This is a genomic window from Isoptericola luteus, assembly GCF_020297055.1.
In the GTDB taxonomy this organism is placed as follows: Bacteria; Actinomycetota; Actinomycetes; order Actinomycetales; family Cellulomonadaceae; genus Isoptericola; species Isoptericola luteus.
Map to the genome: position 1 here is coordinate 171,108 of NZ_JAIXCQ010000004.1, position 55,998 is coordinate 227,105.

The 55,998-nt window shown below is 74.3% G+C and carries 57 protein-coding genes (2 of these 57 running past the window's edge); 12 read left to right on the forward strand and 45 right to left on the reverse strand.

What is annotated here, in order from left to right:
• Positions 1-1,176, reverse strand: the 5' portion of a protein-coding gene (dxr, locus tag LEP48_RS07655; protein WP_225564999.1) for a 1-deoxy-D-xylulose-5-phosphate reductoisomerase. 9 nt of this gene lie to the left of the window's left edge; the window shows 1,176 of its 1,185 coding nt (coding positions 1-1,176); the start codon lies at positions 1,174-1,176; its stop codon lies beyond the left edge, outside the window.
• Positions 1,177-1,180: 4 nt separating this feature from the next.
• Entirely contained in the window at positions 1,181-2,377 is a 1,197-nt protein-coding gene (locus LEP48_RS07660; RefSeq protein WP_225565000.1) for an MFS transporter, read from the reverse strand.
• 49 nt (positions 2,378-2,426) lie between these two features.
• Here LEP48_RS07660 and LEP48_RS07665 point away from each other — a divergent pair, with 49 nt between their 5' ends.
• Positions 2,427-2,867, forward strand: coding sequence for a MerR family transcriptional regulator (locus LEP48_RS07665; protein WP_225565001.1), 441 nt, complete (start codon positions 2,427-2,429; stop codon positions 2,865-2,867).
• Positions 2,868-2,981: 114 nt separating this feature from the next.
• Here LEP48_RS07665 and LEP48_RS07670 read toward each other — a convergent pair whose 3' ends face one another.
• The 7 genes from LEP48_RS07670 to rpsB all read right to left on the reverse strand — a co-directional run bounded on the left by LEP48_RS07670 (position 2,982) and on the right by rpsB (position 9,136).
• The gene (locus LEP48_RS07670) at positions 2,982-3,533 is read right to left on the reverse strand and encodes a DivIVA domain-containing protein (RefSeq protein WP_225565002.1); all 552 of its coding nucleotides are present in this window, start codon (positions 3,531-3,533) and stop codon (positions 2,982-2,984) included.
• A complete protein-coding gene (gene rlmN / locus LEP48_RS07675; protein ID WP_422723811.1) occupies positions 3,530-4,720 on the reverse strand; it encodes a dual-specificity RNA methyltransferase RlmN in 1,191 nt (396 codons plus the stop codon). Before rlmN ends, LEP48_RS07670 begins: the two co-directional genes overlap by 4 nt.
• A gap of 24 nt (positions 4,721-4,744) precedes the next feature.
• Positions 4,745-5,620, reverse strand: a complete 876-nt coding sequence (locus LEP48_RS07680) for a phosphatidate cytidylyltransferase (RefSeq protein ID WP_225565003.1) — start codon at positions 5,618-5,620, stop codon at positions 4,745-4,747.
• On the reverse strand, positions 5,620-6,177 hold the full coding sequence (frr, locus tag LEP48_RS07685) for a ribosome recycling factor (RefSeq protein WP_225565004.1): 558 nt from the start codon (positions 6,175-6,177) through the stop codon (positions 5,620-5,622). Before frr ends, LEP48_RS07680 begins: the two co-directional genes overlap by 1 nt.
• An 85-nt stretch (positions 6,178-6,262) precedes the next feature.
• Positions 6,263-6,958: a UMP kinase gene (gene pyrH, locus LEP48_RS07690; protein ID WP_225565185.1), complete on the reverse strand. Its 696-nt coding sequence runs from the start codon at positions 6,956-6,958 to the stop codon at positions 6,263-6,265.
• A 283-nt stretch (positions 6,959-7,241) separates the two neighbouring features.
• On the reverse strand, positions 7,242-8,081 hold the full coding sequence (tsf, locus tag LEP48_RS07695) for a translation elongation factor Ts (RefSeq protein WP_225565005.1): 840 nt from the start codon (positions 8,079-8,081) through the stop codon (positions 7,242-7,244).
• Between the two features lie 113 nt (positions 8,082-8,194).
• Positions 8,195-9,136, reverse strand: coding sequence for a 30S ribosomal protein S2 (gene rpsB / locus LEP48_RS07700; protein WP_225565006.1), 942 nt, complete (start codon positions 9,134-9,136; stop codon positions 8,195-8,197).
• A gap of 495 nt (positions 9,137-9,631) precedes the next feature.
• Here rpsB and LEP48_RS07705 point away from each other — a divergent pair, with 495 nt between their 5' ends.
• Positions 9,632-10,324 carry a M23 family metallopeptidase gene (locus LEP48_RS07705; RefSeq protein WP_225565007.1) on the forward strand — a complete coding sequence of 231 codons (693 nt, stop codon included), beginning with the start codon at positions 9,632-9,634 and terminating at the stop codon, positions 10,322-10,324.
• A gap of 11 nt (positions 10,325-10,335) precedes the next feature.
• Here LEP48_RS07705 and LEP48_RS07710 read toward each other — a convergent pair whose 3' ends face one another.
• The 31 genes from LEP48_RS07710 to LEP48_RS07860 form a co-directional block, all read right to left on the reverse strand.
• A complete protein-coding gene (locus tag LEP48_RS07710) occupies positions 10,336-11,277 on the reverse strand; it encodes a tyrosine recombinase XerC (RefSeq protein ID WP_225565008.1) in 942 nt (313 codons plus the stop codon).
• A 65-nt stretch (positions 11,278-11,342) separates the two neighbouring features.
• Positions 11,343-12,665, reverse strand: coding sequence for a DNA-processing protein DprA (gene dprA / locus LEP48_RS07715; protein ID WP_225565009.1), 1,323 nt, complete (start codon positions 12,663-12,665; stop codon positions 11,343-11,345).
• Positions 12,658-14,196, reverse strand: a complete 1,539-nt coding sequence (locus tag LEP48_RS07720; RefSeq protein WP_225565010.1) for a YifB family Mg chelatase-like AAA ATPase — start codon at positions 14,194-14,196, stop codon at positions 12,658-12,660. Before LEP48_RS07720 ends, dprA begins: the two co-directional genes overlap by 8 nt.
• Positions 14,196-14,567, reverse strand: a complete 372-nt coding sequence (locus LEP48_RS07725) for a YraN family protein (RefSeq protein WP_225565011.1) — start codon at positions 14,565-14,567, stop codon at positions 14,196-14,198. The genes LEP48_RS07720 and LEP48_RS07725 overlap by 1 nt, the downstream gene beginning before the upstream one ends.
• Positions 14,568-14,680: 113 nt before the next feature.
• Positions 14,681-14,980 carry a DUF2469 domain-containing protein gene (locus LEP48_RS07730; protein WP_013838354.1) on the reverse strand — a complete coding sequence of 100 codons (300 nt, stop codon included), beginning with the start codon at positions 14,978-14,980 and terminating at the stop codon, positions 14,681-14,683.
• The gene (locus LEP48_RS07735) at positions 14,977-15,816 is read right to left on the reverse strand and encodes a ribonuclease HII (protein ID WP_225565012.1); all 840 of its coding nucleotides are present in this window, start codon (positions 15,814-15,816) and stop codon (positions 14,977-14,979) included. The genes LEP48_RS07730 and LEP48_RS07735 overlap by 4 nt, the downstream gene beginning before the upstream one ends.
• A complete protein-coding gene (gene lepB / locus LEP48_RS07740; protein WP_225565013.1) occupies positions 15,813-16,592 on the reverse strand; it encodes a signal peptidase I in 780 nt (259 codons plus the stop codon). The genes LEP48_RS07735 and lepB overlap by 4 nt, the downstream gene beginning before the upstream one ends.
• Before the next feature lie 158 nt (positions 16,593-16,750).
• Entirely contained in the window at positions 16,751-17,110 is a 360-nt protein-coding gene (rplS, locus tag LEP48_RS07745) for a 50S ribosomal protein L19 (RefSeq protein WP_225565014.1), read from the reverse strand.
• Positions 17,111-17,283: 173 nt separating this feature from the next.
• Positions 17,284-18,174 (reverse strand): tRNA (guanosine(37)-N1)-methyltransferase TrmD, encoded by an 891-nt coding sequence (gene trmD, locus LEP48_RS07750; protein ID WP_225565015.1) that lies wholly within the window; start codon positions 18,172-18,174, stop codon positions 17,284-17,286.
• A 1-nt stretch (position 18,175) separates the two neighbouring features.
• Entirely contained in the window at positions 18,176-18,745 is a 570-nt protein-coding gene (rimM, locus tag LEP48_RS07755) for a ribosome maturation factor RimM (RefSeq protein ID WP_225565016.1), read from the reverse strand.
• 126 nt (positions 18,746-18,871) lie between these two features.
• A complete protein-coding gene (locus LEP48_RS07760; protein WP_225565017.1) occupies positions 18,872-19,111 on the reverse strand; it encodes an RNA-binding protein in 240 nt (79 codons plus the stop codon).
• Complete coding sequence (rpsP, locus tag LEP48_RS07765) at positions 19,111-19,527, reverse strand: 30S ribosomal protein S16 (protein WP_225565018.1); 417 nt, start codon at positions 19,525-19,527, stop codon at positions 19,111-19,113. The genes LEP48_RS07760 and rpsP overlap by 1 nt, the downstream gene beginning before the upstream one ends.
• 195 nt (positions 19,528-19,722) lie before the next feature.
• Positions 19,723-20,835, reverse strand: a complete 1,113-nt coding sequence (locus tag LEP48_RS07770; RefSeq protein WP_225565019.1) for an amidohydrolase family protein — start codon at positions 20,833-20,835, stop codon at positions 19,723-19,725.
• Positions 20,836-20,840: 5 nt separating this feature from the next.
• Positions 20,841-22,475 (reverse strand): signal recognition particle protein, encoded by a 1,635-nt coding sequence (ffh, locus tag LEP48_RS07775; RefSeq protein WP_225565020.1) that lies wholly within the window; start codon positions 22,473-22,475, stop codon positions 20,841-20,843.
• A 44-nt stretch (positions 22,476-22,519) separates the two neighbouring features.
• A complete protein-coding gene (locus LEP48_RS07780) occupies positions 22,520-24,298 on the reverse strand; it encodes a [protein-PII] uridylyltransferase family protein (RefSeq protein ID WP_308009991.1) in 1,779 nt (592 codons plus the stop codon).
• A gap of 37 nt (positions 24,299-24,335) precedes the next feature.
• On the reverse strand, positions 24,336-24,674 hold the full coding sequence (locus LEP48_RS07785) for a P-II family nitrogen regulator (RefSeq protein WP_225565022.1): 339 nt from the start codon (positions 24,672-24,674) through the stop codon (positions 24,336-24,338).
• On the reverse strand, positions 24,671-25,945 hold the full coding sequence (locus tag LEP48_RS07790; protein WP_225565023.1) for an ammonium transporter: 1,275 nt from the start codon (positions 25,943-25,945) through the stop codon (positions 24,671-24,673). Before LEP48_RS07790 ends, LEP48_RS07785 begins: the two co-directional genes overlap by 4 nt.
• 141 nt (positions 25,946-26,086) lie before the next feature.
• A complete protein-coding gene (gene ftsY / locus LEP48_RS07795; RefSeq protein ID WP_225565024.1) occupies positions 26,087-27,286 on the reverse strand; it encodes a signal recognition particle-docking protein FtsY in 1,200 nt (399 codons plus the stop codon).
• A 45-nt stretch (positions 27,287-27,331) separates the two neighbouring features.
• A complete protein-coding gene (locus LEP48_RS07800) occupies positions 27,332-27,664 on the reverse strand; it encodes a hypothetical protein (RefSeq protein ID WP_225565025.1) in 333 nt (110 codons plus the stop codon).
• Positions 27,665-27,674: 10 nt separating this feature from the next.
• On the reverse strand, positions 27,675-31,289 hold the full coding sequence (gene smc, locus LEP48_RS07805) for a chromosome segregation protein SMC (RefSeq protein ID WP_225565026.1): 3,615 nt from the start codon (positions 31,287-31,289) through the stop codon (positions 27,675-27,677).
• Between the two features lie 153 nt (positions 31,290-31,442).
• Complete coding sequence (ndk, locus tag LEP48_RS07810) at positions 31,443-31,895, reverse strand: nucleoside-diphosphate kinase (RefSeq protein ID WP_225565027.1); 453 nt, start codon at positions 31,893-31,895, stop codon at positions 31,443-31,445.
• 105 nt (positions 31,896-32,000) lie between these two features.
• The gene (locus LEP48_RS07815) at positions 32,001-32,444 is read right to left on the reverse strand and encodes a DUF4233 domain-containing protein (protein WP_225565028.1); all 444 of its coding nucleotides are present in this window, start codon (positions 32,442-32,444) and stop codon (positions 32,001-32,003) included.
• Positions 32,441-34,144, reverse strand: a complete 1,704-nt coding sequence (locus tag LEP48_RS07820; RefSeq protein WP_225565029.1) for an MDR family MFS transporter — start codon at positions 34,142-34,144, stop codon at positions 32,441-32,443. Before LEP48_RS07820 ends, LEP48_RS07815 begins: the two co-directional genes overlap by 4 nt.
• A gap of 105 nt (positions 34,145-34,249) precedes the next feature.
• Positions 34,250-34,861, reverse strand: coding sequence for a TetR/AcrR family transcriptional regulator (locus tag LEP48_RS07825; protein ID WP_225565030.1), 612 nt, complete (start codon positions 34,859-34,861; stop codon positions 34,250-34,252).
• A 68-nt stretch (positions 34,862-34,929) separates the two neighbouring features.
• A complete protein-coding gene (locus LEP48_RS07830; RefSeq protein WP_225565031.1) occupies positions 34,930-35,730 on the reverse strand; it encodes an HPr family phosphocarrier protein in 801 nt (266 codons plus the stop codon).
• Entirely contained in the window at positions 35,727-36,386 is a 660-nt protein-coding gene (gene dhaL, locus LEP48_RS07835; RefSeq protein ID WP_225565032.1) for a dihydroxyacetone kinase subunit DhaL, read from the reverse strand. The genes LEP48_RS07830 and dhaL overlap by 4 nt, the downstream gene beginning before the upstream one ends.
• Before the next feature lie 42 nt (positions 36,387-36,428).
• The gene (dhaK, locus tag LEP48_RS07840) at positions 36,429-37,424 is read right to left on the reverse strand and encodes a dihydroxyacetone kinase subunit DhaK (RefSeq protein ID WP_225565033.1); all 996 of its coding nucleotides are present in this window, start codon (positions 37,422-37,424) and stop codon (positions 36,429-36,431) included.
• A gap of 127 nt (positions 37,425-37,551) precedes the next feature.
• Positions 37,552-38,988, reverse strand: a complete 1,437-nt coding sequence (locus tag LEP48_RS07845; RefSeq protein WP_225565034.1) for a bifunctional folylpolyglutamate synthase/dihydrofolate synthase — start codon at positions 38,986-38,988, stop codon at positions 37,552-37,554.
• A gap of 30 nt (positions 38,989-39,018) precedes the next feature.
• Positions 39,019-39,216, reverse strand: a complete 198-nt coding sequence (locus tag LEP48_RS07850) for a hypothetical protein (protein ID WP_225565035.1) — start codon at positions 39,214-39,216, stop codon at positions 39,019-39,021.
• Positions 39,217-39,389: 173 nt separating this feature from the next.
• Positions 39,390-42,701 carry an isoleucine--tRNA ligase gene (gene ileS, locus LEP48_RS07855; protein WP_225565036.1) on the reverse strand — a complete coding sequence of 1,104 codons (3,312 nt, stop codon included), beginning with the start codon at positions 42,699-42,701 and terminating at the stop codon, positions 39,390-39,392.
• Between the two features lie 292 nt (positions 42,702-42,993).
• On the reverse strand, positions 42,994-43,593 hold the full coding sequence (locus tag LEP48_RS07860) for a GNAT family N-acetyltransferase (RefSeq protein WP_225565037.1): 600 nt from the start codon (positions 43,591-43,593) through the stop codon (positions 42,994-42,996).
• Here LEP48_RS07860 and LEP48_RS07865 point away from each other — a divergent pair.
• On the forward strand, positions 43,592-43,801 hold the full coding sequence (locus tag LEP48_RS07865; RefSeq protein WP_225565038.1) for a hypothetical protein: 210 nt from the start codon (positions 43,592-43,594) through the stop codon (positions 43,799-43,801). The two genes, LEP48_RS07860 and LEP48_RS07865, sit on opposite strands and share 2 nt — an antisense overlap.
• A 28-nt stretch (positions 43,802-43,829) precedes the next feature.
• Here LEP48_RS07865 and LEP48_RS07870 read toward each other — a convergent pair whose 3' ends face one another.
• Positions 43,830-45,419: a molybdopterin-dependent oxidoreductase gene (locus LEP48_RS07870; RefSeq protein WP_225565186.1), complete on the reverse strand. Its 1,590-nt coding sequence runs from the start codon at positions 45,417-45,419 to the stop codon at positions 43,830-43,832.
• A gap of 99 nt (positions 45,420-45,518) precedes the next feature.
• Positions 45,519-46,217, reverse strand: coding sequence for a winged helix-turn-helix transcriptional regulator (locus LEP48_RS07875; RefSeq protein ID WP_225565039.1), 699 nt, complete (start codon positions 46,215-46,217; stop codon positions 45,519-45,521).
• 140 nt (positions 46,218-46,357) lie between these two features.
• Here LEP48_RS07875 and LEP48_RS07880 point away from each other — a divergent pair, with 140 nt between their 5' ends.
• Positions 46,358-47,197: a class I SAM-dependent methyltransferase gene (locus LEP48_RS07880; protein ID WP_225565040.1), complete on the forward strand. Its 840-nt coding sequence runs from the start codon at positions 46,358-46,360 to the stop codon at positions 47,195-47,197.
• 27 nt (positions 47,198-47,224) lie between these two features.
• Here the strand turns inward: LEP48_RS07880 and LEP48_RS07885 are convergent, their stop codons facing one another.
• Positions 47,225-47,962, reverse strand: coding sequence for a tyrosine-protein phosphatase (locus LEP48_RS07885; RefSeq protein WP_225565041.1), 738 nt, complete (start codon positions 47,960-47,962; stop codon positions 47,225-47,227).
• 183 nt (positions 47,963-48,145) lie between these two features.
• Between LEP48_RS07885 and LEP48_RS07890 the strand changes: the two genes are divergently transcribed.
• The 5 genes from LEP48_RS07890 to LEP48_RS07910 all read left to right on the forward strand — a co-directional run bounded on the left by LEP48_RS07890 (position 48,146) and on the right by LEP48_RS07910 (position 53,518).
• The gene (locus tag LEP48_RS07890) at positions 48,146-49,168 is read left to right on the forward strand and encodes a putative F420-0 ABC transporter substrate-binding protein (protein ID WP_225565042.1); all 1,023 of its coding nucleotides are present in this window, start codon (positions 48,146-48,148) and stop codon (positions 49,166-49,168) included.
• On the forward strand, positions 49,165-50,250 hold the full coding sequence (locus LEP48_RS07895; RefSeq protein ID WP_422723812.1) for a putative F420-0 ABC transporter permease subunit: 1,086 nt from the start codon (positions 49,165-49,167) through the stop codon (positions 50,248-50,250). The genes LEP48_RS07890 and LEP48_RS07895 overlap by 4 nt, the downstream gene beginning before the upstream one ends.
• The gene (locus LEP48_RS07900) at positions 50,247-51,074 is read left to right on the forward strand and encodes a putative F420-0 ABC transporter ATP-binding protein (RefSeq protein WP_225565043.1); all 828 of its coding nucleotides are present in this window, start codon (positions 50,247-50,249) and stop codon (positions 51,072-51,074) included. Before LEP48_RS07895 ends, LEP48_RS07900 begins: the two co-directional genes overlap by 4 nt.
• A 134-nt stretch (positions 51,075-51,208) precedes the next feature.
• On the forward strand, positions 51,209-51,952 hold the full coding sequence (locus LEP48_RS07905) for a hypothetical protein (RefSeq protein ID WP_225565044.1): 744 nt from the start codon (positions 51,209-51,211) through the stop codon (positions 51,950-51,952).
• A gap of 51 nt (positions 51,953-52,003) precedes the next feature.
• Entirely contained in the window at positions 52,004-53,518 is a 1,515-nt protein-coding gene (locus tag LEP48_RS07910; RefSeq protein ID WP_225565045.1) for a hypothetical protein, read from the forward strand.
• 68 nt (positions 53,519-53,586) lie between these two features.
• On the opposite strand, the gene LEP48_RS18770 is transcribed toward LEP48_RS07910, so the two are convergent.
• Positions 53,587-54,138, reverse strand: coding sequence for a CoA-binding protein (locus LEP48_RS18770; RefSeq protein ID WP_308009993.1), 552 nt, complete (start codon positions 54,136-54,138; stop codon positions 53,587-53,589).
• A gap of 64 nt (positions 54,139-54,202) precedes the next feature.
• Here LEP48_RS18770 and LEP48_RS07920 point away from each other — a divergent pair, with 64 nt between their 5' ends.
• Positions 54,203-54,655: a PNPOx family protein gene (locus LEP48_RS07920; protein WP_225565046.1), complete on the forward strand. Its 453-nt coding sequence runs from the start codon at positions 54,203-54,205 to the stop codon at positions 54,653-54,655.
• 527 nt (positions 54,656-55,182) lie between these two features.
• Here LEP48_RS07920 and LEP48_RS07930 read toward each other — a convergent pair.
• Positions 55,183-55,443 (reverse strand): hypothetical protein, encoded by a 261-nt coding sequence (locus LEP48_RS07930; RefSeq protein ID WP_225565047.1) that lies wholly within the window; start codon positions 55,441-55,443, stop codon positions 55,183-55,185.
• Between the two features lie 242 nt (positions 55,444-55,685).
• On the opposite strand from LEP48_RS07930, the gene LEP48_RS07935 reads away from it, so the two are divergent.
• Positions 55,686-55,940 (forward strand): helix-turn-helix domain-containing protein, encoded by a 255-nt coding sequence (locus LEP48_RS07935; protein ID WP_225565048.1) that lies wholly within the window; start codon positions 55,686-55,688, stop codon positions 55,938-55,940.
• A gap of 35 nt (positions 55,941-55,975) precedes the next feature.
• A protein-coding gene (locus LEP48_RS07940) for a hypothetical protein (RefSeq protein ID WP_225565049.1) crosses the window boundary here: on the forward strand, positions 55,976-55,998 show its 5' end (the start). Its footprint extends 1,567 nt past the window's final position; only the first 23 of its 1,590 coding nucleotides appear in the window; it begins with the start codon at positions 55,976-55,978; its stop codon lies off the right edge, out of view.

Consider the following 55,998-nt stretch of genomic DNA (forward strand, 5'->3'; position numbering starts at 1 on the left):
GGCGAGGATCTCGTCGGCGCGTGCACGGGCCCACGTCTCGGCCCCCTCGACGGCCTCCAGCGTCACCGCGGACGCCGCGACGCCGGCGTGCTCGCCGAGCACGCGCTCGACCGTCTCGACGATGTCGAGGAACCCGATCCGGCCGGCGAGGAACGCGGCGACGCCCTGCTCGTTCGCCGCGTTGTAGACGGCGGGGTGGGTCGCGGAGGCGGCCGCGGCGGAGCGCGCCAGCCCGACGGCGGGGAACGTCGCCTCGTCGAGGGGCTCGAACGTCCACGACGCCGCCTGCGTCCAGTCGCAGGGCGGCGCGACGACGTCGAGCCGCTCCGGCCAGGACAGCCCGAGCGCGATGGGCAGCCGCATGTCCGGCGGGGACGCCTGGGCGATCGTCGACCCATCGTGGAACTCGACCATGGAGTGCACCACCGACTGCGGGTGCACCACGACGGTGATGTCGTCCACCGGCACGTCGAAGAGCAGGTGCGCCTCGATGAGCTCGAGGCCCTTGTTCATCAGCGAGGCCGAGTTGACGGTGACCACGGGACCCATGGACCAGGTCGGGTGCGCCAGCGCCTGCTCGGCCGTGACGGTCTTGATCTCGTCGCGGCCACGGCCGCGGAACGGCCCGCCCGAGGCGGTGAGCACCAGTCGCCGCACCTCGTCGCGCGCGCCGCCCCGCAGCGACTGCGCGATCGCCGAGTGCTCGGAGTCCACCGGAACGATCTGGCCCGGGGAGGCCGCCGCCTTGACGAGCGAGCCGCCCACCACGAGCGACTCCTTGTTGGCCAGCGCGAGCGTCGAGCCCCCGGCCAGCGCGGCGAGCGTCGGCCGCAGGCCGACGGAGCCCGTGACGCCGTTCAGGACGACGTCGTCCCCGCGCCCGGCGAGCTCCGTCGCGGCGTCCGGGCCGGCGAGCACCTCGACGTCGTCGGCCCGGGCACCGAGACGCTCCGCGAGCGCCTCCCGCAGCGCGGACGCCCGCCCGGCGTCGGCGATCCCCACAGACGCGACCCCGAGCGCGGCGGCCTGCGCGGCGAGCAGGCCCACGTCGCCGCCGCCCGCGCTCAGCGCCGTGACCCGGAACCGGCCGGGGTGGGCGGCGACGACGTCGATGGCCTGGGTGCCGATGGAGCCGGTGGAGCCGAGCAGGGTGACGGAGCGAGGAGCGCTGGACATGGGTTCATCCTCCCAGTTCGTCCGCCGACCTCCGCACCGCCAGCAGCGCCACCGCCGTCACGGCGACGAGGGCAGCGGCCGGGACCGGCAGGGCTGCCACCCCGGCGCGCTCCACGGCGAGGGAGGCGAGCGCCGCCCCGGCGGCGATCCCTCCGTTGAAGACCACGGGGATCAGCGCGCCCGCCGTCGCGCGCCGCCCGGGTCCGCCGAGGCGCAGGATCAGCGTCTGGGCCAGCGGCGGCAGGGCGCCCGAGGCGAGGCCCCACCCGGCGACGACAGCCGCGGTCACGACCGCGTGGGCGTCCACGACGACGAGCGCCAGCAGAGCGAGCGCCGTCCCTGCGGCGCTGACCACGAGCGCCGGGCCGGTCCGTGCGCCGAACCGGCCCGCCAGCGCGACGCCGGCGGCGGAGGCGAGACCGAACCCCAGGAGCAGCGCGCTGACTCCCCCGGGCACGGCAGCAGAGGCGGTGTCGACGAGCCGCGTGATGTAGGTGAACGCGCCGTAGTGGCCCACCAGGAGCACCCCGACGATCACGGTCACCGCGATCATCGGCCCCGGCCCCCGCGGCGCGCCGGACGCTTCCTGGTCACGCGCCGGCGCGGCGGCGGGCTCGGCCCGCACCACGACCGCTCGCGCGAGCACCGCGACGACGAGCGCGAGCACCGCGAGCCCGGCGAACGCGGCTCGCCAGCCGACCAGCTCCGCGACCAGGTGCGCCAGGGGCGTCCCGCCGACCATGCCCAGCGTCGCCCCGCCGAGCACCACCGCCACGGCCCGGCCGAGCAGGCGGTCGGGGACCAGGTCGGCGACGTGCGCGTTCGCGGTGGCCCACAGCAGCCCCACCGCGGCGGCACCGACCAGCCGGGCGCCGACCGCCGCGGGGTAGGAGCCGGCGAGGGCGGTCGCCGCGGCAGAGCCGGCGACGACGACCATCGCGGCCGCGATCACCGTGCGCCGGTCCCGCCCGGCGAACAGCCGGACCAGCGGGAAGCTCGCGACGACCACCACCGCGGCCCAGAGGGACACGAGCAGGCCGGTGCTCGACTCGGGGACGCCGAGGCCTGCGCTCATCGGGCCGAGCACGGCGGTGGGCAGCATCTCGGCCGTGACCATGGTGAACGTGCCCGAGCCGAGCACGAGCAACGAGGGCCACGGGAGCACGCCGGGAAGGGACCTGGTGAGCACTGGTGTCGTCATGGGACCGACGCTAAAGTTTGACATTGATGTCAATGTCAAGGAGGGTCGCATGACGGGCACGACGGACCCGCCCCGGGCGCGGACGACGCCGACCGGCACGACCGGCCTGAGGATCGGCGAGCTCGCCCGGCGCACGGGCGTGGCACCGCGCCTCGTGCGGTACTACGAGCAGCAGGGGCTCCTGCGCGCGGGACGCGCGCCGAACGGCTATCGCACGTACACCGACGCCGACGTGGAGCGCGTCGCCCGGGTCGCGAGCATGGTGCGTTCCGGCATCCCGACGCGACTCCTCAAGGTGATCCTCGACATGGAGGAGCAGGCGGCCGCCGAGGCCCCCCACTGCCCGCGCACGGTCGCCGAGCTGCTCGCCGCCGAGCTCTCCGGCCTCGAGGACCGGATCGCCTGCCTCACGCGCAGCCGTGACACCATCCGCGCGGTCCTGGCACGCACGGAGCACGCCGCCCTGCTCTCGGAGGCGCCGGCGCGGTAGGCCGCCCGCCGCGACGAGGGCCCGCGGACGCGACGAGGGCCACCCGCCGTCGGCGGGTGGCCCTCGTCGTGCCGTGGTGGTGTCGTCGTCCTGTGCCGGGACGGCGACCGGGCGTCACTCGACGCCGAGCAGCACCTCGGTCGCGCGGGCGAGGAACCGGTCGACCGAGGCCTCCCCGTAGGCGTCCACGCCCTTGGCCCGGCCGAAGGTCGCCGACCGGACGTCGGTCGCGGTCAGCGGCTCCTGGCGGTCGAAGTAGCCCACGAGGCGGTCGCACAGCGCGTCGACGTCGTCCTTGTCGTACCCGGTCTTGCCGTGGTCGGCGGGCGCGAACTTGTCCCCGTCCGGGCGGCCCAGGCGGCCGTAGAGCGAGCGGGCACGGTCGGCCAGGGCCGCCATCCACGCGTCCTGGCCGTGCGCGGCCACGTACTCGGCCCGCTGTCGGGCGATGAACGCCGACTCGAGACGGTCCAGCGCCTGGTCGACCTCGTGCGTGTTGTAGCCGCCGCGCACGAGCTCGAAGGTCGCGGCCTGGATGTCCGCGTGCGACAGCGGCTCCGGGGTGCGGCCCTCGTAGGCCTGCCGTGCGTGGTCGAAGAACTCGTCGACCTCATCCTTCTCGTACCCGGTGCGCAGCGCGGAAACACTGCTGAACAGGGAGCTCACTCGTCGTCCTCCTCAGCGGCCAACTGCCCGCACGCACCGTCGATGTCGCTGCCGCGGGTGTCACGGATCGTGGTGGGGATGCCGTGCCCGCGCAAGCGTGCCACAAACTCGTCCTCGACGGCACGTTCGCTCGCGGTCCAGATCGAGCCGGGAGTGGGGTTCAGCGGGATCGGGTTGACGTGCACCCAGCCCCGTCCGCGGGCGTTGAGCTTCTCCCCGAGGAGATCGGCGCGCCACCCGTGGTCGTTCATGTCCTTGATCAGCGCGTACTCGATCGAGACCCGGCGGCCCGTGACCTCGAAGTAGTGCCGGGCGGCGTCGAGGGCCTCGTCCACGCTCCACCGGGTGTTGATCGGCACCAGCTCGCTGCGCAGGTCGTCGTCCGGGGCGTGCAGGCTCAGGGCGAGCGTCACCGGGATCCCCAGGTCCGCGAGCTTGAGCATCGCGGGCACCAGGCCCACCGTCGAGACGGTGATGTTGCGCGCCGACATGCCGAACCCCTCGGGCTGCGGCGCCACCAGCGTCCGGACCGTCTCGATCACGGCGCGCGGGTTCGCCAGCGGCTCCCCCATGCCCATGAAGACGAGGTTGTTCAACCGGGTCGGCCCGCCCGGGATCTCGCCCGCGGCCAACGTGCGGAACGCCGCGCGCACCTGCTCCAGGATCTCCGCGGTGGACAGGTTCCGCGTGAGGCCGAGCTGGCCCGTCGCGCAGAACGGGCACGCCATGCCACAGCCCGCCTGCGACGACACGCACAGCGTGGTCCGGTTCGGGTAGCGCATGAGCACCGACTCGACCTTGGCGTCGTCGAACAGGTGCCACAGCGTCTTGACCGTCGTGCCGCCGTCCGCCTCGAGCGTGCGCGTGGGGCGGATGAGCGACGGGAACATCGTCGTGGCCATCGCCTCGCGGGTCGCCGACGGCAGGTCCGTCATCTGCTCGGGGTCCGAGGTGTAGTGCGTGAAGTAGTGCGTCGCGAGCTGCTTGGCACGGAAGGACTTCTCTCCCATCGCCTCGACCGACGCCACCCGCTCCGCGGGCGTGAGGTCCGCGAAGTGCTTCGGCGGCTTGCCGCGACGGCGCGGGGCCATCTGCAGCGGCATGGGCGCCGTCTCGTCGGACGGGCGCACGATGGGTACGCCGAGGTCCGTCGGCACGACGGTCGGGGTGGCGGGTCGGGAGGTCATCGGGGTTTCCTTCAGCAGGTCGTCTCAGGCGCTCGATGTCGCCATCGTGAGCACGAGGTACACGAACGGCGCGGTGACGACCATGGAGTCGAGTCGGTCCAGCACGCCCCCGTGACCCGGGAGCAGCGAACCCATGTCCTTCAATTCTAGGTCCCGCTTGATCAGCGACTCGGCGAGGTCGCCCACGGTCGCCGTCACCGCGGTGAGGACGCCGAGCACCACGCCGAGCGTCACGGTGGAGTCGAGCACCAGGACGGCACCCGCCACGCCCACCGCGGTGGTGAGCGCCACGGAGCCGGCCAGGCCCTCCCACGTCTTCTTCGGGCTCACCGTGGGCGCCAGCGGGTGCCGCCCCATGGTGACCCCGGCGATGTACCCACCGGTGTCGTTCGCGACGGCGAGCAGGATGAACAGCGCGACGCGCAGCTCGCCGTCCGGCTGCGTGAGCAGCATCATGACGAACCCGGCGAGGAACGGCAGGTAGGTCGCGGCGAACACCGCCGCCGCGACGTCGCGCAGGGCCTGCGGGCCGGAGCCGTCGAGCACCCGCCAGACGACGACGCCGCCCACGGTGAGCACGAACGCGATGAGCAGGCCTTCCGAACCCGCCGCGTACGCCGAGACGATCATGCCCGCGCCGCCGACGAGCAGCGGCAGCAGCGGGATGTTGATGTCACGGCGGGCGAACGCCTGTCGCAGCTCCCACAGGGCCGCGCCGACGGCCACCGCGGCGAGCACGACGAACGGCTCCGGGCGGAACCACAGGGAGGCGGCCACCGCCCCCAGGAGCAGCACACCGACGGCGATCGCCGCGGGCAGGTTGCGCCCCCCACGCCGGGCCGCGTGCGCGGCCTCGGGAAGACCCGCGCCCCCGGCCGGTTCGAGTGGACTGTCCACCATCAGACCTCGAGCAGCTCGTTCTCCTTGCCGGCGAGCAGCTGGTCGACGAGCTCGACGTGCTTCTTGGTGAGCCCCTCCAGCTCCTTCTCCGCCCGCCCGACCTCGTCCTCGCCGGCCTCGCCGTCCTTGACGATGCGGTCCAGCTCCTCCTTGGCCTTGCGGCGCACGTTGCGCAGCGAGACCCGGGCGTCCTCGGCCTTGCCCTTGGCGAGCTTCACGTAGTCCCGGCGGCGCTCCTCGGTGAGGGCGGGCATGACCACGCGGATCGCGTTGCCGTCGTTCGACGGGTTCACGCCCAGGTCCGACTCCCGCAGCGCCTTCTCGATCGTCGTCATCGAGCCCTTGTCGAACGGCGTGATGAGCACCGTGCGCGCGTCGGGGATGTTGAACGACGCGAGCTGCTGCAGCGGCGTGGGCGCCCCGTAGTAGTCCACGGTGATCTTGGAGAACATGCCCGCGCTCGCGCGTCCGGTGCGGATCCCCGCGAAGTCTTCCTTGGCGACCTCGATCGCCTTGTCCATCTTCTCCTCGGCCTCGAGGAGGGTGTCGTCGATCACCCGGTGCTCCTTGTCTGCGGTGGTGCGTCGTCAGGGATGCTGCGTGGTCCGGCCCGGACCCGTCGTGCGCGAACTGCTGGGAACGTCAGTGCGTCGTGACCAGTGTGCCAATCTTGTCGCCCAGCAGGGCGCGCGTCACGTTACCCGGCTCCTCGAGCCCGAAGACCCGCATGCGCACGTCGTTGTCGCGGCACAGCGAGAGCGCCGTGGCGTCCATGACGTTCAGTCCGCGCACCAGCGCGTCCGTGTAGGTCAGGTGCTCGAGGCGCTCGGCGTGCGGGTCGGTACGAGGGTCGGCCGAGTAGACGGCGTCCACCCCGTTCTTGCCCATGAGCACCTCGTCACAGTGGGTCTCCAGCGCGCGCTGCACCGACACCGTGTCCGTGGAGAAGTACGGCATCCCCGCGCCCGCGCCGAAGATCACGACGCGACCCTTCTCGAGGTGCCGGATGGCGCGCAGGGGGATGTAGGGCTCCGCGACCTGTCCCATGGTGATGGCCGTCTGCACGCGCGTCGTGACGCCGTCCTGCTCGAGGAAGTCCTGGAGCGCCAGGCAGTTCATGACGGTGCCCAGCATGCCCATGTAGTCGGCCCGCGCCCGGTCGAGGCCCGCCCGCGAGAGCTCCGCCCCCCGAAAGAAGTTGCCCCCGCCGGAGACGATGGCGACCTGCACGCCCTGGCGGACGGCGTCACCGATCTCCTGCGCGATCCGGCGGACGACGTCGGTGGCCAGGCCGACGCTGCCGCCGCCGAACGTCTCGCCCGAGAGCTTCAGGAGCACGCGGCGCGAGCCGACCGGCGCCGCGGCGCCGGGCTCCCCGGCGGTCTGGGTCGGATGTTCGGTCTGGTTGGTCTCGGTCACGTACGCCACCGTCCGTCTCGGTCTCGTGCTGGGGCAGCGGGCCGCGCGTCGCGGCCCGTCGAAGAGGGGTGTCCCTCGCGCATCCTGGCACCGGACGCGCGTTCCCGCCGCGCCAGCGCAGCGGTGCGGGTGCGCGACAGGCCCGGCCGCACCGCGGACGGTGCGGCCGGGCCTGTCGACGTCAACTGTCGTGAAGCTGCCGTCAGCTGCCGACGCGGAAGCGGACGAACCCGAGCAGCGAGCCACCGGTGGCGGCGACGTGCTTGCCCACGGTCGTCTTGGTGTCCTTCGCCAGCGGCTGGTCCACCAGGACGGCGTCCTTGAAGAAGCCGTTGAGGCGACCCTCGACGATCTTCGGCAGCGCGGCCTCGGGCTTGCCCTCGGCGATCGACACCTCGCGGGCGATCTCGCGCTCCTTGTCGACCGTCTCGGCCGGGACGTCGTCGCGCGTGAGGAACCTCGGCGCGAGCGCCGCGATGTGCTGGGCGACGTCCTTGGCCACGGCCTCGCCGGCCTCGTCGGTGACGACGAGCACGCCGATCGACGGCGGGAGGTCCTTGGCCGTGCGGTGCAGGTAGGTCGTGACCTTCGGGCCCTCGACGCGCGCCACGCGGCGCAGGACGAGCTTCTCGCCGAGGGTGGCCCCCTGGGCGGCGATGAGGTCGGCCACGGTGCCGTCACCGGCGGGGGCCGCGGCGGCCGTGGTCTCGTCGGTGGCACCGGCGGCGACGACGGCCTCGAGGACGGCGTCGGCCAGCGAGATGAACTTCTCGTTCTTGACGACGAAGTCGGTCTCGGCGTTCAGCTCGATCATGGTGGCGACCTGGCCGGCGTCGGTGTCGGCGACCTTGACGGCCACGAGGCCCTCGGTGGTCGCGTTGCCCTCGCGCTTGGCCGCACGGGCCAGGCCCTTCTTGCGGATGATCTCGACGGCCTGCTCGGCGTTGCCGTCGGCCTCGTCGAGCGCCTTCTTGACGTCGAGCATGCCGGCACCGGTGCGCTCGCGCAGCGCCTTGATGTCAGCGGCGGTGTAGTTCGCCATGGGTGTCCTCCGTGCTGGTTCGAGATCCGCCCGGGCCCGGTCGGGGCGCCGGGCGGAAAGGGACGTGCGAGGCGCGCGGACCGGTCACACGACGGTGACCGGCCCGCGGTGCCTCACTCGGACTTCTCGGCGGCCTGCTCGCCCTCGGTGGCGGCGTCGACGGCCGGGGCGGCGTCCGCGCCCGGCGCGACGGCCGTCTCGGCGCCCGAGGCACCCTCGGCCGGCGCGGCGTCGCCCTCGGCCGGAGCCTCGGTGGCGGCCTCGGTGGCGGCCTCGGCCGACGCCTCGGCACCGGCGAGGAGCTCGCGCTCCCACTCGGCCAGCGGCTCGGCCTCGGTCTGCTCGGCCTCGCCCTTCTTGCCCGAGTGACGCTGCATGAGGCCGTCAGCGGCGGCGTCGGCGATCACACGGGTGAGCAGCGTGACGGAGCGGATCGCGTCGTCGTTGCCGGGGATGGCGTAGTCGACCAGGTCCGGGTCGCAGTTGGTGTCGAGGATCGCGACGACCGGGATGCCGAGCTTGCGGGCCTCGTCGACGGCGAGGTGCTCCTTGTTCGTGTCCACGATCCAGACCGCCGAGGGGGTCTTGGCCATGTCACGGATGCCGCCCAGGGTGCGGGCGAGCTTGTCCTTCTCGCGACGCAGGACGAGGAGCTCCTTCTTCGTCAGGCCGGAAGCGGCGACGTCGTCGAAGTCGATCTCCTCGAGCTCCTTGAGGCGCTGGAGACGCTTGTGCACCGTGGTGAAGTTGGTGAGCATGCCACCGAGCCAGCGGTGGTTGACGTACGGCATGCCGACACGGGCGGCCTGCTCGGCGACCGGCTCCTGCGCCTGCTTCTTCGTGCCGACGAACAAGATGCTGCCACCGTGGGCGACGGTCTGGCTGACGAACTCGTAGGCGCGGTCGATGTACGACAGCGACTGCTGGAGGTCGACGATGTAGATGCCGTTGCGCTCGGTGAAGATGAAGCGCTTCATCTTCGGGTTCCAACGGCGGGTCTGGTGCCCGAAGTGGACACCGCTCTCGAGGAGCTGGCGCATGGTCACGACGGCCATGACGGTCCTTTCGCCGCGTGCCCCCCGGACCTGCCGGAGCTGCACGCGCGTCTGGCGACCGGCCGCGCCGTCCTCCGACGCTGCCTGGTCGCGTTCTCGGTTGTCGGTGGCGGGCATCTGGCCCGGCACCCCTGGCGTCACTCCGGGCCGGCACCGCACCCGTGGGTGCGGACCGCTGCCGACGCGGCCGCTCCCCGTGGCCGGCGAGCCGGTCACGGGACGCGTGCGTGACGCGCGATGTCGATCGGCCGGACCTCCCCCCGCACACGGGCCCGAGGGCCGAGGACGGGGAACGGGACGGCGCGAGCCGATCGCAACGAGCAGTCTACCTGACGCCCTCCCCCGCCCCTGCCCTCGCACAGCCCCGTCGACGTGCCGTCGCACACGTCCCGCCGACTGGCCCCGAGGCCGTCCCCAGCCCTCCGCCGGCGGCGTCCGTCCCCAGCCACGGGACGGGCACCGCCCCGGCACCTACCAGCCTGCCAGCGTGCACCCATGCGCTTCCCGACGACCCGCCCCCACCGCCGGCACAGCACGCCCCACGACGCCGCCACCGCGCCGGGCACGGTGACGGCGAGCACGATGACGCCGAGCACGATGACGCCGAGCACGATGACGCCGAGCACGATGACGCCGAGCACGATGCCACCACACCGGAAGGCGGCCGGGGCGGCCCTGCTGATCCTCACCCTGACGTGCACGCTCTCCGGGGCGGCGGGCGCGGCGGGGGCGGCGGTGCCTGCTGACACGCCGAGCCCGGCCGGACCGGGCTGGGTCCGACCCGTGCCGGGCGCGGTCCGAAGCTCGTTCGAGCCGCCGGCGGAGGCCTGGTCGGCCGGACACCGCGGCGTCGACCTGGGCGCGCGCACCGCCGAGCCGGTGCGCTCGCCCGCGGACGGCACGGTGACGTTCGCCGGCCAGGTCGCCGGCAAGCCGGTCGTGGTGGTCGCCCACCCGGACGGCCTGCGGTCCACGTTCGAACCAGCCCGCGGCACGCTCGCACGGGGAGCGGAGGTGCGCGCCGGAGAGGTCGTCGCCCACGTCGGGGGCCCGGGCGCCGGCGCGAGCCACTGCGGCCCCGCCGCATGCCTCCACTGGGGCGTGCTGCACGGCGAGACGTACCTCGATCCGCTGCTGCTGCTCGGCGACGACGCCCCGATCGTCCTGCTCCCTGTGGCGGGGAGCTGAGACCACTCCGGTCAGGCCCGGGGGAAGGCCTGCACGAACACCTCGCGCAGTCGCTCGCCGTCGACGTGCGTGTACCGCTGCGTGGTGCCGAGGTCGGCGTGCCCGAGCACCTCCTGTACCGATCTCAGGTCGGAGCCGCCCTGCAGCAGGTGCGTCGCCGCCGAGTGCCTCAGGTCGTGCGGTGCCACGTCGTCGACCCCCGCGTCCACGGCGAGCCGGTGCACCGCCTCGCGCACCTGCCGCTGCCCCCACCGTCCACCGCGCTCGCCGAGGAACAGTGCTCCCCCGCTCCCGGCGTGCACGAGCGCCGGCCGACCGTCGGCGAGCCAGGTGCTCACGGCCCGGCCGGCGGGGACGCCGAAGGGGACCACGCGCTCCTTGCCCCCCTTGCCGAGCACCCGCACGAGCCGCTCGGACAGGTCGATGTCTCCGACGTCCACCTGCGCCAGCTCGCCGACGCGGATCCCGGTGCCGTAGAGCAGCTCCGCGGCCGCCCAGGCCCGCAGCGCCCGCGGCCGGCGCTCGGCGTCCGACGCCACCGCGGCGGCACGCGCCGAGTCGAGCAGCTGCGCGGCGTCGTCGGGGCTGAGCACGGTGGGCAGCGTGCGGCCGACCTTCGGGCTGGCGAGGCGCAGCGCGGGGTCGGTGGTCACCAGGCCGGTGCGGTGCGCCCACCGCAGGAAGGCCCGCGCCGCCGCGGCGCGCCGGGCGATCGTCGCCCGGGCCAGCCCGCGTTCCGCCTGAGACGCGAGCCAGCCCCGCAGCAGGGCGACGTCCACGGTGCCGAGGGTGGTCGCCCCTCGCCGCGCCGCGTACCGGAGGAGAGAGGTCACGTCCGCCCGGTACGCGCGGCGAGTGTGGGCGGAACGGCCCTGCTGCACGGCGAGATGGTCGGTGAAGCGGTCCACCGCTCCGGCGAGCTCCGGCGGCAGCGGCGGGAGGTCGGCATCCATACCGGCAGTCTGACCCTCCCGGCACCGGGGACGGGCGAGGTCCCTCGGCGTGGTGCCATCCCAGGTCAGCGCGGCTTTGGCGGCGTCGCGACCGGGCCTCCGCCCGGTGCGCGCCGGGGCGCCGCCGCCCGCCGCCAGCGGTCGCCGTCGGGCATGACGAGGGCGTGCTGCTCGAGCGTCCCGAGCCCTGCGAGCGCCGAGCGCACCGACAGCCCCGCCGTCCGGGCCACCGCCTCGAGGCCCACCGCACCCCGCAGGGGCAGGGCGTCCCACACGCGTCGCGCGGTGTCGCCCAGCACGGCCACCTGCTCGGGCATCGCGCGCTCCCCCGGGGCGCCGGACGCCGGCACGGGCGCCAGCTCACCGGGCCGGCCGACGAGCTCGACCACCTCGCCGACGTCCGTGACGCACGTCGCGGCGCCCGCCCGCAGCAGCCCGTGGCAGCCGGTCGACGTGGCCGACGTCACCGGCCCGGGTACCGCGCCGAGCGGCCGCAGCAGCTCTGCCGCCTTGCGCGCCGTGGACAGCGCGCCCGACCGCCATGCGGCCTCGACCACCACGGTGCCCTGCGCCGCCGCGGCGATGAGCCGGTTGCGGGCGAGGAACCGCTGCCGGAACGGTGCGGAGCCCGGCGGGACCTCGCTCACCACGGACCCGCCGCCGCCCGCGATCCGCCGCAGCAGCTCGTGGTTGCCCTGCGGGTAGAACCGGTCCACCCCGCCGGCGAGGACGGCGACGGTGGTGCCGCCCACCGCGAGCGCCCCGCGGTGCGCCGCCGCGTCGATACCGTACGCGCCCCCGGACAGGACGGTGAACCCCCGCTCCGCCAGGCCGGCGGCCAGGTCCGCCGTCACATGCTCGCCGTAAGCGCTCGCCGCCCGGGCCCCGACCACCGCGACGGACCGCCCGACCGTCGCCGCCAGGTCGGGCCGGCCACGCACCCACAGCGCGAACGGCGCAGCGGGGCCCAGGTCTCGCAACCCTCCCGGCCAGCGCGGGTCGCCCGGGACCAGCAGCGTCCCGTCCAGCCGGTCCAGGACCCGCAGCTCCCGGCGCGGGTCCAGGCGGTCGAGCCGCGGCGCCCAGCGGGCGACGGCGGCACAGAGCCGGTCCCTGGCCACCTGGGACCCGAGCTCCGCCAGGGCGCCGCCGCAGAGCGTGCGAGCGGGATCCCCGAGCGCCTCGACGAGCCAGCCCAGCGCGCCCGGGGCCCCCAGGTGGGCCACCAGGGCGCCCGCGACCTCGTCCCCCGGCTCCGCGACGCGACTCCACGACGCCGCGGCGAGCCGCGGGTCGTCGGTGTCGAACGGCAGGCGGACCTCTCGTGCGACGAGGTCAAGAGCATCCGGCCCCCCACGGCGGGGCGCCTCGAACAGCGGCTCAGCCATGGTTCCCCCGGCTGCGCAGCGTGACGGCGGTCGCCACGTCGTCCGGGCGCGGCGAGCCCGCGCCGTCGAGGTCGGCGAGGGTCCACGCGGTGCGGAGCACCCGGTCGGCGCCCCGCAGGCTCAGTGCGCCCCGGTCGATCATCTGCTCCACGGGTGCCAGGACGGCCCGGCCGGGGCCGAGGCGCTCGCGCAGCCAGCCCCCGGGTACCTCCGCGTTCGTCGTCCACGGCGTGCCGGCGAGCCGCTCACGGGCCGCCGAGCGCGCCGCGGCGACCCGTCGCGCGACCGCGTCCGACGGCTCCCCGGAGGCGCCCGCGGTCCGGTCCGCGCGCGTCACGGGCCGGACCTCCACCTGCAGGTCCACCCGGTCGAGCAGCGGGCCGGACAGCCGCCCGAAGTACCGGCGCTTGGCCATCGGCGTGCAGGAGCAGTCCAGGCCCTTGTTCACGGACGCCATCCCGCACGGGCACGGGTTCGCCGCGAGCACGAGCTGGAAGCGGGCCGGGTAGCGGGTCGCTCCGCCGGAACGGTGCAGCACCAGCTCCCCGGCCTCGAGCGGCTGCCGCAGCGTCTCCAGCACCCGCGCCGGGAACTCCGGGGCCTCGTCGAGCAGCAGCACCCCGCGGTGCGCACGCGAGACCGCGCCCGGGCGCGCCAGCCCGCTGCCTCCGCCGACGATCGCGGCCGGGGTCGCGGTGTGGTGCGGATCCTCGAACGGCGGGCGCGTGACCAGGCCTCCGCCCGCGTCGAAGGTGCCAGCCACGGAGTGCACTGCGGTGACCTCCACGGCCTCGGCCGGGGTGAGGTCGGGCAGGATCCCCGGCAGTCGTGCGGCGAGCATCGTCTTGCCCGCTCCGGGCGGGCCCACGAACAACAGGTGGTGTCCGCCCGCAGCGGCGACCTCGAGCGCCGTCCGGGCCTGCAGCTGCCCGACGACGTCGCGCAGGTCACCGGGCTCACGCCCCGCGAAGGACTGCCGCACCGGGCGCACGGGCTCGACGTCGGGCACGTGCCGCAGCTCGCCCCCGTGCAGGAGGACCACCTCCGCGAGGCTGGCCGCACCGTGCACCCGCGCCCCGGGCACGAGCCGGGCCTCGTCGGCGTCCCCGGCCGCCACGACAACGTCGGAGTAGCCCGCGGCGACCGCCGCGGCGACGGCTGGCAGCACCCCCCGCACCGGCTGCAGCCGCCCGTCGAGCCCCAGCTCGCCGAGGTGGACCACGCGATGCAGCCCGCCGGCGGGGAGCTCCCCGGCACCGGCCAGGACGGCCACCGCGACCGCCAGGTCGAACGACGATCCGGACTTGCGCAGCGACGCCGGGGACAGGTTGACGATGATCTTGCGGTGCGGCCACGCGATGCCGGTGGACAGCACGGCGGCCCGCACGCGCTCGCGCGACTCGTGCAGCGCGGCGTCGGGCAGGCCCACGAGGGTGAACCCGGGCACGGAGGCGGCAAGCTGGGCCTGCACCTCCACGACGTGCCCGGTCAGCCCCGTGAGCGCCACCGCCGCGGTGGTCCCGAGCCCCATCAGAGCACCCCCACCAGGTGCTCGACCTGCGCGGCGCCGGCGCGCGGGAGCACCACGGCCACGACGTCCACGCGCACGCCGGCGAACCTGCCGCCGGCGACCTCCAGGGCGCGTTCGGCGAGCCACTGCCCCGTGAGCCGGCGGATCCGGGCGAGCTTGGCCGGCGTCACCGCCTCGGCCGGGTGGCCGAAGGCCGTCCCGCTGCGCGTCTTGACCTCGATCGCGACCAGCAGGTCGCCGTCGCGCGCGACGAGGTCGAGCTCACCCGCCGTCCCGCGCCAGTTGCGGTCCAGCAGCCGCATCCCCTGCTGCTCCAGGTGGCGTGCCGCCACCCGCTCTCCGTATCGCCCGACGGCGTCCTTGGCTCGCACGGAACCACCTCCGCGGCAGAGCCTGCCGCGGGTTCAGGCGGTCCCCGGCGTCCGCCGGAAAGGTTGTGCGACCGAGGCCGGACGGTCGCCCTGTGGACGGCGTCCGGGCCGCGTCAGAGCGCGAGCTCGGCCTTGGCCAGCTCCTCGACGTTCACGTCCTTGAAGGTCACGACGCGCACCGACTTCACGAAGCGCGCGGAACGGTAGACGTCCCACACCCAGGCGTCGGCGAGCCGCAGCTCGAAGTACACCTCGCCCGCGGCGGACCGCACCTGGAGGTCCACCTGGTTGGCGAGGTAGAACCGGCGCTCCGTCTCCACGACGTAGGAGAACAGGCCCACCACGTCCCGGTACTCGCGGTAGAGCGCGAGCTCCATCTCGGTCTCATAGTTCTCGAGGTCTTCGGCGCTCACCGGCTCATCATCCCATCGAGCGTCACCAGGGCCGGGTTCTCGGTGCCGACCGGGAGGGCCCGGCCGTTGCGGTCGGCGGCCTGCGCCTCGTCGGCCAGCACGCGCAGGTTCCACGACCTGCGGTGCTGGGGTGTCGGGCCGTGCGCCCGCAGAGCCTCGATGTGCGCCGGTGCCGAGTAGCCCTTGTTCTGGTCCCACGCGTACGCGGGATACTGGTGGGCGAGTCGCACGAGGAGCTCGTCCCGCTCCACCTTGGCGAGCACGCTGGCGGCCGACACCGAGGAGCACTGCAGGTCCGCCTTGACCAGCGTGCGTACCGCCGGGTCCCGGGGCTCCGGACCGAGTGCGGGGTCGAGCCCGGCGTCGAGCGCCGCGGCCTCGAAGAGGTCGGCACCGGGCCGGCTCAGCCAGTCGTGCGAGCCGTCGAGCAGCACGGTGTCCACGTCGCCGCACGCCCGGCGCACCTGCGCCAGCGCACGCCGGCCCGCGATCCGCAGCGCCGCCACGATCCCGTGCGCGTCGATCTCGGCGGGGCCTGCGTGCCCGACCGCCCAGGCCACGGCCCAGCGTTGCACCTGCGGCACCATCGACTCGCGGGCGGCGGGAGTCAGGAGCTTGGAGTCCGTCAGGCCCTGCGGCGCGGTGCGGGTGCCCGCGTCCACCACGACCACGCCCACGCTCACCGGGCCAGCCAGGGCGCCACGGCCCACCTCGTCCATCCCCGCGACCAGCCGGGCGCCCCCGGACAGCAGGGCCCGCTCCTGGCGTAGCGACGGGCTGCGCCGCGCGGGACGCGGCGGCGTCGGGCGCCTCAGGCCTCTGGTGTCGGTCGTCACGGCTCGGGGACCTGGTCGAAGACGTCGCCGGGGTTGCGCAGCAGCGTGGCGTCGGTGAGCGGCCACACGACGGCGAACGTGCTGCCCACGACGTTGTCCATCGGCACGAAGCCGCCACCCGGGTTCCCGGTGTTGTACCGGGAGTCCTTGGACTCCTGGCGGTTGTCCCCCATGACCCACAGCATGCCCTCGGGCACGACCTTGTCGAACGGGTCCTGGCTCGGGACCGACCCCGGCCGGATGTACGTCTCGTCGATCGGCTCCCCGTTGACCTGGATCCGGCCCTCGTCGTCGCAGCAGGTCACGTGGTCGCCCGGCGTGGCGATGACGCGCTTGATGAGGTGGTCGCCGGTCTCCGCCGGCATGAGGCCGACGAACGTCAGCACGTTCGCCGTCGCCTGCCCCACCGGGGTGCGCTCCGGTGGCTCGTACGGCGGCAGCCAGCCGCCCGGGTCCTTGAACACGACGATGTCCCCGCGGTGCACGTCGAAGGCGTCAGGGACCAGCCGGGAGACCATGACGCGGTCGCCGACCTCGAGGGTGTCCTCCATGGAACCGCTCGGGATGTAGAAGGCCTGGACCAGCAGGGTCTTGATGAGCCATGACAGGACCAGTGCGGACACGACGATGATCGCGGTCTCGCGCAGCAGCCCCAGGCTGCGTGACCCGGCCGCCCGGGATCCGGCCGTGCGGGGCCCGTCGGTAAGGCCCGCGGCCGCGGAGGGCGCGTCGTCGTGCGGGAGGTGGGGTTCGCGCGCTGCGGGACGTTCGGTCACAGGGTCGGAGTCTGCCACGTGCTCACTCTGTCACCCGCCCACGCCCACCGCGAAACCCGCCGAGGGCCGCAGGACGACGACGAGGGCGGCCCCTGCCGGAGCAGGGACCGCCCTCGTGCGGACCGGGCGTCGGCGGCGGACCGCCGGCGCCCTGCGGGTCACTTGCCCGTGGGGGTCTCGCGACGCTCGCGGATCTTCGCCTTCTTGCCGCGCAGGTTGCGCAGGTAGTACAGCTTGGCGCGGCGAACCACGCCACGCGACACGAGCTCGATCGAGTCGATCGTGGGGGCGTGCAGGGGGAACGTGCGCTCCACCCCGACACCGAAGCTCACCTTGCGGACGGTGAAGGTCTCGCGGACGCCGCCACCCTGGCGGGCGATCACGATGCCCTGGAACGCCTGGACGCGCGAGCGGTTGCCCTCGACGACCTTGACGTTGACCTTGACGGTGTCACCGGCGCGGAAGTCCGGGGCGTCGTTGCGCAGCGATGCTGCGTCGACGGAGTCGAGAGTGTGCATGGTTGTCTCCCCGCCCTGCCACAGGTCAGGAGCAAGCTCGTGGCCCGCGCGCGGCGCGGGTCCGGTTCGTGTCGGTCGTGGCGGTGGGCCGGCTCGTTCGCCCGGGCATGATGTCGGGAGCTCCCCTGTGGCAGAGGCCCGCAGTGGCGCCCGGACGGCGACACACCGAGGGTCTATTCTGCCACAGCCTGCGCGCCCGGCGTGCCCGTGTGACGCAACCGTCCGTCGGCCACCGCCCAGCCGAGTTCCGCGAGCACCGTGAGGTCGGCCCGGTCGAGGTCCGCGACGTCGAGCGACGCGACCATGTCGGGACGGCGGGCGGCCGTGCGCACCAGCGCCTGGTCGCGCCGCCAGCGCTCGATCCTCGCGTGGTGCCCGGACAGCAGCACCTCGGGGACGTCGTGGCCCTCCCACGACGGCGGCTTGGTGTAGACCGGGTACTCGAGCAGCCCCGCGGCGCCGTGGGACTCCTCCACCAGCGAGTGCGGGTTGCCGACCACGCCCGGCAGCAGCCGCCCGAACGCCTCGATCATCACCAGGGCGGCGACCTCGCCGCCGTTGAGCACGTAGTCGCCGATGGACAGCTCGCTCACCCGGTGCCCCGCGGCGCGCGCACGCTCGGCGACGCGCGCGTCGATGCCCTCGTAGCGGCCGCACGCCACCACGACGTGCTCCTCGCGAGCCAGGGCCTCCGCGTGCCGCTGGGTGAAGACCTCCCCGGACGGGGTCGGCACCACGAGGTGCGCGGCGCCGGCCCGGACGCCCGCCGCACCGTCCGCCGCACCGTCCGCCGCACCGTCCGTCCCGCCCGCCGGGTCGCCCGCCGGGTCACCCGGTGTGCCGAGCACGTCGTCGAGCGCACGCCCCCACACGTCGGGCTTCATGACCATGCCCGCGCCGCCGCCGAACGGCGTGTCGTCCACCGTCCGGTGCCGGTCCGTGGCCCAGTCGCGCAGGTCGTGCACGCGCAGGTCGAGGATGCCCGTGCGGCGGGCCTTGCCGACCAGCGAGAGGTCGAGGGCGGCGAGGTAGTCGGGGAAGATCGTCAGGACGTCGACGCGCACGTCACTCCCCACCCGCCTCGGCGGGCCGGTCGTCCGCCCGGTCCACGACGGCGGAGTCCGCGTCGCGCGCCAGCAGCCCGCCCGGCGGCGTCAGCACGACACGGCCGCCGGCGACGTCCACGACCGGGACGATCGCTCGCACGAAGGGCACGAGCGTGCGCACCGCGCCGGACGCGAGCGGCTCGCGGACCACGAGCGCGTCGTGCGCGGGCAGGTGGTCCAGGCCGACGACCTCGCCGACGACCGTCCCGTCCTCCAGCTCGGCACGCAGGCCGGCGAGCTCGTGGGGGTACCAGGCGTCCTCCTCGTCCGAGACGTCGACGTCCGTGACGAGCTCGGTCCCCCGCAGCGCCTCGGCCGCCGAGCGGTCGGAGGCCTCGGCGAAGGTCACGAGCCAGCGGCCCTGGTGCACGCGCGTGCCCGTGATCGTCAAGGGCCCGGCCGACGGTGGCTCGGTGCGCAGCACGGCCCCCGTCACCAGTCGCTCCTCGGGCACGTCGGTGCGCAGGTCGAGCCCGACCTCGCCCCGGAGTCCGTGCGCGCGCCCGATCCGTGCCACCACCAGCTGCATGTCGCCTCCTGTCCAGAACCCGCCGGGTCGATCCCGCCGGGACACGACGAGGCCCGGTCCCACTGTCGCGCTGGACGGTGGGACCGGGCCTCGTCGACGGTCTTGCGGCGGGGTGCCCGGCGACCGTCAGCGCCGGTCGACGTCGACGACGTCGACCCGCACCGGGCCGTCGGTGGCCAGCGCACCGACGACGGTGCGCAGGGCCTTGGCCGTCCGACCACCCCGGCCGATCACGCGGCCCAGGTCGTCGGGGTGCACCCGCACCTCGAGCAGGTCACCCCGGCGCTGCGACCGCGCGGACACCTGGACGTCGTCCGGGTTGTCCACGATGCCGCGCACCAGGTGCTCGAGGGCCTCGGCGAGCATCAGGCCTCGGCCTCAGCCTCGGCGGGTGCCGCCGGCTCCTCGGCCTTCTTCTCGGCAGCCTTCGCCTTGACCTTCTCGGCCTCGGCGGAGACGGCCTCGACCGCGGCGGCGGCGTCCGCCACCGTGGCCTTGGTCCGCAGGGTGCCCTCGGCACCGGGGAGACCCTTGAACTTCTGCCAGTCACCGGTGACCTTGAGGAGCGCGGCGACCTGCTCGGTCGGCTGCGCGCCGACGCCGAGCCAGTACTGCGCCCGGTCGGACTGGATCTCGATGAGCGACGGCTCCTCGGTCGGGTGGTACTTCCCGATCTCCTCGATGACACGACCGTCGCGCTTGGAGCGCGAGTCGGCCACGACGACGCGGTAGTACGGGGCCCGGATCTTGCCGAGACGCTTCAGACGAATCTTGACGGCCACTTGGGTGGTGTCTCCTGGTTCTGGTGGGATGACCTCGCACGCTGCCGGGTGGGGTCCTGGCGGTGGTCGGGTCGGGACACGGCTCGCACAGGTGAGAGGGGCCTGGGCATGCCGAGTACCTGCCCATTGTGCCAGACGGCGCGCGCCCGCTCCAACCGGCCCTCGTGCCGGACGCGTCGTCGCGACGGCCGGGCGTCAGCCGCGCACGACCTGGCCGCGCAGCACGACGGCCGTGGGGTGCCGCAGCACCTCGATGTCCTCGCGCGGGTCCGCCGGGTAGACCACGAGGTCCGCGCTCGAGCCGTCGACGAGGGTGCCGTACCCGAGGTACTCCCGCGACCGCCAGCTCGCCATCGCCACGACCTCGGCGGCGGGGATCCCCGCGGCGACGAGCTCGGCGCACTCGTCCGCGACCCGGCCGTGTCCGATGGTCCCGCCGGCGTCGGTGCCCACGAGCAGGGACACCCCCGCGTCGTACAGCGCGCGCACCTGCTCGTAGCGGCGGGCGTACAGGCGCCGCATCCGCGCCGCGTAGACGGGGTACCTGCCGTCCGCGCGCTGCGCGATCGCCTCGAACTGCGCCACCTGCAGCAGCGTCGGTGTCACCGCGATCCGGCGCTCGGCGACCTCGTCCATGCGCGCGACGGGGATGCCGGTGCCGTGCTCGATGCCGTCGACACCGGCCGCCAGCAGGTCGTCGGTGACCTCCTCGGAGAACGCGTGGACGGTGACGCGCGCCGCCTCGGCGTGCGCGGCCTCGACCGCGTCGGCGAGCACCTGGCGCGACCACAGGGGCCGCAGGTCGCCGTCCGGCCCCAGGTCGCGGTCGATCCAGTCGCCCACGAGCTTGACCCACCCGTCCCCGGCGCGGGCCTGGGCGCGGACCGCCTCGGGCAGCCGGGCGGGGTCGTCGAGCTCGAGCCCGTAGTGGCGCAGGTAGCGCTTGGGGCGGGCCAGATGGCGGCCGGCGCGCACGAGCCGCGGCAGGTCGGTCCGTTCCTGCACCCACCGGGTGTCCGACGGCGAGCCCGCGTCGCGCACGAGGAGCACCCCGGCGTCCCGGTCCCGCCGCGCCTGCTCCTCGGCCGCCTGCGCGTCCACGGCTCCGCCGGCGTCCAGGCCCACGTGGCAGTGCACGTCGACGAGCCCGGGCAGCACCCAGCCCTCGAGCTCGCGCGTGGCGCTGCCCTGCGGCGACGGCCGGGTCAGGCTGACGCGGCCCTGGCGCACCCACAGCTCGCCGACCTCGCGGTCGTCGCCCAGCAGGACGTGACCCGTGACGTGCAACGGGACGTGCGGCACCGACATGCGCGTCAGCGCCCGCCGAGCAGCTTGTCGAACCCGGCGGGGAGCTCGAGGTTCGCCAGGTCCTGCTCGGTGGGCTGTGCGCCCTTCGCGCCACCCATGCCGAACGCCGATCCCGGGGCCGACGAGGGCGCGACACCGCCGCCGAGCGCCTTGGCCATCGCCTCACGCTCCTGCTGCGCCCGCTTGGCCGGGTTCCCGGACTTGCCCTTCTTCGCCTTGGCGGGCGCCTGCTTGCCGCGCGACTTCTTGCCGCCCCCCGGCATCCCCGGCATGCCGGGCATCCCCGGCATCCCGCCGGGCATCCCCGGGAGGCCGCCGCCCTTGCCCATCTGGCGCATCATCTTCTGCGCCTGGGTGAAGCGGTCCAGCAGCCCGTTGACGGCGGACGTCGTCTGCCCCGAGCCGCGGGCGATGCGCGCGCGGCGGGAGCCGTTGATGATCTTGGGGTTGTCGCGCTCGGCGGGCGTCATCGACTGGATGATCGCCTGGACGCGGTCGACCTCGCGCTCGTCGAAGTTCTCGAGCTGGTCGCGCATCTGCGCCATGCCCGGCAGCATGCCGAGCATCTTCTTCATGGAACCGAGCTTCTTCATCTGCTGCATCTGCACCAGGAAGTCGGACAGCGTGAAGTCCTCGCCGCTGGCGACCTTGGCCGCCATCTTCTCGGCCTCGCCGGCGTCGAAGGCGCGCTCGGCCTGCTCGATGAGGGTGAGCACGTCGCCCATGTCGAGGATGCGCGAGGCCATGCGGTCCGGGTGGAACACCTCGAAGTCGGTGAGCTTCTCACCGGTCGAGGCGAACATGATCGGCCGGCCGGTGACCGTCGCGACCGACAGCGCGGCACCACCGCGCGCGTCGCCGTCCAGCTTCGACAGGACCACGCCGGTGAAGTCGACGCCCGCGAGGAACGCCTGCGCGGTCGCGACCGCGTCCTGACCGATCATCGCGTCGATGACGAACAGGACCTCGTCCGGCGTCACCGCGTCGCGGATGTCCGCGGCCTGCTGCATGAGCACCTGGTCCACGCCGAGCCGGCCCGCGGTGTCGACGATGACGACGTCGTGCTGCTTGGCGCGTGCCTCGGCCACGCCCTGGCGGGCGACGCCGACCGGGTCGCCGATGACGGCGTCGGTCTCCATGCCCTGGTTGCCCGGGTGCGGCGCGAACACGGGGACGCCCGCCCGCTCGGCGACGACGGACAGCTGCGTGACGGCGTTCGGGCGCTGCAGGTCCGCCGCGACGAGCAGCGGCGTGTGCCCCTGCTCCTTGAGCGCGAGGCCGAGCTTGCCCGCGAGCGTCGTCTTGCCGGCGCCCTGCAGGCCGGCGAGCATGATGACGGTGGGCGGCGTCTTGGCGAGCTGCAGCGCCCGCGTCTCGCCGCCGAGGATCCCGACGAGCTCGTCGTTGACGATCTTGACGACCTGCTGCGCCGGGTTGAGCGCGCCCGAGACCTCCGCCGACAGCGCGCGCTCGCGCACCGACGCCGTGAACTGGCGGACGACGGGGACGGCGACGTCGGCGTCGAGCAGGGCGCGGCGGATCTCCCGCACGGTCGCGTCGATGTCCGCCTCGGACAGCCGACCACGGCCGCGCAGGTTCTTGAACGTCGAGGTGAGCCGGTCCGACAGGGAGTTGAACACCAGGCAGGTCCTATCCGAGATCTCGTGGGATGCGGTTCCCTAGCCTACCGGCCCTGCTCCGGGGCACCCGCCTGCGCGGCGAGCGCCGCCCGGGCCCGCCCCGTGAGGTCGTCCACGAGGCTCGCGCGCCACGCCGTCCACCCCGCGGGGCCGAGCGACGCGGCGTCGGCCTCCGTGACGACCCGCAGCCCCTCGAGCAGGTCGGCGCGGTGCTCCACCGCGGCGAGCAGCTCCGCCAGCGTGGCCGGGTCCTCGAGGTCGCGCGACGTCGCCAGCGTCGCCAGCGTGAGGTGGTGGCGCACCAGCGTGGCGACGTCCCGCGCCAGGCCGGCGCCGAACCCGAGCCGCTCCACCAGCGGCCCCGCGACGCGCGCCCCCTCCACCGAGTGGTCGCTGCTGCGCGCCCCGCGGCGCTTGCCGACGTCGTGCAGGAGCGCCGCGAGCAGCACGAGCTCCGTCGGCGCGGCCGGTGCCCCGGTCGTCGCGGCGACCGTCCGCCGGACGCGCGCGGCCCGCGCCACCGTCTCCACGAGGTGCCGGTCGACGGTGTGCCGGTGGACCGCGGCCCGCTGCGGACGGTTGCGCACCGCCGCCCACTCCGGCATCCAGGTGGTCACGACGCCGGCGAGGTCGAGCGCCTCCCACACGCCGACCTGGGCGGGCCCCGCACCGAGCAGCGTCAGCAGCGCCGTCCTCGCGGTGGCGGGCCACGGGTCCGGCGGGGGCGGGCACTGCGCCAGGGAGTGCACGGTCACGGGCGACAGCGCGAGGCCGGTGCGGGCCGCCGTCGCGGCCGCGCGCAGGGCGAGCAGGGGGTCGGCGGCCGGCTCCACCCCGACGGCGAGCACGAGCTCGCCGTCGTGCTCCACCAGGCCGTCGCCCACCGCGCGCAGGCGGGGCGCGGACCGCCGGCCGCGCACCACGACCGTGCGTCGGGGTGCCGGCCGCTGCAGCGCCTGCCGTGCCCGGCGCACGGTCGAGTCCAGGGCGTAGGAGATCTCCCGTCCCGCCTCGGCGAGGCTCGCCAGCAGCTCGTCGGGGTCGTCGTGGCCGCAGCGCTGCGCGACCTCGTCGAGGTCGGCCAGGACCAGCCTCGTCGCCCGCCGCCGCGTGACGACGTGCACCGTGTCCCGCACGTCGAGCAGGTGCGTCAGCGCACGGTCCACCCGGCCGTGCGGCCGGTCCGTGAGCCACGTCGCCGCGAGCGCCGACAGCAGGACGGCGTCGCGGATGCCGCCCCGGGCCTCCTTGAGGTCGGGCTCGACGAGGTAGGCCAGCTCCCCCGCCCGCTCCGCGCGCTCCCTCGCGCTGTGCAGCAGCTCGGGGAGCCGGCGGCGCGACGCCGAGCGCCAGTCGGTGAGGATCGCCGACGCCGCACGGTGCACGACGACGGCGTCGCCGGCCACGGGCCGCACGTCCAGCCAGCCCACCGCCGCGGGCAGGTCCTTGGAGGCGAGCTGTCGCGTCTGGCTCAGGGAGCGCACGGCGTGGTCGAGGTCCATCCCCCCGTCCCACAGCGGGTACCAGAGGGCCTCGGCGACGCGGGCCAGCTCGGCGGGCTTGTGCGTGCGCCCGTCGTGCACGAGCACGAGGTCCAGGTCCGACAGCGGCCCGAGCTCCCCGCGGCCGAGGCTGCCGACGGCCGCCAGCGCGATCCCCGCGGGATCGACGTCGGCGGTCGCGGCGGCGTAGAGGGCGCCGAGGCGCTCCACGGCGAGCTGCTGCAGGGCCGCGCGCCGCGCCACCCCGGACCGGCCCGGGCCCGTCAGCGCGGTGGCGGCCCGGAGCAGGTCGACCCGGAGGTCGTCGACGGGGCCCCGCACCCCGGGCGGGGTGCGGGGCCCGTGCTGGTCCGGCAACTCAGAGCGCCGCGTCGCCGTGCTCGCCGGTGCGGACCCGCACCACGTCGTCGAGCGACGTGGTCCACACTTTGCCGTCGCCGATGCGCCCGGTCTGGGCGGCCTTGACGACGACGTCGACGACCGTCGGGGCGTCGCCGTCGGCCACGAGCACCTCGACCCGGACCTTCGGCACCAGGTCGACCGTGTACTCGGCGCCGCGGTAGACCTCCGTGTGGCCCTTCTGTCGGCCGTAGCCGCTGGCCTCGCTGACCGTCATGCCGCGGATGCCCGCTGCCTCCAGGGCCGACTTCACGTCGTCCAGGCGATGGGGCTGGATGACTCCGGTGACGAGCTTCATGCGCGGATCTCCTTAGCGATGGAACCCTGCTGGATGGTCTCGTACGCCGTCTCGCTGTGGACGGCGAGGTCGATGCCCGCGACCTCGGCCTCCTCGGAGACCCGCCAGCCCATGACCGCCTTGAGGGCGATCGCGATGAGGTAGGTGACGACGCCGGAGAAGACGACCGCGACGACGGCGATGATCGCCTGGACGGCGAGCTGCGAGACTCCGCCACCGTAGAACAGGCCGGTCTCGGTGGCGAGGAAGCCGATGGCGACCGTGCCCCAGAGGCCGGAGACGAGGTGGACGCCGACGACGTCGAGCGAGTCGTCGTAGCCGAACCGGTACTTCAGGCCGACGGCGAAGGCGGAGAGCACGCCCGCGACGGCACCCACGGCGATGGACCCGACCGGGCTGACCGAGCCCGCGGCCGGCGTGATCGCCACGAGGCCCGCGACGACACCGGAGGCGGCGCCGAGCGACGTCGCGGAGCCGTCGCGCAGCTTCTCCACGAGCAGCCAGCCGAGCACGGCGGCGGCGGTGGCGACGGTGGTGTTGACCCACGCCAGACCCGCGAAGCCGTCCGCGGTGAAGGCCGAGCCACCGTTGAAGCCGAACCAGCCGAACCAGAGCAGGGCCGCGCCGAGCATGACCAGCGGCAGGTTGTGCGGCCGCATCGGCTCGGCGCCGAAGCCCTTACGCCGGCCCACCACGAGGGCGAGGACGAGTGCCGCCACACCGGCGTTGATGTGCACCACGGTGCCGCCGGCGAAGTCGATCGGTGTCGCGATCGACGCGAAGGGGCCGTCGCCGGACAGCAGGCCGCCGCCCCAGACCATGTGCGCCATCGGGAAGTAGCACAGCGTCACCCACACGGCCACGAAGACCATCCAGGTGCCGAACTTCGCGCGGTCCGCGATGGCGCCGGAGATCAGCGCGACGGTGATGATCGCGAACGTCGCCTGGAAACCGACGCCCACGATGCCCGGGACGCCGAAGTCGTCGATGAGGAACTCACCGGCGTCGTCGTAGATCGCGCCGTCGAGCGCGAACTGGTCGAGCGGGTTGCCGACGATCCCGCCGACGTCCGCGCCGTAGGACATCGACCAGCCCCACAGCACGTAGATCACGCCGACGACGGCCATCGCGCCGAACGACATCATCATCATGTTCAGGACGGACTTGCCGCGCACCATCCCGCCGTAGAAGAGCGCGAGTCCAGGGGTCATCAGGAGCACGAGGGATGCCGACATCAGCATCCACGCGGTCGCTCCGGTGTCCAGCTCCATGAGTTGTTCCTCCCTCACCAGCCGGGCGGCCGGGTCGGGACAACCGTCGTGGAGCGGGATTTCCCCTGGACTCTTCTCGTGTGACGCCCGCGTGACAAGAGCCCCGCGGGCGTAAACATCACGTTTCGCGCTGCGGCGCCGTCAGCCGAGCAGGCCGTCGACGAACTGCTCCGCGTCGAACGGCGCCAGGTCGTCCGGGCCCTCGCCGAGCCCGACCAGCTTGACGGGCACGCCGAGCTCGCGCTGCACCGCGACGACGATGCCGCCCTTGGCGGTGCCGTCGAGCTTGGTCAGGACGATGCCGGTGACGCCCGCGACCTCACCGAAGACGCGGGCCTGGTTGAGCCCGTTCTGGCCCGTCGTGGCGTCGAGCACGAGCAGCACCTCCGCGAGCGGCGCCTCGCGCGTGATCACGCGGGTGATCTTGCCGAGCTCGTCCATGAGGCCCGCCTTGTTCTGCAGGCGGCCGGCGGTGTCGACGAGCACGACGTCGGTGCCGTCGGCGCGGCCCTTCTTCACCGCGTCGAACGCCACGGCCGCGGGGTCGGCGCCGTCGCGGTCGGAGCGGACGGTCTGCACCCCGACGCGCGAGCCCCACGTCTGCAGCTGGTCGGCGGCGGCGGCGCGGAACGTGTCGGCCGCGCCGAGCACCACGGTGCGGTCCTGCGCCACGAGCACGCGCGCGAGCTTGCCGACCGTCGTCGTCTTGCCCGTGCCGTTGACACCGACCACGAGCACCACGGCGGGAAGCCGGGCGCCGTCCTCGCCGACGGGCCCGGTGGTGGTCACCGCGCGGTCCAGCGACGGGTCCACGATGGCGAGCAGCTCCTCGCGCAGCAGCGCGCGCACCGAGGCGGCGTCCCGCACGCCGAGCACGCGCACGCGGGTGCGCAGCGCGTCGAGCAGCTCGCCGGCCGGGCCCGCGCCGATGTCGGCCAGCAGGAGCGTCTCCTCCAGCTCGTCCCAGTCGTCCTCTGTGAGGTGGTCCCGCGACAGGACGCTCAGCAGGCGGGCGCCGAGCGGCGAGCCGGACCGCGCGAGCCGGTCCCGCAGACGCACCATGCGCCCGGCGGCGGGCTCGGGGGTCTCGAGGGCCGGCGCCTCCGGCTCGACGACGTCCGGCACGGCCATGCCGGGCGTGCTCGGTGGCACGGTGCCCGGTGCGGCCGTCCCGGGTGCGACGACGGCGTCGGGGACCGACGGCGGCGCCGTGCCGGTCGGAGCGGACTCGTCCCTCGTGGTGGTCCCGCGGCGGCGGGACCGCGGGACGAGGAGGGCCGCGCCGCCGCCCACGAGGACGACGACGCCGAGCAGGATCCAGAGCCAGAGCAGATCGTTCACGGCCCCAGTCTTCCAGAGCGGGTCACGGGAACGGGCCCCTGTGCGTCACTCCGGCTTGCGGACCGTCCCCACGTGCAGGGTGGTCCGCGCCTGGGCGCGCGCACGCTGCAGCACGTCGGAGAGCTCCTCGGCGTCGACGTAGCCGGGCGCCGACTCGATCGTGGCGGCGAAGAAGTCGTCCATGTCGGTGTCCACCGGAGCCGTGCCCTCGGCGACCCGGTCGCGGCGGCGCAGGCCGGAGGCGAAGTCCCGGACGAACCGCCGCAGCCCGGGCGCGTCGTCGCCCGCCGCGTCCCGGCGCTCCATCACGTTCGCGACGAGGAAGACGGCGGCCGCCAGGACGAGCGAGGCGAGGACCCAGACGACGAACGTGATCATGACCCTATTCTCACAATGCTTCGGCGCGTTCGCGCAGACGCTGGGAGATGACGGTCGTCACACCGTCGCCGCGCATGGTGACGCCGTACAGCGCGTCCGCGACCTCCATCGTCCGCTTCTGGTGGGTGATGACGATGAGCTGGGAGTCTTCCTGCAGCTCGCGGAAGATCTCGAGCAGCCGCCCCAGGTTCACGTCGTCCAGCGCGGCCTCGACCTCGTCCATGACGTAGAACGGGCTGGGCCGCGCCTTGAAGATCGAGACGAGGAACGCGACGGCGGTCAGCGACCGCTCCCCGCCGGACAGCAGGGACAGCCGCTTGACCTTCTTGCCCGCCGGGCGGGCCTCGACCTCGATGCCGGTGGTGAGCAGGTCGCCCGGCGCGGTGAGCACCAGCCTTCCCTCCCCGCCGGGGAACAGGCGGGCGAAGACCCGCTCGAACTGGGCCGCGGTGTCGCGGAACGCCTCGGCGAAGACCTGCTGCACCCGTTCGTCGATCTCCTCGACGATGTGCAGCAGGTCCTGGCGCGACTTCTTGAGGTCGGCGAGCTGCTCCGTGAGGAACTGGTGGCGCTCCTCGAGCGCGGCGAACTCCTCCAGGGCGAGCGGGTTCACGGCGCCGATGCGGGCCAGCGCGCGCTCCGCCGTCTGCAGCCGCTTGGCCTGCTCGGCGCGCACGTACGGGATCGGCTCCGGGTCGGGGTCGTCCTCGCCGGCGTCGTCCGAGCGCCGCACGGGCACCGGCCGGTGAGGGCCGAACTCCTCGACGAGCGCCTCGGGGTCCGTGCCGAGCTCGTCCACCGCCCGTGCCTGGAGCTGCTCCAGCCGGGCCGTCTGCTGCGCGCGCGCCACCTCGTCGCGGTGCGCGACGTCGGTGAGGTCGCGCAGCTCGCCGGCCAGCCGCTCGGCGGTGGCGCGCACCTCCTCGAGCTCCACCTGGCGGGCGGCCCGCTCGGCGTCGGCCGCGGTGCGCTCGGCCTGCGCCCGTGCGACCGAGCGGGCCAGGGCCTCCAGGGCGACCGCCGCGTCGGCCCGCACCGACGCGGCGCGCTCCGCCTCGTCGGCCCGGCGGCGGGCCCGCTCGGCGGCCCTGCGCCGCGCGGCGCGCTCCTGCTCCGCCGCCCGGGCCAGGCCCTGGGCGCGGCCCGCGGTGGCCCGCGCCCTCTCCTCCCGGGTGCGCAGCTCCAGGCGCGCCTCCGTCTCGCGGGCCCTCGTGGCGGCGGCCGCTGCCTGCGCCGCGTCGCGCTCCTGCTGGGCCCGCTCCACGTCCTGGTCGGACTGCGCCGGCGAGGCCTGCGCGGCCTCCAGGCGTCGCGCCAGCTCGGCGAGCTCCGCCTGGTCGGCCGCCCGGCGCTCGGTCGCCTGGGCCAGCGTGGTCCGGTGCCGCTCCGCCTCCGCGGCGGCCGCGCGGTGCGCGGAACCGAGCGTGCCGAGCCGCTCGGCGACGGCGGCCAGCGCGGCGTCGGACTCGTGCAGCCGGGCCAGCGAGCCGTCATGGGCGGACTGCGCGGCGGCCAGCCGCTCGCGCGCCCCGGCGAGCTCGAACCGGTATCGCTCGCCGCGTCCGGTCGCATCCTCCAGGCCCCGGCGCGCCTCCTCCAGGGCAGACGTCAGGTGCAGCACGCTCGGCGTGGCCGCCGAGCCGCCCCACGCCCGTGCGGCGCCCAGCAGGTCCCCGGCGCGCGTCACGGCCACGGTCCGCGGGGCGCGGCGCACGACCGCGCGCGCCTCGGCCAGGTCCTCGACGACCACGACACCGGCGAGGAGCGTGCGCAGCGCGGACGCGGCCGGCCCCGCGACCGTGACGACGTCGGCAGCCCACCGCGCGCCGTCGGGCAGCGGGCCGGGACCCGCCTCGGCACCGTCCTGAGGACCGACGCCGGGCACCTCCTCGAGGGCGGGCTCGCTCTCGCCGGGGCCACCCCCGACGACGAGTCCCGCTCGGCCGGCGTCGTCGTCGCGCAGCCGGCGCAGCGCGTCGACGGCGGAGTCGAGGTCGGTGACGGCCACGGCGTCGGCCACCGGACCGAGCGCCGCGGCGACGGCGTCCTCGTACCCGGCCTCCACGCCGAGCAGCGAGGCCACCGAGCCCAGCACCCCGCGCTGGTCGCCGCCGAGCAGCGCACCGGCGCCGTCCTTGCGGTCGAGGCTCAGCTCGAGCGCCTCGACGCGCGCACTCCAGGTGGACCGGTCGCGCTCTGCCGTGCCCGCCAGCTCCCCGAGGCGGGCCAGCGCCGCCTCCGCGTCGGCGAGCTCCGCGACGGCGGCCTCGTGGCGCGCGTCGAGGTCCTCCTCGCCCTCCTCGGCGCCCACGACCTGCACCTCGAGCGCCCCGAACTCTCCCTGGGCCTGCTCGGCCCGGCGCTCGGCCTCGGCCACCGCGGCGCGCACCCGCTCGAGCTCGGCATCGGCCGCCTCGACCCGGCTGCGCTTCGCCGCGACCTGGCCGGACAGCCGGGCCAGCCCTTCGCGCCGGTCCGCGGCGCCGCGGTGCAGCGTGGCGAGCTCGCGCTCGGCGGCGTCCGCCACCCGCTCGGCCTCCGCCCGTGCGGCGACCACCTCCGCCAGGGCCGCGCGCGCCAGCTCCACCTCCCGGGCGAGCTCCGCCTCGGCCTCGCGCGCGCGGGCCACCTGGGCGTCGAGCTGCTCCGGGTCCTGGCCACGCTGCTCCGGCTCCGCCGTGCCGAGCAGTCGCACCCGCTCGTCGGCGAGCCGGGCCAGCCCCTGCAGCCGCTCGCGCAGGGCGCCGAGCGCGTGGAAGGCGTCGGATGCGCGGGCCGACTCCGCCGTGGCGCCCGCCGCCGTGACCTCCAGCCGCGCCAGCCGCTCGCGGGCGCCGTCCAGGGTCTGCTCGGTGGTGCGCTGCCGGTCGCGCAGCGCCGCCTCGTCGGCACGCTCCTGCGCCATCTGGGCGGTGAGCTGGGCGAGGTCGTCCGCCAGGAGCCGCGCCTTGGCGTCGCGCACGTCCGCCTGCACGGTGCGCGCCCGGCGGGCCGCCTCCGCCTGCCTGCCGAGCGGGCCGAGCTGGCGACGGAGCTCGGCGGTGAGGTCGGCGAGGCGCGCGAGGTTGCCCTGCATCGCCTCGAGCTTGCGGAGCGCCTTCTCCTTGCGCTTGCGGTGCTTGAGGACTCCGGCGGCCTCCTCGATGAACCCGCGGCGGTCCTCCGGGGTCGCGCGCAGGACCTGGTCGAGCTGCCCCTGCCCGACGACGACGTGCATCTCCCGGCCGATCCCGGAGTCGCTGAGGAGCTCCTGGATGTCGAGGAGGCGGCAGCTGCTGCCGTTGATCGCGTACTCCGACCCGCCGCTGCGGAACAACGTCCGGGAGATCGTCACCTCGGTGTAGTCGATCGGGAGCGCGCCGTCGGTGTTGTCGATCGTCAGGGACACCTCGGCCCGGCCCAGCGGGGGCCGCCCCGACGTGCCCGCGAAGATGACGTCCTCCATCTTGCCGCCGCGCAGCGACTTGGCGCCCTGCTCCCCCATCACCCACGACAACGCGTCGACCACGTTCGACTTGCCCGAGCCGTTGGGGCCCACGACGCACGTGATGCCCGGCTCGAGGCTCAGCGTCGTCGCCGAGGCGAACGACTTGAAGCCGCGGAGCGTGAGCGTCTTGAGGTGCACGCCGCGAGCCTAGCCGCCGGACCCGGCGGATCCGCGGAACTCCGCCGTGCGACCCCCTGACCGACGCAACGTGCGTGCCGACGTGATCCTCACAGCGGCGGTATGAGGATCACGTCGGCACGCACGTTGCTCGGGCGGGGGAAGGCGAGACGGTCAGAGGTGGGGGAACCAGAGCCCGATCTCCCGGGCGGCAGACTCCGGGGAGTCCGAGCCGTGCACCAGGTTCTGCTGGACCTTGAGGCCCCAGTCGCGGCCGAGGTCGCCGCGGATCGTGCCCGGCGCGGCCTCGGTGGGGTCCGTCGCGCCCGCGAGGGAGCGGAAGCCGGGGATGACCCCCTGGCCCTCGGCGACGACGGCGAGCGTCGGGCCGGACAGCATGAACTCCACCAGCGGGGCGTAGAACGGCTTGCCCTCGTGCTCGGCGTAGTGCGCGGCGAGGAGCTCGGTGGTGGCCTGCTTGAGCTCGACGGCGACGAGCGAGTAGCCCTTCGCCTCGATGCGGCGCAGCACCTCGCCGGACAGTCCGCGACGGACACCGTCCGGCTTGACCAGGACGAGGGTGCGCTCGGGGGGCTCGGGCAGGGCGTTCGGTGCGACGTCGGTCATGACCCGAAGCCTAACGGCGCTCCCGCGGTGCCCCCGAACCGGCCCCCGACCGGCACCGACGTCTCCCCGGCCGGCACCACGTCGCGCAGGCCCGGGCCGGGAAGGTCAGACGTTCGGAGCCGTCTCGGGGTGCGCGGCGTCGTAGGCCGCGCGCTCGCGGTCGATCCGGCCGCCGAGCCGGATCGAGACCACCCACAGGACGACGAAGACCGCGCCGACCACGAACATCATCGGCAGGAGGAACCCCAACGCCAGGACCGGCACCTGCACGGCCGAACCCACGAGGTAGGCCACCGACGTGCCCATCATCCGGGAGAGGACGATCAGCACCACGAACAGCACGCCCACCACGACCCACAGGGCCGCCGGCGAGGCGAGCTGTACCGGGCCGAGCTCGTAGCCGCCGGAGTTCCGCAGCCCGTACAGGGCCAGGCCGGCGAACAGCACCACGAACGCCTCGAGCTGCAGCATCATCGCGGTGAACTGCACCTTGGCGGGCTTGCGGGGCTTGATCGTGTCCCCCGGGCGGGGGCGGTCGTCCTTGCTCACGACCCCACGATATCCGCGCGCTCGCGCTCGGCCGAACCCTCGGCGGGCTCGTCCGCCGGGCCCTCGACGGGGCCGTCGGCCGACGTGCCGGCGCCCGCGCCGTCGGTGTCGCCACCGCCCGCCTTCGCGGGGTCGGTGACGGCCTCGCCGCGCGCCACCATGCCGGCGACGTCGGAGAGCTTGATCACGGGCAGGAAGAGGGCGAGCACGAGACCCGCGGCGACGAGCGGCACCAGGTACCAGAACGACGGGGCGAGGGAGTCCGCGTACGCGTCGATGACGCCCGTCTTCAGCGGCTCGGGGAGCTGCTGGACGGCGGCCGGGGTCAGGCTCGCCTCGGCGGGTCCCGCGGCGCCACCCGGCACCCCGGCGAACACGGCACCCAGGTTGTCCGTGAGACGGGTGGTGAAGATCGTCGTGAACAGCGCCGAGCCCACGGCTGCGCCGATCTCGCGGAAGAAGTTGTTCGAGCTCGTCGCGGTGCCCAGCTCGTGCGGGTCCACGGCGTTCTGCACCGCCAGCACGATCGTCTGCATGACCAGCCCCATGCCGGCGCCCAGCGTGAAGATCATCGCGCCGAACAGCCACATGGACATGCCGCCCGACAGGGTCGTCAGCCAGACCATCGCGAGCGCCACCACGACCAGGCCCACCACCGGGTAGGCCTTGTACCGGCCGGTCGCGGAGATCGCGATGCCCGAGGCGATGGAGGTGAGCATCATGCCCGCCATCATGGGCAGCATCAGCCAGCCGGACTCGGTCACGCCGGCACCCGTGGACATCTGCAGGAACGTGGGGATCATCGCCATCGCGGAGAACATGCCCATGCCCAGCACCAGACCGATGAGGGTGGTGACGGTGAAGGTGCGGTTCTTGAACAGGCGCAGCGGGATCAGCGGCTCGGCGACGCGCGTCTCGGCCACGATGAACGCGGCGACGGCCAGGAGGGTCAGCACGGCGAGGCCGGACAGCCGCCCGTCGGACCAGTCGTAGCCGCTGGAGGACAGCGACTCCCAGCTGGTCAGCAGCACGATGCCCGTCGTCGCGACCGCCATCGTGACGATGCCCGCCCAGTCCACGGGCCGCGACGAGCGGTGGGACGGCAGCTTGAGGGCGAACCAGGCGATCGCGAACGCCGCGACGCCGATGGGGATGTTGATCCAGAAGGTCCAGCGCCAGCCCGGGCCCTCCGTCAGCCAGCCGCCCATGAGCGGGCCGAGCACGGCGGAGATGCCGAACAGCGCGCCCAGGGGGCCCATGTACTTGCCGCGCTCGGAGGCCGGGACGATGTCGGCGATGATCGACTGCGACAGGATCATCAGGCCACCGCCGCCGAGGCCCTGCACCGCGCGCCACAGGACGAGCTCGGGCATGGTCGAGGCGAAGCCGGCGCCGGCCGAGGCGAGGGTGAACAGCCCGATCGCCACCAGGAACGGCCAGCGGCGGCCGTAGAGGTCGCCGAACTTGCCGTACAGCGGCATGCCGATGGCGACGGCCAGGATGTAGGCCGTGATGAGCCAACCCTGGTGCTCGACGCCGTGCAGCTCGCCGACGATCGTGGGCATCGCGGTGCCGACGATCGTCTGGTCGAGCGAGGACAGGAACATCGACGCCATCAGGGCGCCGAAGATCAGCCAGATGGTGCGCTGCGTCAGGACGACGAGCGGCTTGTCCGACGTGACCGGTGATGCGTGGCTCATGGGGACCTCGGGTTCGTGGCGCGGGGCGCCGGGGGCAGGTGCCGGGGGCTGGGTGCTGGAGGCTAGTGCGGAGGGGCTGGTGCGGAGGGGCTGGTGCGGGCCGCGTCAGGCGGTGAGCACGGCGGCGAGCCGGGCCACGACGTGGGGCACACGGTCGCCGACGTCGCCGGTCCGCCCGGCGCGGCCCCAGTCGTCCATCGCGGCGCGCGCCAGGACGAAGACGACCAGGGCGCACGTCTCCGCGTCGGCGGGCAGGGGTGCCACCGCGTGCCGGCGCTCGAACAGGGCGACGACCTGCGTCTTGTGGCGCTCGAACCAGGCGAAGTGCCGGCTGAGCAGCCGCGGCTCGAGCTGCAGGATCTCGAGGACCTGCCCGGCGTGGTGCTGCCCCGGGCCGGCGAACGCCGCGAGCATGGCACGCACCAGCGCCTCGATGTCGACGGCGAGGCGGCCGTCGGGCCCACCCGCCGCGAACGCCTCACGCACGTCGGCGCTCAGCTCGAACGACCCCTGGCCGAGCACCGCGTCGTCCTTCGACTCGAAGTAGTTGAAGAACGTGCGCGGGGAGATCTCGGCCGCGGCCGCGATCTCCTCCACCGTCACGGCGTCGAGCCCGCGGTCGAGGACGAGCCGCTGGGCGGCGTCCACGATCGTGTCGGCACGCGCGCGCTTCTTGCGCTCGCGCAGGCCGATGTCGTCGGCAGCGGGAGGAGTCACGCGCTAATCATGCACGGCATGCAATTTTGCATCAAGTGCAATTCTTCGTGACCAGGGTCACACCGCGGTCAGGCCTCGCCGAACCCCGCCTCGATGAGCTCCGCGACGGCGTCGACGGCCGCTCCCGCACCACCACCGCGCGCGGCGATCTCCAGGGCGGTGCCTCCGGGCGAGTCGAGGGCCATGAGCGCCAGCACGCTGGTCGCATCCACGCCCTGCACGGTGATCGGGACCCCGAAGGAGGCCGCGGTGCGGGCGACCACGGCCGCGGGCCGCGCGTGCAGGCCCAGCAGGTTGCGCACCACGACCTGTCGTGTCACCACGGCCGGGTCCGCGCCGCCCACGGCGTCGGCGTCACCCACCGCGTCCACGCCGGCGGACGCTCCGGCCGGCGAGGCTGCGCCCGCGGACGGGGCGAAGGTGCTCGCGGCCGCCTCGGCCGCCCGCAGCACCGCGTCCAGCCCGCCCCCCTGCTGCGCCGCGACCGCCGCGGCGACCGCACCCTCCACGAACGGCGCGGACGCCAGCCGGACCCGGTCGCCCAGGCCGTCGTCGATCTCGAGCACGCTCTCCACCGTCAGCAGGGCGGAGCCGAGGTCGGCCAGCACGACGACCCCGTCGTCGCCGGCGCCCTGCCCGCCACCGTCGTCCCGGCCACCACCGTCGTTCCGCCCACCACCGTCGTTCCGGCCACCGTCGAGCAGCACCGCCAGACCGGCCCGCACGAGCTCGAGCGAGGTGCCCAGGCCACCGTCGGAATCGCCTCCCGCGGTGCGGAGCGCCACGTCCGGTGCCATCTCCCGCGCCACCTCGGCCGCGCCCTCGGCGAGCCGGGCGGAGTGCGAGACGAGCAGGATCCCCACGCTCACGGCGCCGTCGTCCCGGTCACGTCCTGCGCCGTGTCGGCGGCCGCGCGCAGGATGATCGCCGACGACCGCGAGCCCGGGTCCATGTGCCCCGCGCTGCGCTCCCCGAGGTAGGACGCGCGGCCCTTCGTGGCGACGAGCGGCACGGTCGCCTCGGCGCCGGCCTCCGCGGCCTCGGCGGCGGCGCGCAGGACCCCGGCCGGGTCCTGCCCCGCGTCCGACGCCGCCGTCGCGGCCTCGACGGCGGGCGCGAGCGCGTCGACCATCGTCTTCTCCCCCACCTCGGCCTTGCCGCGGGACGTCACGCCCTCCAGCGCGGCCTCCAGGAGCACGACGACGCCCGACCCGTCGACCTCACGCCGCGCCGACCGCTTCGCGGCCCGCAGGAACGCCGTCCCGTACAGCGGCCCGGAGGCCCCGCCGACCTTCGACATGAGGGTGGTCGCGACGACCATGAGGACGTCGCCGACCTCCGTCCGCTCGGCACCGCCCGACTCGTCGAGCTTCGCGACCACGGCCTGGAAGCCGCGGTGCAGGTTCTCGCCGTGATCGCCGTCCCCGATCTGCCGGTCGAGCTCGGTGAGCTCGCCCTTCGCCTCGGCGATCCTCTCGGCGGTACGCCGGACCCAGCGCTCCGCCCATGCCACGTCGAGCCCCATGACCGCGTGTCTCCCTCCGTCGTGGACCCCGTCAGAGGTCCGTCACCAGTGCAGCGCCGCGGTGTGGACCGGGGCGTCCCACAGAGTCTCCAGCTCGTCGTCCAGCCGCAGCACCGTCACGGACGCGCCCTGCATCTCCAGCGACGTCACGTAGTTGCCCACGAGCGACCGGGAGACGGTGACGGCGCGCTCCTCGAGCAGCTCGCGCGCCCGACCATAGACGACGTACAGCTCCGACAGCGGGGTGCCACCCATCCCGTTGACGAGGAGCAGCACCCGCTCCCCCGGCTCCAGCGCGAGGTCGTCCGCCACGGGGTCGACCAGCCGCCGGGTGATGTCCGACGCCGGGCCCATGGGGATGCGGTGCCGGCCAGGCTCTCCGTGGATCCCGATGCCGATCTCGATCTCGTCCTCGCCGAGGTCGAAGCTCGGTCGCCCGACGTGCGGCACGGTGCAGGCGGTCAGCGCGACGCCCATCGACCGGACCCCGCGCACGACCCGCTCGGCGACCGCCGCCACGTCGTCGAGGCTGTCGCCGCGTGCCGCCGCGGCGCCGGCGATCTTCTCCACCGCCACCGTGCCGGCGACCCCGCGCCGTCCCGCCGTGTACAACGAGTCCTCGACCGCGACGTCGTCGTTGACCAGGACGCTCGCGACTTGCAGGCCCTCGGCCTGTGCCAGCTCCACGGCGGTCTCGAAGTTGAGCACGTCACCCGTGTAGTTCTTGACGATCGTCAGCACGCCCGCGCCGGAGTCGGACGCCTGGATCGCCGGCAGGATCTGGTCGGGCGTGGGCGAGGTGAACACGGCGCCGGGGACAGCCGCGTCGAGCATGCCGTCGCCCACGAAGCCGGCGTGGAGCGGCTCGTGCCCGGCACCGCCGCCGCTGACCACGCCGACCTTGCCGGGAACCGGCCCGGACGCCCGCGTCACGTGGACGGGGTCGAGGTGCACGGTGACGAGGTCCGCGTGCGCGAGCCCGAACCCGCCCAACGAGTCGACGACCGCCTCCGCGGGGTCGTCGAGCAGCTTCTTCATGTCGGTGTCCTCCCTCGTCCGAAGGCCCCGCCGGTGGCCTCGGTGTCGCCGTGGGGTTCCCGCAGGTCTGAGCTCCATCCAACACCCGCGCCCCCGGTTCCGCAGCGCCTGCCGGGTGAGGCCGCCGTCAGCGCCGCCCCAGCAGGAGGCGGGCGTCCGCGACGGTGATGACCGACCCGGTCACGACCACGCCGCGACCGGCCCCCACCCCCACCTGGTCGTCCCGCTCGGAGAGGTCGGTCGCGATCTGCAGCGCCTCGTCGAGGCGCGCCGCGGTGTGGACCCGGTCCTCGCCGAAGATGTCCCGGGCCACCTCGGCCAGGTCCTCGGGGTCGGCCGACCGGTCCGACGAGCTCCGGGTCAGCACGACGTGCGCGAACGCGGGCTCCAGCGTCGCCAGCAGCCCCTCGACGTCCTTGTCCGCCATGACGCCGACGACGCCGACGACGGTGCGCAGGTCGAACGACTCCTCCAGCGCGTCGACCAGCGACTGCGCCCCGTGCGGGTTGTGGGCGGCGTCCACGAGCACCGTCGGGCTGGAGCGGAGCAGCTCGAGACGGCCGGGGACGGCCACGTCGGCGAACGCGGCCTCGACCACGCCGCCGTCGAGCGCGCGACCCCCGAGCAGCTGTTCCACGGCGGCCAGCGCCAGCAGGGCGTTGTGCGCCTGGTGCTCCCCGTGCAGCGGCACGAAGATCTCCGTGTACAGGCCGGCGGGGGTGCGCAGGCTCACGAGCTGGCCGCCCACGGCGACGGCACGTCCCGCGACGTCCAGGTCGACCTCCTCCCGGAGGACCCGGGCCGAGACCGCGGCGGCACGCTCGCGGACGATCTCGTCGACGACGGGGTTCTGCACGGCGCTGACGACGGTCGCGCCGTCCTTGATGATCCCCGCCTTGGTGGTGGCGATGTCGGCGAGCGAGGAGCCGAGCCAGCGCTCGTGGTCGATCGCGACGGGCGTGAGGACGGCCACCTCGCCGTCGACGACGTTCGTCGAGTCCCACTGCCCTCCCATGCCGACCTCGATCACGGCGACGTCGACGGGAGCGTCGGCGAACGCCGCGATCGCCATGACGGTCAGCACCTCGAAGAAGCTCAGCCGCGGGCCGCCCGCCTCCTGCGACTCGCGGTCGACGACCCCGACGTAGGGCGCGACGTCCTCGAACACCTCGACGAACCGTGCGTCGCTCAGGGGCTCGCCGTCCACGCAGATGCGCTCGGTGACGCTCGTCAGGTGCGGCGACGTGAACAGGCCGGTGCGCAGCCCGTGCTCGCGCACCAGCCGTTCCGTCATGCGCGCCGTCGAGGACTTGCCGTTGGTGCCGGTCAGGTGGATCGCCCGGAACGCGTGCTGGGGGTCGCCGAGCAGCTCGAGCACCCGCCGCACCCGGTCGAGAGTGGGGTCGATGTCGTGCTCGGGCGCGCGGGAGATGATCTCGGCGTAGACCTCGCGCAGCGACTCGGCGGCGGCGGCGTCCTCGGCCGCCTGCCGGGCGGCCCTGCGCTCGTCGGCGCGGGCCTTGCGGGCGGCGGAGGGGGACGTCTGGTGCGGGTCGGGGCTCACGCTCCGAGGATAGGCGGTTCGCGCCGGGCCTCAGCGTGGCTCGAGCACGACGACGGGCGTCTCACGGCCCCGGTGGGCGGCGAACTGTGCGCCGGCCCGGGGGCGCCGCAGGACGAGGCGGCCGCGCGAGAGCCGGTACATGCCGCGCTGGACGGTCCAGGCGGCCCGCACGAACCAGCGGGGCGGCACCCAGGGGCGGGAGTCGGAGGGGGCGGGCGGCGCGTTCATGCGGGCTCCTCGCGGGGGCGGCGCCGACGCGCCGGGGAGCACCAGGCTAGCCAGGACCGCGCCCGCCCGCCGCTACCGCCGTCCGGCGCTACGGTCGCCCACGGCAACGACCGTGGACGACCCTGTCAGGGACGACGGTGCCTCGGCTGCCGGGGCACCGCCCCCCGAGGTGCTCAGCCCGCCTTGGTCACCCGCACGACACGCTCGGCGCCGTCGGCCGCGCTCACGTCGACCCGGACCGCGAGCGTCTCGCTCGCGACGAGCTCGCGGTGCGCCTCGACGGCGGCGAGGTGCTCGGCCGGGACGCCGAGCTCCAGCACGATGCGGTCGCCCACCTCGAGGCCGGCGGCCTTGCGGGCGTCCTGGACGTCGCGGACCACGTCGCGGGCGTATCCCTCGGCGCGCAGGGCGTCGTCGAGGGCGAGGTCCAGGACGACGAACCCGCCGCCCGGCAGCACGGACGCGGCCACGTTCTCGCCGGCCTCGTCGCCCACCACGGTGGTCAGCTCGTACTCGGCCTCCAGGAGGGGCACGTCGCCGTCGGCGGTGGCCACGACCACCGCTCCGTCGTCGTCCCGCCGCCAGTCGCCCGACTTCGCCGCCCTGATGACGGCCTGCACGCCACGACCCAGGCGGGGGCCGGCGGCGCGGGCGTTCACGGCCAGGCGCTCGGTGATGCCGAAGCGCGCGGACGCGTCGGCGTCCGCGGCCACGAGGTCCACGGCCTTGACGTTGAGCTCCCCCGTGAGCAGCCCCACGTAGTCCGCGAGCGCCGCCGGGTCACCGGCGGCCACCGTGAGCCGCGCGAGCGGCTGGCGCACCCGGAGCTGGTTCGCCTTGCGCAGCGCCAGCGCGCTGGACACGACCGCGCGCACCTCGTCCATCGCTGCCACGAGCTCGTCGTCGCGCACGAGCGACGCGTCGACGACGCCGTCCGCGGCGGGCCAGTCGGCGAGGTGCACCGAACGCCCGCCGGTGAGCCCGCGCCAGACCTCCTCGGTCAGCAGCGGGGCCAGCGGCGCCATGACGCGCGTCAGCGCCTCGAGCGCCGTGTACAGGGTGTCGAACGCGTCGGCGTCCTCGTCCCAGAAGCGGTCCCGCTGGGTGCGCACGTACCAGTTGGTCAGCACGTCGAGGTGCTCGCGCACCGACTCGCAGGCGCCGGCGATGTCGTACGCGTCGAGCTGGGACGTCACCGTCGCGACGAGGTCGTGGGTGCGTGCGAGCAGGTAGCGGTCCAGGGCGGGCATCCCGGCGACGCGGTCCGCGGTGACGGCCCGGGCCGTGTACCCGTGCCCGTCGGCCGCCGAGTTCGCGTACAGGGTGAAGAAGTAGTAGGTGCTCCACAGCGGCAGCAGCACCTGGCGCACGGCGTCACGGATGCCGTCCTCCGTGACGACGAGGTTGCCGCCGCGCAGGATGGGGCTGGCCATGAGGAACCAGCGCATTGCGTCCGAGCCGTCGCGGTCGAACACCTCCCGCACGTCCGGGTAGTTGCGCAGCGACTTGCTCATCTTGCGCCCGTCGGAGCCGAGCACGATGCCGTGCGAGACGGCGCTGCGGAACGCGGGGCGGTCGAACAGCGCGGTAGCGAGCACGTGCAGCGTGTAGAACCAGCCGCGCGTCTGCCCGATGTACTCGACGATGAAGTCGCCCGGGTAGTGGTGCTCGAACCACTCCGTGTTCTCGAACGGGTAGTGCACCTGCGCGAACGGCATCGATCCGGAGTCGACCCACACGTCCATGACGTCCTCGACGCGGCGCATCGTGGACCGTCCGGTCGGGTCGTCCGGGTTGGGCCGGGTGAGGTCGTCGACGAACGGGCGGTGCAGGTCCGGCTCGCCGTCCGCGTTCACCGGCAGGCGCCCGAAGTCGCGCTCGATCTCCTCCAGCGACCCGTACACGTCGATGCGCGGGTGCGCCGGGTCGTCCGACTTCCACACCGGCACGGGCGAGCCCCAGAACCGGTTGCGGGTGATGGACCAGTCGCGGGCGCCGGCGAGCCACTTGCCGAACTGGCCGTCCTTGATGTGCTCGGGCGTCCAGGAGATCTCCTGGTTCAGCTCCAGCATGCGCTCCTTGATCTTGGTGACCTCCACGAACCACGAGGACACGCCCATGTACATCAGCGGCTGCCGGCAGCGCCAGCAGTGCGGGTAGGAGTGCGCGTACGACTCGCGGCGCAGCAGCACCGTGCCGACGGTGACCGACCCGGCGTCCGCCTCGCCGCGGGTGCGGGCCCGCAGGTGGTCGATGATCGGCAGGTTCGCGTCGAACACCTGGAGCCCGGCGTACTCGTCGACGGGGTGCGTGAACTTCCCGTCCGCGCCGACCGGCATCACGGAGGCGACGCCCTCGCGGTCGCAGACGACCTTGTCGTCCTCGCCGAACGCGCCGGCGCTGTGCACGAGGCCGGTGCCGTCCGTCGTCGTGACGAAGTCCGCCTCGACCACGCGGTGCGCACGCTCGCGGCCCTCGTAGTACGTGAACGGCGGCGTGTAGACGGTGCCGAGCAGGTCGCGACCGGTGAGGCGGCCCACGACGCGCGGAGCGTCCTCGCCGTCGTCGGTGAGCTCACGGGCGAACGCGTCGACGCGCGCCTCGGCGAGCACGTAGCGCTGCGGCGTGCCCGTGAACGACGACTCGACGACGACGTAGTCGATGTCCTCCCCGACCATGACGAGCAGGTTGGACGGCAGGGTCCAGGGCGTCGTCGTCCAGACGAGCAGCTTGTCACCGGGCCGGACCGCGCCGTCGGGCGCCGGGACGGACAGGACGTCGAACCCGACCGTGACGGCCGGGTCCTGACGCGTCTGGTAGACGTCGTCGTCCATGCGCAGCTCGTGGTTGCTCAGCGGCGTCTGGTCGTTCCAGCAGTACGGCAGGACGCGGAAGTCCTCGTACACGAGGCCGGTGTCGTAGAGCTTCTTGAAGCCCCACAGCACCGACTCCATGTAGGTGACGTTGAGCGTCTTGTAGTCGTTCTCGAAGTCGACCCAGCGGGCCTGGCGGCTGACGTAGTCGCGCCACTCGCCCGTGTACTTCAGCACGGAGGCGCGGCACGCGGCGTTGAAGCTCTCGATGCCGAGCTCGAGGATCTCGTCCTTCGTCTTGATGCCGAGCTGGCTCATCGCCTCGAGCTCGGCGGGCAGCCCGTGCGTGTCCCACCCGAAGCGGCGCTCCACCCGCCTGCCGCGCATCGTCTGGTAGCGCGGGACGACGTCCTTGACGTAGCCGGTGAGCAGGTGGCCGTAGTGCGGCAGGCCGTTGGCGAAGGGCGGTCCGTCGTAGAAGACGAACTCGTTGCTGCCGTCGGTGCCCGCGGGGTTCTTCGCGACCGATGCGCGGAACGTGTCGTCTGCCGACCAGAAGTCCAGGATCTCGCGCTCGATCGCGGGCAGCTCCGGCGAGGCGGGGACGCCGGCGATGCCGAACGCGGCGCCCGGCTGGGACGGGTCGGACGAGCGGTGCTGCGGATAGGCCATGGAGGGCTCCTGGGACGAGCTGGCGGGCGGTGGTACGACAGGTGCTGCAGTGCGAGGACGACGCCACGCCCCGAAGGGACGCGGGTGCCGCGGTACCACCCCGCTTGCGGACGCCGCTGGTGCCGACCTCCGCCGCTCGTTCACGGCTGTGACGGGCCTACCCGTCCGGTTCTACTGAGAGTGGGGATCACTCGGTTCTTCCGGAGGCTCACCGGTGATGGCCGGGTCGACGCCTGTGCCCCCATGGTAGCCAGCCGCGCAAGCGCCTTCGACCCCACGGACCCGGCACGGCTCACGCACGGGTGCTCGCTGCCATCACCGCCAGCGCGTCGAACGGCGACGGCGGGGCGAAGCGCCCGCGCAGCGACGGCTCGTACGCGGTGAGCGGACGGGCCTGGAAGGCGGTGGAGTATGCCGGGTCGTCCGGCTCGAGGCCGAGCGACGCCCCGGGGACGAAGCCGAAGCGCACGTAGTACCGCGGGTCGCCGACGAGCACCACCAGCGGCTCCCCCAGCGCGTCGGCGGCGCCGAGCACCGTGTGCACGAGAGCAGAGCCGACCCCGCGGCCCTGGTGGTCGGGGTGCACGCTCAGCGGGCCGAGCACCAGGACGGCCGCGTCGCCCACGGCGGCCCGCGTGCACACGACGTGCCCGACGACCTCGTCGCCGACGCACGCCACGAGCGCGAGCTCCGGGATCCAGGCGGCGTCGGCGCGCAGCAGGCCGACGAGCGTCGCCTCCCCCGGCGCGCCGTCGGGCTCGACCGGCGGCGCCGAGTACGGCGCGCCGGCGAAGGCGGCCGCGGTCACCGCCCGGACGGCCGGCGCGTCCGGCGGGAGCTCGCGGCGGACCAGCACGGGCTGCGGGGCGATGTTCGGCACGGGAGAGGTCATGACGCGATGGTGGCACCGCGCACCCGACGCCGTCCCGGGGTTTTCCCGGGCACCGCTCGGGGCGGGCACCGAGCTCGACGTCCCGATGCCGGCGGGCGGCCGGTGGCGCGACCTCGGGCTGGGCCTGAGCACGAACCTCATGAACCCGAAGGTCGGCGTGTTCTACGTCGTGTTCGGCGCGCGGCTGGCGGCGACCGCTCGCATCTGACGCGGCCCCGGGCGAGCCAGGGTGCCGGTCACGTGATCGTCAGCTCGATGGTGTGCCACCCGGTGGCGCCGTCGGGAGCCGGTGGTGCGAGCGCCTCGACCTGCACGACGCCGTCCGTGTCCGTCGCCCGGACGGCGACCAGGTGGTCGCCGGGCGGCGCGTCCCAGTCCAGGCGCCACTGGCGCCACGTGTCCGGGCCGACGGTGTCCGCGAGGTCCGCGGCGACCCACGCGCCGTCGTCCACCCGCACCTCGACGCCGGCGATCCCGGTGTGCTGCGCCCACGCGACCCCCGCGAGAGTCACCCTCCCTGCGGCCAGGTCGTCGCCGGGGCGCGGCACGTCGATGCGCGACGAGAGCTTGACGGGCCCGAGCGCGGACCAGCCGCGCGGGGTCCAGTAACCCTGCTCGTCGGCGAACCGCGTGACCTTGAGCTCCGTGACCCACTTCGTGGCCGACACGTACCCGTACAGGCCCGGCACGACGAGCCGCGCCGGGAAGCCGTGCTCGGCAGGCAGCGGCTCCCCGTTCATCCCGACGGCAAGCAGGCAGGCCCGGTCGGCCTCCTGCAGCACGGCGAGCGGGGTGCCCGCCGTGAAGCCGTCGGTGCTGCGCGAGAGCACCATGTCGGCGCCCGCCCGCGGCCTCGCCCGTGCCAGCAGCTCGCGCACCGGGTGGCCGAGCCACAGCGCGTTGCCGATGAGGTCGCCTCCCACCTGGTTCGAGACACAGGCGAGCGTCACGAAGTGCTCCTCCAGCGGCAGGGCGAGCAGGTCGTCCCAGGTGATCGTGAACGGCTCGTCCACCAGGCCGGTGACGGTGAGCGACCAGTCGTCGGGCGCCACCTGCGGCACCCGCAGCGCCGTATCGATCCGGTAGAACGACTCGTTCGGCGTCACGTACGGGTCGAGCCCGTCGATGCCGAGCTCGGCGCCGGCCGGCACCGCGGGAGCGGCCTTCGCCGCCGCGGGCAGCCGGATCGCCCGGCGGACTGCGTCCACCGCGCGGCTCCCGGCGGACACCGCTCGCGACGCACCCAGCGCCACGACCGCGCCGGCCGCCGTCAGGCCCGCCAGGAGGAGGAAGGTGCGCCGGTCCGGGGCGTCCTGGGAGCCGGACCACAGGCCCACGAGCGGGGTGCGGTCACGGGGCCTGAGCTCGCGGACCAGCCGCCGCAGCAGCAGGACGCCCACCCCGACGCCCACGAGGCTGGGCACCGCCCAGAGGACGCCCGCCGCGGGCCGCGCCGCTGCGACCACGGCCGCGAGGACGCCCACGGCTCCGAGCAGCACGGCACCCGCCGGAGGACGCCGCAGCTCCAGCCACCCGGCCAGGGCGGCGCCCGCGGCCAGCACCACCCCCATGGTGCCCAGCAGCACGGCCTTGTCCGCGGTGCCGAACCATGCGACGGCGAGGTCCTTGAGCCAGCCCGGCACCGCGTCGACGACGGCCGCACCCCCGGCCAGCACCGGGCTCGACGCCGGGTCCACGAACGCGGCCAGCAGCTCCGCCAGCGCGAGTCCGGCGCCCGCCGCGACGACGCCCGCGAGCGCCGCCCACCAGCCGGTGCGCGCCCGCGGGGCACCGGCGTGCGGCGTGACGCCCGGTTCCGTCGTCATGGTCATGCCTCCAGCGTCCCACCACCGGGCGCCCACGGGGCCGGGAACGGGCCGCTCGGTGCGGAACCGTCCGTCGGCGCCGTCAGCGCCTCGTCCGCCTCACGCCCCGACGGCCGCCGCCCCGTCGACCGGCCGCGGTACGCCGGCGAACATGCCCTGCCCCAGCCAGCGCGGCACCTGGCGCCGGGCGTCGACGGGGCCGTCCACGACGACCGCGCCCGAGCGCAGCGAGCCGGCCCACGACACGTCGCCGCGCCACAGCCCGGTGAGGGTGCGCAACGGCGTGGTCAGCACCGCCGCCGTGTCGAAACCGGGGTCGTAGTCGCACACCTCGACCTGCCCGTCCCGCACGACGATCCACCATCGCGACGCCCGCGACGACACGTCGGTGAGCACGATCGCCAGCACCGTGCGCTCGCGTGGCCAGGCACCGACGTCGATGGTGCGCCGCATGTCCCACAGCAGCAGGTGCGGGTCCAGGTCGGCCTCGCCGAGCCCTCCGACCCACCGCGTGCCCCACGTGCCGAGCGCCTCGACGACCGGGCGCAGCTCCTCACCCGCCGCCGTGAGCGCGTACCGCGCGTGCCCCTCGTCACCGGTGCGCCGCACGATGCCGGCCCGCTCGAGGGTGCGCAGCCGTTTGGACAGCAGCGTCGGCGACATCTTCGGGTTGCCGCGGCGCAGCTCGTTGAACCGGCTGCTGCCGAGCATCAGCTCGCGCACGACGAGCAGGGTCCACCGCTCGTCGAGCACCTCCATCGCCTTGGCGACAGGGCAGAACTGACCGTAGCCCGCCATCCGTCCAGTGAACGCCCGCGCACAGGCCGGGCGCCAGTACAGATCCAGGACTTCGCCCGGTCCAGATCCGGCACTGGAGGCGCGGCGCCCGCCGCCGGAGCCTGGAGGAGCCGGGGGCCACCACGACGAAGGAGCCAGTCATGAGTCTCACCGACAGCGCACCGGTCCCGACCGAGCTGCTGGACACGATCCGCACCAAGCACGGCGCGCTGTGGGCGCTGGGCGACTACCCCGCGGTCGCGGACGAGGTCATCCCCACGCTCGGCGCCGTCCTCGTCGAGGCCTGCGACGTGGGCCGCGGCGACCGCGTCCTCGACGTCGCCGCGGGGTCGGGCAACGCGGCCATCCCCGCCGCGCTCGCCGGCGCCGAGGTGGTCGCGTCCGACTTCGCGCCGCAGCTCCTGCAGGCCGGCCGCGAGCGTGCCGCGCGGCGTGGTGCGGTGCTGCGCTTCGAGTTCGCCGACGCACACGACCTGCCGTTCGACGACGGCGCGTTCGACGTCGTCATGTCGTGCGTGGGCGTGATGTTCGCACCGTTCCACCAGCTCGCGGCGGGCGAGCTCGCCCGCGTGACCCGTCCTGGCGGCACCATCGGCACGATCGCGTGGACGCCTGAGGGCTTCATCGGCGAGATGTTCGCGACGATGAAGCCGTACGCGCCCCCGCCGCCGCCCGGTGCGCAGCCCCCGCCCCGGTGGGGCGACGAGCTGCACGTGCGCGCCCTGCTCGGCGACCGGGTCAGCGACCTGCACGCCGAGGTGCGTGGGCTGGTCGTGGACCGGTTCTCCTCGGGCGCCGAGTTCCGCGACTTCTTCAAGGCGACGTACGGCCCGACGATCGCGACGTACCGGTTCCTCGGCGACGACGCGGCCCGTGTCGCAGAGCTCGACCAGGCCCTGGCGGCCCTGGCCGACCGGCACCTGCGCCCGGACGGCACCATGACCTGGGACTACCTGCTGGTGCACGCCACCCGGGCATGAGCCGCGACGGCGTGCCGGCGGGGCGGGTCAGCCGAGCAGGCGGTGACGCAGGCGGTCGATCTCCCCCGCCGTCACGCCGTGGTCGCGCAGGTACGCCTCGACGTCCACGTCGTCGAGGAAACTCTGGAGGGCGACCCCGACGTGCGCGGACCAGGTCGCCAGCTCATCGGGACCGCGGTGGCGCTCGCCCGGCGCGGACCCGGCTCCCGCCCGCGCGTTCGTGGCGTGCACCGCGAGGAGGTAGTCCTCGACGACCGCCCGGCGCTCCACCCCGACGAGGGTCAGGAGCATCGCCGTGATCATGCCGGTGCGGTCCCGGCCGGCCGAGCAGTGCACCACGACCGTGCCGGCGGGTGCCACCGCGATCGTGCGGAAGGCAGCTGCCACCAGGTGCGGCCAGGTCGCGAGCACCGCCGGGTAGTAGAGCGGCGTATCCAGATGCTCGCCCCAGGCTCGCATGAACTCCTCGTCGCCCTGGTCCTCGACGGGCAGGGCGTGGCGTGCCACGGACGGGGGCAGCTCCAGCGGGCCGATCTCGTCGGCGTTGCGCAGGTCGACGACGGTGCTGACGCCCGCGGCCGCCATCACGGCCAGCCCGTGGGGCCCCGCGAGCTCGAGCCGGGGCGCACGCACGACGGCGCCCGGCCTGGTCCGGCGACCGTCGATCGTCGGCAGGTGACCGAGGTCGCGGGCGTTCGGCAGCGAGCCCCACCGCACCGCACGCGCGTCGGTGAGGGTGCTGGTCGGTGCGGTACGGCTCGTCACGTGAGCCAGGAAACCATGGGGTGCCCCCGCGTACTAGGCTCGACGGCGGATCACGGGCCTGGTACTGGCCTGTCGGCGCGGCCCGGGCTGTGGGCCGCGGTTCCACCGGTGCGAGATGGCGCGCCGTGCGTGCGGGCGTGCCCGCGCGCCGTCCACCGACCCGCCGTCCCTGGGAGTTCCTCCGTGCCCCGCCGCACCCGCCCCGTCCTGCCCCTCGCCCTGCTCGTCCTCGCACTGCCGCTCGCCGGCTGCGCGGGGGGCGACGCCGGTGCCGCGTCGCCGCCCGCCCGCGGCGGGAGCCCCGGCACCACCGCCGTCACCACCGCCGTCACCGTCGACAACTGCGGGTTCGACGTCGTCGTCGACGCACCGCCCGAGCGCGTGGTGACCATCAAGTCGAGCGCCACCGAGATGCTGCTCGCCCTCGGGCTCGGCGACCGCATCGTCGGGTCGGCGTTCCTCGACGGCCCCGTGCCGGACTCCCTCGCGGGCGCCGCCGCCGACGTGCCCGCGGTCGCCGAGCCCATGGCCGACCAGGTGCCGGGCACGGAGGCCGTGCTGGGCCTGGAGCCCGACCTCGTCTACGCCGGGTGGGAGTCGAACCTCACCGCCGAGGGCGCGGGCGACCGCGCCACCCTGGCGAAGCTGGGCGTCGCGACGTACGTCTCGCCCGCCGCCTGCAAGGAGCCCGGGTACATGCCCGACCCGCTGACGTTCGACGACCTGTTCGCGGAGATCGGCGAGGTCGGGCAGATCTTCGGCGCCACCGACGCCGCGGAGGCACTCGTCGCCGAGCAGCGGGAGACGCTGGCGTCCGTCTCCCCCGACGACCGCGGGCTGAGCGCCCTGTGGTACTCGTCGGGCGACGACATCCCCTACGTGGGCGCCGGGATCGGTGCCCCGCAGATGATCATGGACGCCGTCGGGCTCGAGAACGTCGCGGGCGACGTGCACGACACGTGGACGTCGTACGCCTGGGAGGAGGCGATCGCCGCCGACCCGGACGTCATCGTGCTCGTGGACGCCACCTGGAACAGCGCGGAGGACAAGATCGCCCGGCTCGAGGGGAACGCCGCGACCGCGCGCATGACCGCCGTCCGGGAGGGCCGCTACCTCACCGTGCCGTTCCCGGCGACGGAGGCCGGTGTGCGCACCGTCGACGCCGTCGTCGACCTGGCCGCGCAGCTGGAGGAGATCGACCGGTGACGACGACGCGCACCGTGCGCGACCCCGCGGCGGCCGGGACCGCCGCGACCACCGCGCGCCCGGCGCGGCGCGGCGCCGCCTGGTGGCTGCCCGCCTCCGCCGTGGTGCTCGTGGCCTCCGTGCTCGTCGCGGTGACGGTCGGCCCGGCCGCGCTGTCGGTGGGCGACGTCGCCGCCTCGGTCGCCGGCCACCTGGGGTTGGGCCCGGTGCTCGGTCTCGAACCGCTCGGGACCCTCCGGGACGGCATGGTCTGGGAGCTGCGCCTGCCACGCGTGCTCACCGCCGCGGCCGTGGGCGGGGGCCTGGCGCTCTGCGGCGTCGTCATGCAGTCGCTCACGCGCAACCCCCTGGCCGACCCCTACCTGCTCGGCCTGTCGTCGGGCGCGTCGCTCGGCGCGGTGCTGGTGCTCGTGGCGGGCGTGACGGCGCTGCTGCCCGTCGCGGCGTTCGTGGGGGCCGTCGCCGCCCTCGTGGCGGCGCTGGCGCTCGCCGGGGCGAGCGGGACGATCACGCCCACCCGCACGGTGCTCGCGGGGCTGGCGGTGAGCCAGCTCGCGGCGGCCGCGACGAGCTTCGTCATCTTCTGGTCGGCGACCGGGGACTCGTACCGCGAGATCCTGTCGTGGCTCATGGGCTCGGTCGCGGGCGCCACCTGGACGTCGGTCGCGATCACCGGGGTCGCCGTCCTCGTGCTCGGGACGCTGCTGGCCTCGACCGGCTCGGTCCTCGACGCCTTCACGTTCGGGGACACGGCGGCCGCCACCCTCGGCGTGCCCGTCGCGCGCGTGCGCTGGCTGCTGCTGGTCGGGGTGGCGCTGCTCACGGGCGCGCTGGTGTCGCAGTCGGGCTCGATCGGGTTCGTGGGCCTGATCCTGCCGCACGCCGTGCGGATGCTCACGGGTGCGCGGCACCGGCTGCTGCTCCCCCTGTCGGCGCTGTGCGGGGCGTCGTTCCTCATCTGGGCGGACACCCTCGCCCGCACTGTGTTCGCGCCGCGCGAGGTCCCTGTGGGCATCGTCACCGCGGCCGTCGGGGCCCCCGTGTTCGCGCTGCTGCTGTGGCGGGGAAGGCGGCTCGCATGACGACGACGTCGCTCCCGACGTCCCTCGGGACCGCCTCCGCGGGCGGCCTCGACGCCGCCCGCGTGACGTGGGCGGCGGGCGGGCGGCTGATCCTGGACGGCGTGGACGTCACCGCGCCGGCCGGGGCGGTCAGCGGGCTGCTGGGGCCGAACGGCTCCGGCAAGTCGACGCTGCTGCGCGTGCTCGCGGCGGTCCAGCCACCGGCGGACGGCGCCGCCCGCGTCGCGTTCGACGGCGCGGACCTGCTCGGCCTGCCCCGTCGGCGTCGGGCACGGTTGCTCGCGCTCGTCGAGCAGGAGGCGAGCACCGACCTGCCCGTCACCGTCCTCGACGCCGTGCTGCTCGGGCGGATCCCGCACCGTTCGCTGCTCGCCGGGGAGGGCGCCGACGACCGCGCCGCGGCGCGGCGTGCCCTGGCGACCGTGGGCCTGACGGACCTGGCCGACCGCGAGGTCGCGACCCTGTCCGGTGGCGAGCGGCAGCGGGTACACATGGCGCGTGCGCTCGCGCAGGAGCCGGCGCTGATCCTGCTCGACGAGCCCACGAACCACCTGGACATCGCCGCCCAGCTCGGCGCGCTGCGCGTGCTGCGCACCCTCGCCGGCCAGGGCGTCACCGTGCTCGCCGCCCTGCACGACCTCACGCTCGCGGCCCAGCACTGCGACCACGTCGTGCTGCTGTCCGGCGGGCGGGTGGTCGCGGCCGGCGACGTGCGGGACGTGCTGGTGCCGGACGTCGTCGACCCGGTCTACGGCGTGCGCACCGACGTGCTCACGCATCCGCGCACCGGCCGCCCGGTGCTGACCTTCAGCCCGCGCGACTGACGGGTGCCGCCGCGGCACCCTGTGGACAACTTCGCGGCGGGTTCCGCCCGCGTTGGTAGCGTCCCCGCCGTCCCCGAAGGCATCGCCCGGTGGGACGCGCACGCCGCCGACGCCGCCGCACGAGAGGGACTTCCTTGAGGACGACCACCGCACCTCGACCCCGTACGCTCGCCGCTCTGCTCGTCCTCGGCCTCGGCGGTTCGCTGCTGCTCGCCGCCTGCACCGGGTCCCGGTCCGACGACGAGGTCGAGCCGCCGCAGACGCCGACGTTCCACGAGCTCACCGTCCCGGGCGACGCGGTCCCGACGGGTGTCCAGGTGGGCGACGTCTCGGTGCTGGGTGGGATGGGCGGTTCGTCGGAGGTCCCCGTCCTGGTCGTCGGGAAGCGCGCGGTCGCGCGCGAGCTGCCCCGCCTCGCGGTGTGGTCCGCCGCAGCCGGCACGCAGATCACCGACGAGCCCCAGCTCCTCGAGACCGTCGGCGCACCCGTCGAGGTCGACCTGGACGGCGACCCCGACCTCTCCGCCGTCGCGGGGTACTCGTGGCGGGCCGGGGTCGAGGCGCCGTACCTCTTCACGTCCACGGACCGCAGCCGCTGGGAGCAGGTAGAGATCCCCGCCGACCTCGCCGGCCTGCGGCCCGTGCAGGTCGCGGTGGACGGCGACACGACCTACGTGCTGGGGATCGACACCGACGACCGGCTCGCCGGCCTCCGCGTCGCCGACGGCACCGTCGAGCCCCTCGATCTGCCGAAGACGCAGGACGTCGCCTCGGTGACGGCCGCCGAGGCCTCCGGCGGGGTGCTCGTCCTCGCCACCGCGCCCTCGAGCGGGACGGGCGACGGGCCCGAGATCTTCACGTCCACCGATGGCACGTAGACGTGGGCACGGTCCGCCTTGGGGGCTGGGACGACAGTCAGCAGCGCCACCGTGGCGAGCCGTGGCGACGAGCTCGTCCTGGTGGGCTCCGCGTACGACGACCGTACGGAACGGTGGACCCTCGCCGCGTGGTCGTCGCACGAGGGCGAGAGCTGGCCTCGCGACTCCGCCTACGAGGACCTGTTCCCGGAGGACGGGCCGGACAAGGGCTCCTGGTTCGGCGAGGGCACGATCGTCGGCGACCGTCTCGTCGCCCCCGTCTCGATCGAGAGCTCCACGCAGTTCCTCCTCGTGAACCGGAAGGCGGACGCACGCTGGGTGGGCGAGCTCGACGACGAGGCCCTGCAGACCGACGGAACCAGCCGGGAGGCCCGCCAGCTTGCACCGTCCGTGCAGGTCTCCGTCACGGGGGACGGCCCGGCCCTCACGGTCGTCCGCGGGAACGGGACCGCGCACTTCTACGACGCCGAGCTGAAGTACCTGGGCGTGCTCGGCGCGGTGACCCCCTGGTTCCGCCCCCTCCAGACCGACGACTTCCGCGACGGGGCGCCCCTGCCGGGCGTCCGGACGGTCTTCACGGACCTCGGCGAGGACGGGTGGCGCTCGGTCGGGCAGACCACCCAGTACGTCCTCGAGGACGACGCCCTGGTCACCTCGGACGACGGCGCCGCCCCCGCCTCGGACCGTCGGGTGATCGCCGGCGCCGACCCGGGCAGCGGTCAGGAGGTGGCGCTCTACACGGGGTGGGACCCGGACGCCGACACGATCGTCACGACGCCCTGGTCCCGCCCCCTGGACGGTGTCTGGACGCAAGGCGTCGGCTTCGACGAGGAGTTCGCCGCCGCGTCGACGCTCGTCCGCACGGACGACCGCTGGATCGCCGCGGGGTCCCGCGCCGAGTCCATGAACGTCGACGACCTTCGGCACGCCGCGGCCTGGACCTCGACCGACGGCATCCGCTGGCAGGACGCGGGGACGCTGCGCAGCGGGCCCCGCGGCTCCGACGTCGCCGGCGCCTGCGTCCTCCCCACCGGGGAGGCCGTGGTGGTGGGCAGCGTCGACACCGGGCTGATCGACGAGCCCGTCACCTGGACGTCCGACGGCGACACGTGGACGAGGCGGATCCTCGACGTCGGCGGGGACGGCTCCGGTCACGCGGAGAGGTGCCTCGCCACGGACGACGGTGTCACGGTCTTCGTGGACGCCGGCGGGCGCACGCAGGTCTTCGCGACCCAGGACGGCGAGACCATCGCCAAGACCTGGGTCGCTCCGGAAGGCACGTCGCTGGACTCGGTGGTGTCGTGGGGCGAGTCGGTCGTCAGCGCCGGCTGGCTGGACGGTGCTCAGTACACCGGCCCCGTCCTCCGCATCAGCCGGGAGCCCGCCGCGCCGGGCCCGGCCTGGGACTGGGTGCCTGTGCCCACCCGTTCTCGCTCGGGCGTCACGGTGCACCTGCAGGACGACACCCTGGTCGTCACGACCAGCGACGACGCCGGGGTGCAGGCGTGGCGCGTGGACGACGTCGACGCGCTGCTCGCGAGGGCGAGGCCCGCGGACGATGCGTGACCCGGTGCGCCCTCAGTGGTACGCCCTCAGTGGTACGCCCTCAGTGGTACGCCCTCAGTGGTACGCCCTCAGTGTCCGCGGCGGTCCAGCTCGATGGCCGGGCAGCGATCCATGACCATGTCGAGGCCCGCGGCCCGCACGCGCGCGGCGGCGTCCTCGTCGACGACGCCGAGCTGGAACCACACGGCCTTGGCGCCGATCGCGACGGCCTGGTCCGCGATGTCGCCGGCCAGCTCGGACCGCACGAAGACGTCGACGACGTCCACGGGGAACGGGACGTCGGCGAGCGTGGCGTAGCCCTGCTCGCCGTGCACCGTCCCAGCGCTCGGGTGCACCGGCACGATCCGCTTGCCGGCCCGCTGCAGCACCTCGGCCACGCCGTACGCGGCACGCCTGGTGTTGGCCGACAGCCCGACGACGGCCCACGTCGTGGTGTCGTCGAGGACCCGGTCGATCGTCGACGCGGCGAAGGTGCCCGCGCCGAGCGTGGCGTCCGCGTCCGCAACGTCGGAACCTTCGACGTCGGAACCCTCGACCTCTTCGGTGCCGTCGTCGTGGCCTGCGGCGGCACGCTCGGCGGAGAGCGGGGTGGGCGTGCGGCGGGGGTCCCGGATCCTCATCCGGCCAGTCAACCAGGTCCCGTCTCGCCCGGCACGCACGGGCGACGCGGCGCAGGATGTCCGTATGGCGCTCCCCGAGAAGGTCGCGAAGGCCACCAAGAAGTTCAACCGGTACGCGCTCAAGGTGTCGTCCCGCGTCCCGCCGTGGGCGACGCTGCACCACGTGGGACGCCACAGCGGGCGCAGGTACCGCACCCCGGTGGTCGCGTTCGCCGCCCGCGCCCCGATCGACCCCGCGACGGCGGCGGTCGCGGGCGCGCCGGTGGCGATCTCCGAGCACCGCGACGTGCTCGTCCTGCACCCGCTGCCGTGGGGGTCGGACGTCGACTGGTGCCGCAACATCTTCGCCGCCGGCTCCTACACGCTCACGCGCAAGGGGGTCGACTACCGCGTCGACCGGCTGCGCGTCGTGGACACGGACGAAGCGGGGCAGCTCCTCGACGGGGCGCTCGGCAGGGCCAGCTCCACCGTCGGCGTCGAGTCGTTCGTCGTCGGGCGACTCCGCCGCGCGGCCTGACCTCGCCGAGCGCAGCCGTCAGCCGGCCACCATCGGCCGGCACACCGGCCGGACGCTCCCGACATCCGTCTGGCCGCACACGCCGGACACCCTGCCGGATGATCTCTCGACGCGGACTCCGGACGCACTGCGCCTGCGTGCACTTATGTCCTACTTTGTGCAGTACGGAACCTGGAGAGGGGCGTGCTGGTGCGCGTTCGGGTGCATCCGAGAGCGTCCGCAGAGCGTCCAGAGATCACCGAGCAGGACGCGCCAAGGGTCGGCTGTTGGAGTTCGTTGCGGTCGAGGACGAACCTGACGGATGGTGGGTCTTGGCATGCGATGGTCGACACAACGAAGGTGCGGGACATCACCTCCGAGCGGCGAACCACGTCTCTCCGCTAAGCACAAGCCGACGACGAGGACCAGAACGTGACGATGACCGGGGACCCTGACGCGGACGAGCTCCTCGACACCGACCCGTTCGCGTTGCTGGTCGGCATGCTGCTGGACCAGCGCAGCACGTAGCCATGAACTATCGCCGCAGGTCAGAGTGTTTCGCCGTGGATCGGGGACTTGCGATCCCACTCCGGGAGTCTCAGATGGCTCTCCTCGATGTGCTGCACCTCCCCGAGCCGGACGAGCAGGTCGATCGTCTCCTGCGACACGGGCGGTGCCCCGCGGACCGCGCCCGTCATCCACTCCGACTCCGCCTTTTCTCGCTTGATCTCCCGCTCCAGCCGTCGCCGCGCGGACCGTGAGGACTGTCGCTCGCGGGGGTTGGTCAGCCCGTCAAGCTTCGCGAGCATCTTCTTCCGCTGAAGAGGCCCTGCACCCTCGTAGTCCCGCGTCAGGGACGCACCGGCATCCGTCGCCCGGACGTCCATCGCGTCCTACAGCGCTTGCCGCACAGCGTCCTCAGCCTCCGCCTTGGTGTCAGCCTCCACGAACCGGTGACTGACACCGCACACGTCCACACGCCACAGTGCCATGCGGCGAATGCTACTCATAGTCTGTCGACTTATACAGTGCACCATCCAAGAATCCCAGGATGGGCAACTACGACGAGCGCCTCCAAGCTCGTCTCCACCACCTGGGACAACGCGTGCGCACCGAGCGCGGCCGACTCGGCCTCTCCCAGGAGGATCTCGCCCACCGCGCAGGACTCCACCGCACCTACGTGGGCTCTGTCGAACGCGGGGAACGAAACATCAGCATCGGCAGCCTTTACGCGCTGGCCGACGAGCTCGACATCTCGGCGTCGGCGCTACTAACCGACCCTCTTTCCCAAAGTTCCACCAAGTAGACAAGACAATCTTCCGAACGGCACTCAGGAGCAGCATGAGCGAGTCATCGTTGATCTC

What these genes read in the sequence shown, in the direction of transcription:
- LEP48_RS07660 (WP_225565000.1), bottom strand. Translation starts at nt 2,377, where the DNA reads ATGACGACACCAGTGCTCACCAGGTCCCTTCCCGGCGTGCTCCCGTGG.
- LEP48_RS07665 (WP_225565001.1), top strand. Translation starts at nt 2,427, where the DNA reads ATGACGGGCACGACGGACCCGCCCCGGGCGCGGACGACGCCGACCGGC.
- rlmN (WP_422723811.1), bottom strand. Translation starts at nt 4,720, where the DNA reads ATGACCTCCCGACCCGCCACCCCGACCGTCGTGCCGACGGACCTCGGC.
- LEP48_RS07680 (WP_225565003.1), bottom strand. Translation starts at nt 5,620, where the DNA reads ATGGTGGACAGTCCACTCGAACCGGCCGGGGGCGCGGGTCTTCCCGAG.
- tsf (WP_225565005.1), bottom strand. Translation starts at nt 8,081, where the DNA reads ATGGCGAACTACACCGCCGCTGACATCAAGGCGCTGCGCGAGCGCACC.
- rpsB (WP_225565006.1), bottom strand. Translation starts at nt 9,136, where the DNA reads ATGGCCGTCGTGACCATGCGCCAGCTCCTCGAGAGCGGTGTCCACTTC.
- LEP48_RS07705 (WP_225565007.1), top strand. Translation starts at nt 9,632, where the DNA reads ATGCGCTTCCCGACGACCCGCCCCCACCGCCGGCACAGCACGCCCCAC.
- LEP48_RS07710 (WP_225565008.1), bottom strand. Translation starts at nt 11,277, where the DNA reads ATGGATGCCGACCTCCCGCCGCTGCCGCCGGAGCTCGCCGGAGCGGTG.
- dprA (WP_225565009.1), bottom strand. Translation starts at nt 12,665, where the DNA reads ATGGCTGAGCCGCTGTTCGAGGCGCCCCGCCGTGGGGGGCCGGATGCT.
- LEP48_RS07720 (WP_225565010.1), bottom strand. Translation starts at nt 14,196, where the DNA reads ATGGGGCTCGGGACCACCGCGGCGGTGGCGCTCACGGGGCTGACCGGG.
- rplS (WP_225565014.1), bottom strand. Translation starts at nt 17,110, where the DNA reads ATGCACACTCTCGACTCCGTCGACGCAGCATCGCTGCGCAACGACGCC.
- rimM (WP_225565016.1), bottom strand. Translation starts at nt 18,745, where the DNA reads ATGCAGCTGGTGGTGGCACGGATCGGGCGCGCGCACGGACTCCGGGGC.
- LEP48_RS07760 (WP_225565017.1), bottom strand. Translation starts at nt 19,111, where the DNA reads ATGCTCGCCGAGGCCCTCGAGCACCTGGTGCGCGGCATCGTGGACAAC.
- LEP48_RS07770 (WP_225565019.1), bottom strand. Translation starts at nt 20,835, where the DNA reads ATGTCGGTGCCGCACGTCCCGTTGCACGTCACGGGTCACGTCCTGCTG.
- LEP48_RS07785 (WP_225565022.1), bottom strand. Translation starts at nt 24,674, where the DNA reads ATGAAGCTCGTCACCGGAGTCATCCAGCCCCATCGCCTGGACGACGTG.
- LEP48_RS07790 (WP_225565023.1), bottom strand. Translation starts at nt 25,945, where the DNA reads ATGGAGCTGGACACCGGAGCGACCGCGTGGATGCTGATGTCGGCATCC.
- LEP48_RS07800 (WP_225565025.1), bottom strand. Translation starts at nt 27,664, where the DNA reads ATGATCACGTTCGTCGTCTGGGTCCTCGCCTCGCTCGTCCTGGCGGCC.
- ndk (WP_225565027.1), bottom strand. Translation starts at nt 31,895, where the DNA reads ATGACCGACGTCGCACCGAACGCCCTGCCCGAGCCCCCCGAGCGCACC.
- LEP48_RS07820 (WP_225565029.1), bottom strand. Translation starts at nt 34,144, where the DNA reads ATGAGCCACGCATCACCGGTCACGTCGGACAAGCCGCTCGTCGTCCTG.
- dhaL (WP_225565032.1), bottom strand. Translation starts at nt 36,386, where the DNA reads ATGGGGCTCGACGTGGCATGGGCGGAGCGCTGGGTCCGGCGTACCGCC.
- dhaK (WP_225565033.1), bottom strand. Translation starts at nt 37,424, where the DNA reads ATGAAGAAGCTGCTCGACGACCCCGCGGAGGCGGTCGTCGACTCGTTG.
- LEP48_RS07850 (WP_225565035.1), bottom strand. Translation starts at nt 39,216, where the DNA reads ATGAACGCGCCGCCCGCCCCCTCCGACTCCCGCCCCTGGGTGCCGCCC.
- ileS (WP_225565036.1), bottom strand. Translation starts at nt 42,701, where the DNA reads ATGGCCTATCCGCAGCACCGCTCGTCCGACCCGTCCCAGCCGGGCGCC.
- LEP48_RS07865 (WP_225565038.1), top strand. Translation starts at nt 43,592, where the DNA reads ATGACGCGATGGTGGCACCGCGCACCCGACGCCGTCCCGGGGTTTTCC.
- LEP48_RS07860 (WP_225565037.1), bottom strand. Translation starts at nt 43,593, where the DNA reads ATGACCTCTCCCGTGCCGAACATCGCCCCGCAGCCCGTGCTGGTCCGC.
- LEP48_RS07870 (WP_225565186.1), bottom strand. Translation starts at nt 45,419, where the DNA reads ATGACGACGGAACCGGGCGTCACGCCGCACGCCGGTGCCCCGCGGGCG.
- LEP48_RS07875 (WP_225565039.1), bottom strand. Translation starts at nt 46,217, where the DNA reads ATGGCGGGCTACGGTCAGTTCTGCCCTGTCGCCAAGGCGATGGAGGTG.
- LEP48_RS07880 (WP_225565040.1), top strand. Translation starts at nt 46,358, where the DNA reads ATGAGTCTCACCGACAGCGCACCGGTCCCGACCGAGCTGCTGGACACG.
- LEP48_RS07900 (WP_225565043.1), top strand. Translation starts at nt 50,247, where the DNA reads ATGACGACGACGTCGCTCCCGACGTCCCTCGGGACCGCCTCCGCGGGC.
- LEP48_RS18770 (WP_308009993.1), bottom strand. Translation starts at nt 54,138, where the DNA reads ATGAGGATCCGGGACCCCCGCCGCACGCCCACCCCGCTCTCCGCCGAG.
- LEP48_RS07920 (WP_225565046.1), top strand. Translation starts at nt 54,203, where the DNA reads ATGGCGCTCCCCGAGAAGGTCGCGAAGGCCACCAAGAAGTTCAACCGG.
- LEP48_RS07930 (WP_225565047.1), bottom strand. Translation starts at nt 55,443, where the DNA reads ATGCTCGCGAAGCTTGACGGGCTGACCAACCCCCGCGAGCGACAGTCC.
- LEP48_RS07935 (WP_225565048.1), top strand. Translation starts at nt 55,686, where the DNA reads ATGGGCAACTACGACGAGCGCCTCCAAGCTCGTCTCCACCACCTGGGA.